40 protein-coding genes (1 of these 40 running past the window's edge) are annotated in these 57,671 nt (G+C 71.9%); 21 read left to right on the top strand and 19 right to left on the bottom strand.

The window, feature by feature from the left end:
• Window positions 1-568: the 3' portion of a TetR/AcrR family transcriptional regulator gene (locus E0504_RS17405; protein WP_112106688.1), read on the top strand. 80 nt of this gene lie to the left of the window's left edge; 568 of the gene's 648 nt are visible here — the last part of the coding sequence; the start codon falls outside the window, past its left edge; it ends in the stop codon at window positions 566-568.
• A 57-nt stretch (window positions 569-625) separates the two neighbouring features.
• Here E0504_RS17405 and E0504_RS17400 read toward each other — a convergent pair whose 3' ends face one another.
• The 4 genes from E0504_RS17400 to E0504_RS17385 form a co-directional block, all read right to left on the bottom strand.
• Window positions 626-2,194 (bottom strand): polyamine aminopropyltransferase, encoded by a 1,569-nt coding sequence (locus E0504_RS17400; protein WP_131625111.1) that lies wholly within the window; start codon window positions 2,192-2,194, stop codon window positions 626-628.
• A gap of 28 nt (window positions 2,195-2,222) precedes the next feature.
• Window positions 2,223-2,666: a DUF350 domain-containing protein gene (locus E0504_RS17395; protein WP_112106690.1), complete on the bottom strand. Its 444-nt coding sequence runs from the start codon at window positions 2,664-2,666 to the stop codon at window positions 2,223-2,225.
• Window positions 2,667-2,741: 75 nt separating this feature from the next.
• The gene (locus E0504_RS17390; RefSeq protein ID WP_112106691.1) at window positions 2,742-3,206 is read right to left on the bottom strand and encodes a DUF4247 domain-containing protein; all 465 of its coding nucleotides are present in this window, start codon (window positions 3,204-3,206) and stop codon (window positions 2,742-2,744) included.
• Entirely contained in the window at window positions 3,203-3,709 is a 507-nt protein-coding gene (locus tag E0504_RS17385) for a DUF2617 family protein (RefSeq protein WP_112106692.1), read from the bottom strand. Before E0504_RS17385 ends, E0504_RS17390 begins: the two co-directional genes overlap by 4 nt.
• A 351-nt stretch (window positions 3,710-4,060) precedes the next feature.
• Between E0504_RS17385 and E0504_RS17380 the strand changes: the two genes are divergently transcribed.
• The 4 genes from E0504_RS17380 (at window position 4,061) to E0504_RS17365 (ending at window position 9,351) form a co-directional block, all read left to right on the top strand.
• The gene (locus E0504_RS17380) at window positions 4,061-4,666 is read left to right on the top strand and encodes a GNAT family N-acetyltransferase (protein WP_112106693.1); all 606 of its coding nucleotides are present in this window, start codon (window positions 4,061-4,063) and stop codon (window positions 4,664-4,666) included.
• A 247-nt stretch (window positions 4,667-4,913) separates the two neighbouring features.
• Entirely contained in the window at window positions 4,914-6,248 is a 1,335-nt protein-coding gene (locus tag E0504_RS17375) for a cytochrome P450 (protein ID WP_112106694.1), read from the top strand.
• Window positions 6,249-6,262: 14 nt separating this feature from the next.
• Complete coding sequence (locus tag E0504_RS17370) at window positions 6,263-7,795, top strand: serine/threonine-protein kinase (RefSeq protein WP_112106695.1); 1,533 nt, start codon at window positions 6,263-6,265, stop codon at window positions 7,793-7,795.
• Between the two features lie 116 nt (window positions 7,796-7,911).
• On the top strand, window positions 7,912-9,351 hold the full coding sequence (locus E0504_RS17365) for an MFS transporter (RefSeq protein ID WP_131625110.1): 1,440 nt from the start codon (window positions 7,912-7,914) through the stop codon (window positions 9,349-9,351).
• A 97-nt stretch (window positions 9,352-9,448) separates the two neighbouring features.
• Here the strand turns inward: E0504_RS17365 and E0504_RS17360 are convergent, their stop codons facing one another.
• On the bottom strand, window positions 9,449-11,923 hold the full coding sequence (locus E0504_RS17360; RefSeq protein ID WP_243657541.1) for an ATP-binding cassette domain-containing protein: 2,475 nt from the start codon (window positions 11,921-11,923) through the stop codon (window positions 9,449-9,451).
• Between the two features lie 549 nt (window positions 11,924-12,472).
• On the opposite strand from E0504_RS17360, the gene E0504_RS17355 reads away from it, so the two are divergent.
• From E0504_RS17355 to galK, 3 genes are all read left to right on the top strand, one after another.
• Window positions 12,473-13,876, top strand: a complete 1,404-nt coding sequence (locus E0504_RS17355; RefSeq protein WP_112106698.1) for a sensor histidine kinase — start codon at window positions 12,473-12,475, stop codon at window positions 13,874-13,876.
• Window positions 13,873-14,544, top strand: coding sequence for a response regulator transcription factor (locus E0504_RS17350; protein ID WP_131625108.1), 672 nt, complete (start codon window positions 13,873-13,875; stop codon window positions 14,542-14,544). Before E0504_RS17355 ends, E0504_RS17350 begins: the two co-directional genes overlap by 4 nt.
• A gap of 193 nt (window positions 14,545-14,737) precedes the next feature.
• The gene (galK, locus tag E0504_RS17345; RefSeq protein WP_131625107.1) at window positions 14,738-15,991 is read left to right on the top strand and encodes a galactokinase; all 1,254 of its coding nucleotides are present in this window, start codon (window positions 14,738-14,740) and stop codon (window positions 15,989-15,991) included.
• 9 nt (window positions 15,992-16,000) lie between these two features.
• Here the strand turns inward: galK and E0504_RS17340 are convergent, their stop codons facing one another.
• The gene (locus E0504_RS17340; protein ID WP_112106729.1) at window positions 16,001-17,011 is read right to left on the bottom strand and encodes a LacI family DNA-binding transcriptional regulator; all 1,011 of its coding nucleotides are present in this window, start codon (window positions 17,009-17,011) and stop codon (window positions 16,001-16,003) included.
• Between the two features lie 442 nt (window positions 17,012-17,453).
• Between E0504_RS17340 and E0504_RS17335 the strand changes: the two genes are divergently transcribed.
• The 10 genes from E0504_RS17335 (at window position 17,454) to E0504_RS17290 (ending at window position 29,933) form a co-directional block, all read left to right on the top strand.
• Window positions 17,454-18,476: a U32 family peptidase gene (locus E0504_RS17335; protein WP_112106701.1), complete on the top strand. Its 1,023-nt coding sequence runs from the start codon at window positions 17,454-17,456 to the stop codon at window positions 18,474-18,476.
• Complete coding sequence (locus E0504_RS17330; RefSeq protein ID WP_112106702.1) at window positions 18,473-19,636, top strand: mandelate racemase/muconate lactonizing enzyme family protein; 1,164 nt, start codon at window positions 18,473-18,475, stop codon at window positions 19,634-19,636. The genes E0504_RS17335 and E0504_RS17330 overlap by 4 nt, the downstream gene beginning before the upstream one ends.
• Before the next feature lie 2 nt (window positions 19,637-19,638).
• Window positions 19,639-20,682 (top strand): zinc-binding dehydrogenase, encoded by a 1,044-nt coding sequence (locus E0504_RS17325; protein ID WP_112106703.1) that lies wholly within the window; start codon window positions 19,639-19,641, stop codon window positions 20,680-20,682.
• 23 nt (window positions 20,683-20,705) lie between these two features.
• Complete coding sequence (locus E0504_RS17320) at window positions 20,706-22,145, top strand: aldehyde dehydrogenase (NADP(+)) (protein WP_112106730.1); 1,440 nt, start codon at window positions 20,706-20,708, stop codon at window positions 22,143-22,145.
• A 3-nt stretch (window positions 22,146-22,148) separates the two neighbouring features.
• Window positions 22,149-23,042, top strand: coding sequence for an SMP-30/gluconolactonase/LRE family protein (locus E0504_RS17315; RefSeq protein ID WP_131625106.1), 894 nt, complete (start codon window positions 22,149-22,151; stop codon window positions 23,040-23,042).
• Window positions 23,043-23,195: 153 nt separating this feature from the next.
• The gene (locus E0504_RS17310; RefSeq protein WP_235014061.1) at window positions 23,196-23,957 is read left to right on the top strand and encodes a DeoR/GlpR family DNA-binding transcription regulator; all 762 of its coding nucleotides are present in this window, start codon (window positions 23,196-23,198) and stop codon (window positions 23,955-23,957) included.
• A gap of 156 nt (window positions 23,958-24,113) precedes the next feature.
• Window positions 24,114-25,280: an L-rhamnose isomerase gene (gene rhaI / locus E0504_RS17305; RefSeq protein WP_071065090.1), complete on the top strand. Its 1,167-nt coding sequence runs from the start codon at window positions 24,114-24,116 to the stop codon at window positions 25,278-25,280.
• On the top strand, window positions 25,277-27,316 hold the full coding sequence (locus E0504_RS17300; RefSeq protein WP_112106731.1) for a bifunctional aldolase/short-chain dehydrogenase: 2,040 nt from the start codon (window positions 25,277-25,279) through the stop codon (window positions 27,314-27,316). The genes rhaI and E0504_RS17300 overlap by 4 nt, the downstream gene beginning before the upstream one ends.
• A 2-nt stretch (window positions 27,317-27,318) precedes the next feature.
• The gene (locus tag E0504_RS17295; RefSeq protein WP_112106706.1) at window positions 27,319-28,722 is read left to right on the top strand and encodes a rhamnulokinase family protein; all 1,404 of its coding nucleotides are present in this window, start codon (window positions 27,319-27,321) and stop codon (window positions 28,720-28,722) included.
• A complete protein-coding gene (locus tag E0504_RS17290) occupies window positions 28,719-29,933 on the top strand; it encodes an alpha-hydroxy acid oxidase (protein WP_112106707.1) in 1,215 nt (404 codons plus the stop codon). Before E0504_RS17295 ends, E0504_RS17290 begins: the two co-directional genes overlap by 4 nt.
• Before the next feature lie 65 nt (window positions 29,934-29,998).
• Here the strand turns inward: E0504_RS17290 and E0504_RS17285 are convergent, their stop codons facing one another.
• The 4 genes from E0504_RS17285 to xylA all read right to left on the bottom strand — a co-directional run bounded on the left by E0504_RS17285 (window position 29,999) and on the right by xylA (window position 36,067).
• On the bottom strand, window positions 29,999-31,762 hold the full coding sequence (locus tag E0504_RS17285; protein ID WP_131625105.1) for an ABC transporter ATP-binding protein: 1,764 nt from the start codon (window positions 31,760-31,762) through the stop codon (window positions 29,999-30,001).
• A gap of 21 nt (window positions 31,763-31,783) precedes the next feature.
• Entirely contained in the window at window positions 31,784-33,025 is a 1,242-nt protein-coding gene (locus E0504_RS17280; protein ID WP_112106709.1) for a phytanoyl-CoA dioxygenase family protein, read from the bottom strand.
• A 310-nt stretch (window positions 33,026-33,335) separates the two neighbouring features.
• Window positions 33,336-34,841 carry a xylulokinase gene (locus E0504_RS17275; RefSeq protein ID WP_112106710.1) on the bottom strand — a complete coding sequence of 502 codons (1,506 nt, stop codon included), beginning with the start codon at window positions 34,839-34,841 and terminating at the stop codon, window positions 33,336-33,338.
• 14 nt (window positions 34,842-34,855) lie between these two features.
• The gene (gene xylA / locus E0504_RS17270; RefSeq protein ID WP_112106711.1) at window positions 34,856-36,067 is read right to left on the bottom strand and encodes a xylose isomerase; all 1,212 of its coding nucleotides are present in this window, start codon (window positions 36,065-36,067) and stop codon (window positions 34,856-34,858) included.
• Between the two features lie 83 nt (window positions 36,068-36,150).
• On the opposite strand from xylA, the gene E0504_RS17265 reads away from it, so the two are divergent.
• Complete coding sequence (locus E0504_RS17265; RefSeq protein WP_112106712.1) at window positions 36,151-37,413, top strand: ROK family protein; 1,263 nt, start codon at window positions 36,151-36,153, stop codon at window positions 37,411-37,413.
• 322 nt (window positions 37,414-37,735) lie between these two features.
• Window positions 37,736-39,004, top strand: coding sequence for an aromatic ring-hydroxylating dioxygenase subunit alpha (locus E0504_RS17260; protein WP_112106713.1), 1,269 nt, complete (start codon window positions 37,736-37,738; stop codon window positions 39,002-39,004).
• Between the two features lie 12 nt (window positions 39,005-39,016).
• Here the strand turns inward: E0504_RS17260 and E0504_RS17255 are convergent, their stop codons facing one another.
• From E0504_RS17255 to E0504_RS17215, 9 genes are all read right to left on the bottom strand, one after another.
• The gene (locus tag E0504_RS17255) at window positions 39,017-40,234 is read right to left on the bottom strand and encodes an ABC transporter substrate-binding protein (protein ID WP_131625104.1); all 1,218 of its coding nucleotides are present in this window, start codon (window positions 40,232-40,234) and stop codon (window positions 39,017-39,019) included.
• Window positions 40,235-40,354: 120 nt separating this feature from the next.
• Window positions 40,355-42,730, bottom strand: coding sequence for a glycoside hydrolase family 3 N-terminal domain-containing protein (locus E0504_RS17250; protein ID WP_131625103.1), 2,376 nt, complete (start codon window positions 42,728-42,730; stop codon window positions 40,355-40,357).
• Entirely contained in the window at window positions 42,727-43,785 is a 1,059-nt protein-coding gene (locus E0504_RS17245; RefSeq protein ID WP_112106716.1) for a Gfo/Idh/MocA family protein, read from the bottom strand. Before E0504_RS17245 ends, E0504_RS17250 begins: the two co-directional genes overlap by 4 nt.
• Before the next feature lie 14 nt (window positions 43,786-43,799).
• Complete coding sequence (locus tag E0504_RS17240; protein WP_112106717.1) at window positions 43,800-44,822, bottom strand: glycoside hydrolase family 1 protein; 1,023 nt, start codon at window positions 44,820-44,822, stop codon at window positions 43,800-43,802.
• A 49-nt stretch (window positions 44,823-44,871) separates the two neighbouring features.
• Window positions 44,872-46,179: an ABC transporter substrate-binding protein gene (locus E0504_RS17235; RefSeq protein ID WP_131625102.1), complete on the bottom strand. Its 1,308-nt coding sequence runs from the start codon at window positions 46,177-46,179 to the stop codon at window positions 44,872-44,874.
• A gap of 64 nt (window positions 46,180-46,243) precedes the next feature.
• Entirely contained in the window at window positions 46,244-49,114 is a 2,871-nt protein-coding gene (locus E0504_RS17230) for an ATP-binding cassette domain-containing protein (protein WP_131625101.1), read from the bottom strand.
• 6 nt (window positions 49,115-49,120) lie between these two features.
• Window positions 49,121-51,355 carry an ATP-binding protein gene (locus tag E0504_RS17225; RefSeq protein WP_112106720.1) on the bottom strand — a complete coding sequence of 745 codons (2,235 nt, stop codon included), beginning with the start codon at window positions 51,353-51,355 and terminating at the stop codon, window positions 49,121-49,123.
• A gap of 153 nt (window positions 51,356-51,508) precedes the next feature.
• Window positions 51,509-53,944 (bottom strand): glycoside hydrolase family 3 N-terminal domain-containing protein, encoded by a 2,436-nt coding sequence (locus E0504_RS17220; RefSeq protein ID WP_131625100.1) that lies wholly within the window; start codon window positions 53,942-53,944, stop codon window positions 51,509-51,511.
• Between the two features lie 45 nt (window positions 53,945-53,989).
• The gene (locus E0504_RS17215; RefSeq protein ID WP_131625099.1) at window positions 53,990-56,467 is read right to left on the bottom strand and encodes a glycoside hydrolase family 2 TIM barrel-domain containing protein; all 2,478 of its coding nucleotides are present in this window, start codon (window positions 56,465-56,467) and stop codon (window positions 53,990-53,992) included.
• 185 nt (window positions 56,468-56,652) lie between these two features.
• Here E0504_RS17215 and E0504_RS17210 point away from each other — a divergent pair, with 185 nt between their 5' ends.
• Window positions 56,653-57,654, top strand: coding sequence for a LacI family DNA-binding transcriptional regulator (locus E0504_RS17210; RefSeq protein WP_200835308.1), 1,002 nt, complete (start codon window positions 56,653-56,655; stop codon window positions 57,652-57,654).
• The last annotated feature ends 17 nt before the right edge of the window (window positions 57,655-57,671 follow it).

Here is a 57,671-nt window from a genome sequence, read left to right as displayed (position 1 = left end):
CCTCGACACCGCGCTCGACCTGTTCCTGGAGCGAGGCTTCGAGCTGGCGACGATCGAGATGATCGCCGCCCGGGTCAACATGACCAAGCGCACGGTCTACGCCCGCTACCCCGACAAGGCCGCGCTGTTCCGCGCGGCGGTCCAGCGCGCCATCGAGCGCCAGATCGTGCCCCAGGCCGTGCTCGAGGGCCTGGACAACGGCGACCTGGCCGAAACGCTCGAGGGGATCGCCCGACTACGGATCACTCAGGTGGCGACACCCAACGGCCTGCGCCTGCAGCGGATCATCAACACCGAGAGCTACCGCTTCCCCGAGATCTTCACCATCAGCTTCGAGCAGAGCGGCAGGCCGGTGATCGAGTTCGTCGCCGGCGTGCTCGAGCGTGCGGTCGCCGACGGCACGATCGCGCCCACCAATCCCAGACTCGCCGCATCCGTCTTCATGAGCATGCTGGTCAGCGGTCCGGTGAGGACGATCGTGAGTGGCCACATGCCGACACAGAACGAACTGGACGAGAGGATCCAGTTCTCCGTTCGCCTGCTGCTCGACGGCCTCCGGCCACGCTGAGGACGACGAGGCGGTGGAGGTCTTCCATGACTCCACCGCCTTCTCCGGGGTGAAGTCCTAACGCTGGTAGCCGGTCCGCAGGTCGTCGACGATCCGTGGGCGGTCGAGCGTGGAGGGCTCGAGGGTGCGCGGAGGCCGGTCCGGCGGGAAGACCCCGGCGGCGGTGAGCACGGCCTGGTCGAGAAACCGGGCCGGGGTGGCCCGCTCGGAAAGCACGAGCGGCGCAGGTGTCCCCCCGGTGGTTGCCAGCACGAAGCCCCAGTCCCCGAAGCTCGGGACGTCGACGTGGTACGGCGTGGTGGCCAGGCCCGCGGCCCTGACCGTGCTCACCGTGCGCCAGTAGGCACTCGGTGTCGCGTACGGGCTGCCGGCCTGCACGGTGAGCAGGCCTCCGGGCGCGAGGACCGCCCGCACCAGGCCGTAGAACTCCTGCGAGTAGAGCCGGCCGAGCGCGGGTGTGTCCGGATCGGGCATGTCCACGACGACGGCGTCGAACGGCTCCGGCGGTGGGTCGCGCAGCCAGCGGAAGGCGTCGGCCACCACCACACGCACCCGCGGGTCGTTGAGCGCGGCACGGTTGAGTCGGGCGAAGGTCGTCCGGGCGAGTTCGATCATCCGCGGGTCCAGCTCCACCTGCACCACCTGCCGGACCGTGGGGTGGCGCAGCAGCTCGCGCGCGGCCAACCCGTCGCCGCCGCCGAGGACCAGGACACGGGCGGGATCACGGGCGAGTGCGGGGGCGACGAGCGCCTCGGTGTACCGGTGTTCGTCGGCGCTGGAGAACTGCAGGTCGCCGTCCAGGTAGAGGCGCAGGTCGCCGCCTCGGCGGGTCACGACGATCTCCTGGTACGCGGACCGGGTGGCGACCACGATCGGGTCCGCGTACAGCCGCTGGCGGGCGTCGGTCTCGATGTCACGTGCGCGGAGCAGCAGCGTGCCGAGCAGGGTGGCGGCGGCCAGGAGCGCGCCGAGCGCGGTGACGAGGGCACGTCTGGTCAGCCACCGCCGCAGCAGCAACGTGGCGACCACGGTCGCGGCTGTCAGGTTGACCAGCCCCGTCAGCGCGGCTCCGCGGATCATGCCGGCCGTGGGGAGCAGGACGAACGGCCAGACCAGCCCGCCGACGAGGGCGCCGGCGTAGTCGGCTGCGTTGAGGTCGGCGAGCAGCCGGCCGCTGGCCCGGGCGTCCACGTCGGTCCGGCCGGTCTGCAGGAGCGTGACAAGCAGCGGCAGCTCGGCGCCTACCAGCGTGCCGAGCAGCGCGGTGCCGAGGACGAGCACCGGTCCGCTCGTCGCGTAGAAGCTGAAGGTGACGTAGAGAGTGACGGCGCTGAGCCCGCCGAGGATTCCGAGCAGGGTCTCGACGGCGACGAAGGCGGCGGCCGCGTGCCCGAGGAAGGGCTTGACCAGCAGCGCCCCGGCGCCGAGGGCGGCGACGAATCCGGCGACGATCAGTGAGGTCTGGGTGATGCCGCCGCCGGCGAGGCTGGTCGACAGGGTGAGCAGGACCAGCTCGTACACCAGGCCGCAGGCGGCGCAGACCGCGACCGCGGCGAGCAGGAGCGGGCGGGTACGGGCGGGCAGCGGGCTGTCCGCCGATGTGGCCCTGGGGGTGTCCGTCGCCACGGCTGATGGCGTCAGGAAGCTGATGGCGTCAGGACAGCGCGGCCGCGTTGACCGCGCCGATCGCGAGCAGGCTGGTGGCGACCGCCCACGCCGCCGGGCTGAGTGTCGGCTCGTCGACGATCGCGCGCAGGTGCCCGGGCACGACGGCGTCGAGCACGCGGAGCGCGAGCGCCTGCAGCGCGACCCCGACGAGGCCGTAGACCGCCGAGTCGACAAGGCCCTGAGCCAGCGAGTCCGAGCTGGTCAGGACGGCCGTGACGACGATGACCGTCAGCGACAGGTGGTTGCCCGCGAGCAGGACGGCGGCGTTCGGCCGGCGGTCGACGTAGACCTGCCGGCGCAGGTTGCCGGGCGTGAGCAGGTCGAGGACCAGAAAACCCAGCGCGAGGACACCGACGCCGACCAGGAAGTAGAGCAGGGTGGCGGCGATGCCCTCGCCGAGGTCGCCGGCGTCCAGGCTGCCGAAGGTCACGAGGCTCTCCCGGTGGTGTGCGGGGGGACGGGGGGACGGTGCTGCGTGGCCGGGCCCCGGCGGCCCCGGCCCGGATCACTTCCCATCGCCGGGACCACCGTCCTTCCCGGCCGGCGAGCCGGGGGTGAACCCGCTGCCGAGGCGCGCGTACTGGCCATGGCTGAACCCGTCGTCGAGATCCTCTACCCGCACAGTGCTGCCGGCCCCGGCGGCCGCCGCGCTGACGATCACGATGTCGTCCGCGAAGCGGAGGTACTGGCTGCCTCCGTCGCTGGCCCGGGCGGCCGGCGCGACCCCGCCGGCGATGGCCGCGGCGGTCCGGTCGACCGGCTCGGTCGACAGGTAGCTCTCGGTGTCGCCCCGGGTGTCGGTGTGACGGTAGCTGTCGGCGAGCCAGCCCCGGACGTTGCTGTCGCCACCGCAGGCGGGTAGCACCGCGACGGCGAGGGCGAGCGGGACAGCCAACGCGACGCGGGCGCTGCGGGCAACGCGGGCGCTGCGGGCAACGCGGGCGACGCGGGCGACGTGGGCGGTGGTCATCGCGGCTCCCAGCGGCTGTGGGTGGTCACGATCTCGTGCGTGCGGGAGCCCGGGTAGAGGTGCCAGGTGTGCCACTGCCAGCCGCGCGGCATCGGCGCGCCGGTCAGGGCGGTCACCGCCCGCTCGTCGCCGGGGAAGGCGGCGCACAACCAGTCGGATCTCCCGGCCGCCCGGGTCCGCAGACTCGCCGCGAGCGCGTCGAGTTCGCGGCGATCGACGGTGCGCACCTGCGCCCTCAGGGTGTAGCCGTCCTGCTCCGCCCGCGACGGCAGCGGGCAGCCACCGGCCGCGACGGCGTCACAGGAGACCTCCTCGGTCAGTCGACGTGTGCCCGAGGAGGCGCTCACCGCGTGCGAGGCGCCCAGGACGGCCAGGGTCAGCATGCCGTGCGGCGCGTGCAGGTCGACGCTGGCCAGCGACGCGGGGCTCGGCGCGCCGAGCAGCAGGCCGAGGGAGGCGGCGCGGACGTCGCGGGGCACGACCGCCAGCTCGAGGGCGGTCATCGGACCGGGACCGCGCCGCGGCGGACCGGCACACAGGGGACCTCGGGCACCTGGGTCCTCTCCGGCGGGGAATGCTCGGCGAGAACATACCGGACTTATTGCTGCGACGGAACTTGTGCGTGTCCGCGTCGACCTACGGCGGTGACCCCAGCGGAGGCTCGAACGGGTGCGGTGTCCGGAGTCCTCGACGCGCGCGAAAGCAGCGCCGTTGAATTCCGGCGGCGAGGAGACGGGATTCGTCCTCGGAGACGACGCGACCCTGGATGACCCGACGCGGGCGCCATGCCGCACCAGGTCCGGCCGGTTCGCCGGATTCCCGTCCGATGGTCTGGGCTGGCAGACTTGCCGGTGATGGATCGTGGGGGCAGCGAGTTCGGTGGCGCGCGGGTGCGGCGGATCGGGCTCGGTGACGCCGAGGTTCTGCGGGCGGTGCGGCTGGCGGCCCTGGCCGACGCGCCGGGGGCGTTCTGGCGTACCTATGCCGACGAAGCGACCCGGCCGGGAGCGGACTGGGTGGAGCGAGCCCGGGTGGGCGCGTCCGGAGACGCGGACGTGACGTTCCTGGCCGAGCGGGATGGCGCGGTGGTCGGTTCGGTGTCGGCGCACACCCCGTCGGCGGCGCGGGACCTGCGGGAGCTGGCGGCGATGTGGGTGGCGCCGGTGGCCCGAGGCTCGGGCACGGCGGACGCTTTGTTGCTGGCGGTGCTGGACTGGGCCCGGGCGGCTGGCGCGGCCGGGGCCCGGCTGTGGGTGGTGCCGTCGAACGGGCCGGCCCGGCGGGTGTATGAGCGGCACGGGTTCGTGGTGGTCGGTGACCTGGAGCCGGTTACGGATGATCCGTCGGTGAAGGTGTACGTGCCGATGGTGCTGACGTTGGACGCGGCTGCCGCCGCGGATGCGGGTTACCGGGCGCGCGCCGCCTCGCCCTGGTCGGCGCCGACATCGGGTGAGGACTGAGCGGGTGGCGGGAAAGTCCATGCCGGACAAGGGCGTCGAAGGCGAGCGGGGACGTCGTCTACTCCGGCTGTAGTACGGCGGACAGCGTGTACCGCGCCATACGTAGCCGGTATTGCCTGCGGGGGGAGGACGACGGGCAGGGCTTGTTCGGACACGCTTGTGCGGGGAAGTCAGATCTGCGGGCACGGTCGTCCACCAGACAGAACGACCACCGGCTCCGGCTCGTATGAAGGGATCTGTAGAGACTGTGCGCGAATTCGAGGCGATGGACTTCTTCCGCGACGAGACCCTCGTCGCGGACCCGTACCCTTACCTCGACGCCCTGCGGCGGAAATGCCCCGTACAACGGGAACGCCACCACGACGTGGTGATGGTGACCGGCTACGAGGAGGCGGTGGAGGTCTTCCACGACTCCGAGGCGTTCTCGTCCTGCATCTCGGTGACGGGTCCGTTCCCCGGCTTCCCGGTCCCGCTCGACGGTGACGACGTCTCCGCGCTGATCGAGCGGCATCGCCATGAGCTGCCGATGAACGACCAGCTCCCGACGATGGACCCGCCCACCCACACCGATCATCGCGCGCTGCTGATGCGGCTGATCACCCCTAAGCGCCTCAAGGAGAACGAGGCGCTGATGTGGGACCTTGCCGACCGCATGCTCGACCCGTTCCTCACTCCTGGTGAGGGAGAGTTCATCAGCGGATTCGCCGGACCGTTCACACTGCTCGTCATCGCGGACCTTCTGGGCGTCCCCGAGGAGGACCAGGACGAGTTTCTCGACAAACTGCAGCGCCAGCCGGCACAGACCGGCGGCGTCGGCGGCACCGGAGCGGAGACCCTGGCCCACAGTCCGCTGGAGTTTCTCCACGGGAAGTTCACCGGCTACATCGAGGACCGTCGCCGCAGCCCCCGCGCCGACGTGCTGACCGGTCTGGCCGGCGCGACGTTCCCGGACGGATCGACACCCGAGGCCATCGACGTGGTGCGGGTGGCCGCGAACCTCTTCTCCGCCGGTCAGGAAACCACGGTGCGCCTGCTCGGTTCGGCGTTGAAGATCCTGGCTGAGCGGCCCGACCTCCAGCGGCGGCTTCGTGCCGAGCGGGAGCGCATCCCGGCCTTCATCGAGGAGACCCTGCGCTGGGAGAGCCCGGTCAAGGGCGACTTCCGGCTCTCCCGGGTGCCGGTCACGGTGGGTGGGGTGCAGTTGCCCGCCGGCACCACGGTGATGGTGGTCAACGGGGCGGCCAACCGCGACCCACGCCGCTTCGAGAACCCGGAGACGTTCGACGTCGCCCGTTCCAACGCCCGCCAGCATCTGGCTTTCGGGCGTGGGATCCACAGCTGCCCCGGCGCGCCGTTGGCACGGGCCGAGGCACGGGCGAGTCTTGAACGGCTGTTGGACCGCACCACCGACATCCGCGTCAACGAGCGGGTGCACGGCCCGGCCGGCAACCGCCGCTACGAGTACATGCCCACCTTCATCCTGCGTGGGCTGACCGCCCTGCACCTGGAGTTCGACCTCGCGCCGGCACCGCCACGTGACTGCCCGCCCGCCGGCTCACCTGTCGGATGGATCAAGGGCTGACGCTGCCTTCTGGCATGGTGCCGTACCCGGAGGGGCGCACGGTTCCCGCGGCCGAGACGTTCGTCCCCGGTGAGCCCCTGTTGTCGCACGAGCCGACCGCCATCGGCCCGTACGTCCTGTTGAGCCGGCTGGGCGTGGGTGGGATGGGCGCCGTCTACTACGCGCGCGACCAGCGGGGGCGGCCGGTCGCGGTCAAGGTGATCAGGCCGGATCGGGCCAGGGACCAGGAGTTCCGCCGCCGTTTCCGTCGGGAGGTCGAGGCGGCTCGCAGCGTCGCCTCGTTCTGCACCGCCGAGGTTCTCGACGCCGACCCGGACGCGTTCGCGCCGTACCTGGTGACGGAGTACATCGACGGCCTCCGGCTGGATCAGGCTGTCGCCGAGAGGGGTGCGCTCGACTCGTCCACCCTTACCGGGCTGGCGGTCGGGGTCGCGACGGCGTTGACCGCGATCCACCACGCCGGGCTTGTGCATCGGGATCTCAAGCCCGGCAACGTGATCCTGTCGCTGTCCGGTCCACGGGTCATCGACTTCGGTATCGCCCTGGCCCTGGACAGCACCGGCGGTAGGCCGACCGACTGGGGGTTCGGCTCGGCCGGGTGGATGGCACCCGAACAGATCAACGGCCAGCCGATCAGTGCGGCGGCTGACGTGTTCGCCTGGGGTGTCCTCGTCGCGTACGCGGGTACCGGACGGCATCCCTTCGGGGACGGCCACGATGTCGGTCTCGCCCACCGGATCACCACGGCCGAACCGGACCTGACCGGCCTTCCTCCGCAGGTGGAGGATCTCGTCCGCGATGCTCTGGGGAAAGAGCCGGCCAGCCGGCCTGATGCCCGGGGCCTGCTGCTGCGCCTGGTCGAGCGCCGGCCGGGGGAGCGGTCCGCCGATCCGGCTGTCCGACTGCTCGGGCTCACCGCGGAGCTCGCGCACTCCCCGGACGGGTCCGCACCTGCGCGGCGGCTGCGCTGGAGCCGTGGCCGCGCTCTGCTGACCGCCGGCCTGACGCTGGTACTGGCGGGTCTCACCGTGATCGGGTTGGCGGCGGCGAACCGTGATGACGGGACGTCGGCGCGACCGGCCGCGCCCACGGCCGGGCCGGGGGCATCCACGGCCAGGTCCGTGGAATCCCCGTCCGCGCCGGTCTCCGGCCCCAGTACCCCACCGAGTCCCGGCGGCTTCCGGGACGGGCCGCTGCTGTTCGCCGTGGACGGTGTCGAATGCGGGGTCGAGCAGCTCGGCCTCGGGTTCCTGGCCCGCCATCCGGACGGTCAGTTCTGCCTGGTCACCATGACGGTTCGTAACACCGGTGCATCCTCGGGCGCACTGGAGAACGCCTACCAGTACGCGTACGACAGCACCGGCGCCCGGCGCACCGCCGACTACCTGTCGCGTCTCTACCTGCCCGGCGAGACGATCTGGAATCCCGCCGGGCCGGGTGCCTCCATCCACGGCACGCTGGTTTTCGATATCCCGCGGGGCGCCGCGCTGCGGCGGCTGGAGCTCCATGACAGCCCGACCGGCAGCGGCGTTCTCATTCCGTTGTAGCCGGAACTCGCGCCCGTCCCGAACAGCACTTCTGTCGTCTTTTTTGATGTTGTGCGGCGCTGTCGACGTGCCCCGTGTAACCGGGGTTCGGCCATTCCAAAGGACAGGAGCCGTTCATGACAGTAACCGCGGTGCCGTCCCAGACGGAACCAGGACGGTCCAGATTCACCGCGCGGAATGCGCTGATCCTGATGGTGCTGATGTGGGCCGCACAGCTTCTGGGGCTGGTCGGCCTGCTTTCCGGCAATGTTCAGGCGGAGATCGCCGTACACTTTCACACCGCCAGGATCTCGTGGTTCACGCTGATCACGGGCCTGGTCGGCACCTTCGCCACGCCCTTCGCGATCAAGGCCGCGGCGATGTACGGCAAGAAGCGGGTCATGGTGGTCATCACCGTCCTCGGGCTGGTGGGAGACCTGATCGCCGCCCTTGCGACGAACTACTCCATGCTGCTGATCGGACGCGGCATCGCCGGGTGCTATGGCCCGATCGGGGCACTGGCCTACTCGATGGTCCGTGACGTCCTCCCGCGCCGGCTCATCGGTCCCGCCAGCGGCCTGCTGGGCGGCGGCGTCGGGCTGGTCGCGCTGGGGGGCCCGTTCCTGTCCGCGTGGCTCGTGGACGGTTCCGGCTTCCGTGGCGCGCTGTGGTTCATGGCCGCGGCCAGCGCGCTCAGCCTCGTGGCGCTCGTGGTCCTCGTACCCGAGAGTCCCGTGCGCGAGGAACGCACCCGCATCGACTGGCTGGGCGGGCTCCTGCTCGGCGGTGGCCTGACCGCGGTCGTCTACGGGATCGGTGAAGGCGCCGACTGGGGCTGGACCAGTGCTCGCACTCTTCTCTTCATCGGAGGCGGTCTGGCCGCCGTGGTGGGCTTCGTCTTCACCGAAAGCCGGGTCCCGCACCCGATGATCCCACTGCCCCTGCTGAGGCGACGGCCGGTCTGGACCATGCTGCTGACGACGTCCCTGGTCGGAGGCGCGGCGTACGCCGTCGGCACGGTGATGTTCCTGCTCGCCCTCATGCCGACCATTCCGGGTGTCTCCGACGGCCTGGGATTCTCCGCAACCAGGAATGCGCTGGTCGGCGCACCCAGCAGCGTACTGATCCTCACGGGTGCGGTCGCGGCCGGAATGCTGGCCCGTAGATTCGATGCCTGGTTCCTCCTGGCCGCCGGCGGCCTACTCGTCGCCGGTGGATATGGACTGATCTCCGTGTACCACCACACTGTGCCGCAGCTGATGCTCCTCGGTGCCGTGACCGCGGTGGGCATGGGCCTCGTGGTGGCCACAATTCCCATCCTGGTCATCCAGGCGGTGCACCCGGCCGAACAGGCACTGGCCAACGGTGCCCAGTCAATGGCGCAGGGGGCCACCCAGACCGTCCTCGGCCAGCTGGCGTTCATCATCCTCGCCCGGGACAGCCAGGTCGTCCACGGAATCCGGTTCTACCGGGACGCCGGGTACTCCAACGGTCTTCTGTTCACCGCCGGTGTCGCCGCGACCGGGACAGCACTGGCCCTGATACTGCCGAAACGCCATGCGGCCCGGGAGCTCTGAAGGTCTGAGGGCCTGGGGGACGACTGCTCCGACCGCGGGGTGACACGAGACCGGTCGGCGTCGGGCCCTGGCCGGCACTGCGGGCCGGCGGTGACTGCTACCGGCCCGCAGTGCCGCGGACTGGAGGATCCGGGCGCGGCTCCACAGGAACCGATCTGGAGACGGCGGACACCGGACGTGTGGTCGGACGGGACATCCTGGGGTCGAGGCGACGCAGCAGGACCGACGTCAGCGCGAGCGCCGCGCCGGCAAGTCCGACGCCCAGCACGATGTCGAGCAGCCAGGCATCCGCGCTGTGTTCCCAGAGGCTGTCCGCGGGGTCGGTGCGCAGCACCTCGTTGCCGAGCTTGGAGACCTCGTTGAGGTCGTCGGTGGAGGCCAGCGCCGCGAAGCCCCACCGGGCGGGGGCGATCCAGGCGACCTGCTCCATCACCAGACGGCCGGACAGCGACACCAGGCCGCCGGAGAGCACGAGCTGGGCCATGGTGACCAGAACCAGGATGGGCATGATCTTGTCGACGTTGTCGGCGAGAGTCGAGACCAACAGACCGATCATCATGGATGCCAGCGCCGCGACGATGACGGCGACGAGGCACTCGATCAGTGGTGAGCCCAGCAGGGACGCATCGGGCGGCGTGCGGCCGGCGAGACCGATCAGGGTGAAGATCGCACACTGGAGGGTCGTGATACCGGTGAGGAAGATGATCTTCGAGCCGAGATAGGCCGTCCGGGACAGGCCGATCGTTCGTTCCCGCCGGTAGATGTCGCGTTCCTTGACGATCTCGCGGACCGAGTTCGCCATGCCCATGAAACAAGCGCACAGGACCAGGACGACGAGCACCTTCATCGCGTCCGGATTAGGCGCGTCCGGCAGTGATTTCAGTCCGTCCGGAGCTGGGATCACCCGGGGGATGATGCCCAGCAGAAACGGGAACGCGATAATCATCCTCAGATAGGAAGGATCGGCGAGCACCACTCGCAGATATCGCCGGGTGAGCGTGACGAGCTGCGCGACTACTGGTTGCTGGCGGACGCCGGGGAGTTCGGCCGGAGCCTTGCGCGCGACCGGCGCCACGACCGCGGAGGGCACGAAGTACTCCGAGGCACGGAACCGGGCCGCCATCTCCGCACCCGGCGTGTTCTCCAGCTCCCGGAACACCGCCGCGAACTCGCGGAAGTCCTCCTTGCCGAAGAAGCGCAGCGCCCCGTCCGACGGGCCGAAATAGGCCACGTGCCCACCCGGGGCGAGCACCAGGATGTAGTCGCACAGGTCCAGGAAGAGCACACTGTGCGTGACGACGATGACCGTGCGGCCGCTCTCGTCCGCCGAGCCCGGACCGCCGCCGTGGGCGAGCCCTTTCAGGGTCTCCATCACGGACTGGTCGTTCGCCGGGTCCAGCCCCGACGTCGGCTCGTCCAGGAACAGCAGCGACGGCCGGGTGAGCAGCTCGAGGGCCACCGACGTCCGCTTCTTCTGCCCACCGGAGAGCCGGCTCACCGGCGTGCCGGCGTGCGCGGTCAGACCGAGCTCGCCGATGACCTCCTGGACGCGGGCGCGCCGTTCCCGCGCCGTGGTGTCCGCGGGGAACCGCAGCTCGGCGCCGTACTCGAGCGCCTCACGCACGGTGAGCTGGGCGTGCAGCGGATCGGCCTGCGGGACGTACCCGATGCGCCGGCGCAGCTCGTCGTACTCGGCGTAGAGATCCAGCCCGTTGTACAGGACGGAGCCGGTGTCGGCGGGGCGGAAGCCGGTCAGCGCGTTGAGCAGGGTCGACTTGCCCGCCCCGCTGGGACCGACCACTCCGAGCAGCGACCGGCCGGGCAGCCGGAAGGTCAGGTCGTGCATCAGCTGCTTGGCCCCGGCCCACACGGACAGATCCTGTGCCTCGAGCGCCACATCGCCGGAGTCGACGTACTCGACGAGGGCGTCGTCCTCGAGCTGGTAGAGATGGTGCCCGATCGCGATGACATCGCGCTGCCCGACCGGAGCGCGCTCGACCCGCTGGCCGTTGACGAACGTCCCGTTGGCCGAACCGAGATCGATGACCTCCACCGCGTCGGCGTCGACCAGCAGCTCGGCGTGACGGCGTGAGGCGAGCAGATCGGCGACGGAGATGTCGTTGTCGTAGGAGCGGCCCAGGCGCAGCGTCCCGAGACGCAGCGGGTGCCGTCGGCGGCAGGCATGTGCCACGGCGCCGGCCGCCGGCCGGGTCGCCGTCGCGCCGGGAACCGCCTCGCTCGGCCGCGGAGGCTCGACCTGCCGCGGAGGCTCGACCTGCCATGGAGAAAGGACCACCTCCGGACCGTCTACGGCACCGAGCCTGAGCCGCACCTCATCCAGACGCAGGGTGGTGCCTCTGATCCGGCGCCCGTCCTGCCACAGACCGTTCGCGCTGATGTCCCGCACGTGCCAGCCGTCAGCGACCGGTTCGAGCACGAGGTGGTGCCGGGAGACCCTCCCGTCGCCGACCACGATGTCGGCGCCGCGCGCCCGGCCGACCAGGTACGACGCGTTGCCTGCCAGCGTGGTCCGGCCCGCCGGGCTGACCACGCTCAGCGTGCTCAGGTCCACTGGCGGACCGGACGGAGGAGCGCGTCGCCGCGCTGGACGTTGATCGTCCACTGGATGTTTCCGGTTTGCGTGGTCACCGTGGAAGGTCCCCGGCATCGCACCGCCTTGTGAGAGCTGACCGCCCGGCTGTTGTCACTCAGACCTCCGGTCCTGGGCTGAACCTGGGATTCGGACCACTGTGCACCGTCGGTCAGGTCTTTCCATCGGCCAGGGGAAGTCATTTCTGACTACCGCGCCGGTAGTAGCCAGCTGCTTTACCGGTCCGCCGAAGGCCGAGGACTGTCACGTAAGTGCCCGTCCGATCAACAACTCCCTGTTCACCGCATCGGCGATCGCCACTCCGCAGGAGCGGCGAAAGTACTCACCTCCCGATCTGGCGGACGTTCCCCGGCGCGTTGTCCGGTCGGAATCGACACGCCGTGTCGCCGATCCGGTGGCGGATGCCGTCCGCGACCGATCGGCGTCGCCTCGTCTACTACGGACGCAGTAGACGAGGAACTACCATCGCCGCAGGTCGACAATCGGCATCCGCTGGGTACCGTGGTTGCGGTGGCACCAAAGATCGCGCAGTTCTGGAATGTGTGCCGGCGTACGGCTCGGCGGTACCCCTGGCTGGCCGACGGCCTGCTCGCTGTCGTGGTTCTGGCCCTGGGTCTGTGGCTGGCCGCGCAGAGCGCTCCCAGCCACCTCAGGCCGACCGGGCCCAGTCTGGTCATGAGCATGATCGGCTGTGCCGCCCTGGTGGTGCGCCGATCATGGCCGGGTGCGGTCCTCGGTGTCGTCCTCGGTTGCACCGTGCTCGTGTTCATCCTCAACCTGACGCCCGACGACAGCCCGCCGCTCACCTTCGCCGCCGGGGTCGCCCTGTACAGCCTGGCGGTCTACCGGTCCCGCGAGGCAGCATGGATCTCGGCTCTCGCCTCGATGATCGTTCTGATTCCGCCGGCGCTGCTGCAGAAGCAGGAGGTTGTGGCTGTGGTCCTGGGTCTGTCCACCTGGGTTGTCTCCGCGACCGCCACCGGGGACGCGGTCCGCAGCCGGCGTGCCTACATCGCCGCGGTCGAGGACCGGGCCCGGCGGGCGGAGCAGAGCCGTGAGGAGGAGGCCCGGCGGCAGGTCGCCGAGGAACGGTTACGCATCGCCCGGGAGCTGCATGACGTGGTCGCCCACCACATCACTCTCGTCAAGGTGCAGGCGGCCGTCGCCTCCCACATGCTCTACGAGCAGCCGGCCGGCGCCGACGAGGCGCTCGGCCACATCCGCCGCGCCAGCGCCACCGTCCTGGACGAGCTGAAACTGTTGGTCTACGCGCTGCGGGACACCTCCGAGCCGGTGTCGACCCAGCCGCCCGCGGGCCTGTCCCAACTCCCCACGCTGCTGTCCGGTTTCACGGCAGGCGGGATGTCCGTCGCACTCGACGTGACCGGGCAGTCCCGCGAGCTGCCGGCGCTCACCGACCTGGCCGCCTACCGGATCGTGCAGGAGTCACTGACGAACGCTCACAAGCACTCCCGGGGCGCCCGGACCTCGGTCGCGGTCGGCTACGGTTCCGGCGAGTTGCGCCTTCGTATCCACAACACCGCGGGCATGTCTCTTCCCGCATCCGGCGGTACCGGCCAGCCGCCCGGCACCGGTCCTGGCCGCAGGTTCCCCGGCACCGGCCCCACCCGGAAACAGCCCGCCACCGGCCCTACGCGGGACCCGGCGGCGCAGCGCGGCCGCGGCGGGCACGGCCTGCTCGGCATGCGCGAGCGGGCCGCCGCGGTCGGCGGCCACATGCAGGCCGGTTCCGACGGCGAGGGTGGCTTCGTGGTCACCGCGACGCTACCGGTCCCGGAGGCGCCGCCACCGGCCCCGGCCGCCTCCACATTCAATGGCAGACGGGGGAGTGCCACGCTGCAGACGGCTACCGCCACCCCCCGCACCGCACTTGTGAAGGTGACACCCCAGTGATCCGTGTCCTGTTGGCCGACGACCAGGCGCTCATCCGCGCCGGTTTCCGCGTCCTCGTCGAGGCCGCCGCCGACATCACCGTGGTCGCCGAAGCTGCCGACGGCGCCGAGGCGGTGCGGCTGGCGCGGGAGACCCGTCCCGACGTCATCCTGATGGACATCAGAATGCCAGGCGTCGATGGTCTGTCCGCCACCCGTGAACTGACCGGCGACCCGACGCTCAACGAGGTGAAGGTGCTCGTCCTGACCACCTTCGAGCTCGACGAGCACGTCTTCGAGGCGCTGCGGGTCGGGGCCAGCGGCTTTCTCGGCAAAGGGGTGGAACCCGACGAGCTGGTCGCCGCGATCCGGGTCGTCGCCCGCGGCGACGCGCTCCTGTCCCCGCAGGCGACCCGTCACCTCATCGAGCAGTACCTGCGGCAGCCGGCCACACCGGCACCCGCGGTCGCCGCGGGGCTGGATCTGCTCACCAAGCGGGAGAACGAGATCGTCAGGCTCATCGCCCACGGGCTGACGAACGACGAGATCGCCGAACAGCTTTACCTGTCGCCGCTGACCGTCAAGACGCACGCGAACCGCGCGATGACCAAGGTAGCGGCCCGCGACCGCGCCCAGCTCGTCGTGATCGCCTACCAGACCGGGCTCGCCGAGGCCCCCAGCAGGAATTGACCCGGGCCGGTTCGGGGCCGGTGAGCTCGGGTGGCCGGGTGGCCGTCTGTTCCCGTGAACGGATGGCGGGCATCCTTGACCATCGGAACGTTAGCGCTAACATTCGACCTCGATGAGTGGAACAGCCCGGGGGAGTGGCGTCCCGTCCACTCCACACCGCCGTTTCGATCCGCTGCGGGGGCGGTGGGTTCTGGTGTCGGCTGGTCGGGACCGGCGGCCGTGGTCGGGTGAGAGCCAGGCGGGCGCCCCGGGCGCGGCGGAGCGGGCCGTCGCGGCCTTCGTCCGGTGCCACGGTGCCCGGCCGGCCTACCTGGTCCGCTCGCCTGGCCGGGTGAATCTGATCGGCGAGCACACCGACTACAACGGCGGGCTCTGCCTGCCGGTGGCGATCGACCTCGAGCTGTGCCTCGCGTTCTCCCCGTCCCCGCGCGCGACTTCGGGCCACGGGTCTGTCGAGGTGCTTTCCGAGCATCGCGCGGCACCGGCCCGGATCGGCCTGCCGCCTCCTCCGCCACCTGAGCCCGGGTCGCCCGGCCGGGCCGGTGCCGCGCAGTCCGGATGGGCCGGGTACGTCGAGGGCGTCGTCGTGATGGCGGCGTCGGTCGCCGGAGCCGCCGCGTCGCGAGGCTGGTACGGGACGCTGGCCAGCGACCTGCCGCTCGGCGCCGGGCTGTCGTCGTCGGCCGCGTTGGAGCTTGCCGTGGCACGGGCCTGCGCGGTGGTGTGGGACACCGGCTGGGATCCGATCGGGGCGGCCCGGCTCGCCCAGCGGGCCGAGAACGGCTGGGTGGGCGCCGCCACCGGTCTGCTCGACCAGATCGCCTGCGCCGCGGCGACGGCCGGCCACGCTCTGGAGATCGACTTTCGTGATCTGACGGTGACCGCGGTCGCCGTCCCGGATTCGGTCGTCGTCGCGGTCGTGGACACCGGCACCCGCCGGGAGCTGGTCACCAGCGCCTACGCCCAGCGCCGGGCCGAATGTGAGCGGGCGGCGGCCGGGCTGGGCGTCGCGAGCCTGCGCGACCTCGGCGACCGGTTGCCCGCCGACGCGGCCCGCCGGCTCGACCCGGTGGCGTTGCGCCGGGCGCGTCACATCGTCACCGAGAACACGCGGGTACGGGAGCTCGCCGACGCGCTGCGCCGCGCGGACCTGCCACGGGCCGGCGCCGTGCTCCTCGACGGCCACCGGTCGATCCGGGACGACTTCGAGGTGAGCGGTCCCGAGCTGGACGCCGCGGTCGAGGTCTGCCGGAACGCCCCCGGCTGCCACGGCGCGCGGATGACCGGCGGCGGTTTCGCCGGCTGCGTCATCGCCCTGGTCGACGCGGACTCGGTGGCAGGCTTCGCCCGAGCGGTGGTCGGTCCCTACCGCCGGAGGACCGGGAGGGATGCCGTGATCCACCTGTGTGTGCCGGTCGGCGGCACCTCGCTGGTGGACCCGCGCTGACTGCGAACGTCAGGGTGGCGGTGCCGTGCTGCGGCGCAGGACCAGCTCCGGCGGGATGACGACGTGAGCCCGGCCGGTCGCGCCGGTCTCGACCTGTTCCAGGAGCGAGCGCAGGCTCTGACGGCCGACCTCGGTGAAGTCCTGCCGGAGCGTGGTCAGCGGCGGTGAGAAGTACGCGGCTTCGGGGATGTCGTCGAATCCGACGACGCTGACGTCCTCGGGTACCCGGCGGCCGCCTTCGCGCAGGGCGCGCAGGACGCCGAGGGCCATCTGGTCGTTGGCGACGAAGACGGCGGTCAGGTCGGGTTCGCGGGCGAGCTGGCGGCCGGCGGCGAAGCCGGCGCGGGCGGTCCAGTCACCGGCCAGCGGCGGGTGGACGGCCGCGCCGGCCGCCTCGAGCGCGGCGCGCCAGCCGGCGATCCGTCCGGCGCCCTCGTACCAGTCGGACGGTCCGGCCACATGCCGGACGGTCGGGTGGCCGGCGGCGAGCAGGTGCTCGGTGGCGGTCCGGGCGCCGTGCTCCTGGTCCACCGAGACGGTGGCGATGTTTCCGTCGGGGCGCCCTTCGACGGCGACGAGCGGCAGGCGGGTCGCGACCGCGCTCAGCGCGTCGGTCGCGTCGAGAAGCGGCGCGATCGCCACGACCCCGTCGATGCCACCGGCGAGCAGACGCCCGAGGGCCTGCCGGACCGCGCCCGGATCGAGGGAGTGCAGGCTGACCACCGTGACCTGGTAGTCGGCCGCCCGCGCCGCCTGTTCGACGGCGTACAGCGTGGACGTCGGCCCGTAGAGCGTGCCGGTCAGGGCCAGGACACCGAGGGTTCGGGAGCGGCCGGTGGCGAGCGCCCGGGCGGCCGGGTTCGGCCGGTAGCCGAGCTCGCGCAGGCCGGCCAGGACCCGCTCCCGGGTCCGTGGCCGGACACCCGGGTGGTTGTTGACGACGCGGGACACGGTCTGGTGGGAGACGCCGACGAGGCGGGCCACGTCGGTCAGGGCCGGCGGCCGACCGGACGCGGGCATCGTGCTCCCCACCTCGCCCACCTCGCCCGGCCCGGCCAGCTCGCCCTGTCCGCCCTGCTCGCCCTGTCCGCCTGGCTCGGACGCGCCGGGGACCACCTGCGGCGCTGGCTCGCCGCCCCGGTCCGCTCCGTCCAATTCGGTCCACCTTCGTCGCTCTTGACGTGCCGCTCTTCGTATCGCGTCACCGGGCGGATGGCGTTCTCGTCGGCCGCGCCGCGACCGGTCCGCCCGTTCCGTTATAGCCGGCCTGCACCTGCTGGCCGTTGGGCGCCGGGCTGGACGCGTCGCGCCGCCGGGCTTGACCGACGAAATGTTAGCGCTAACATTTGTCCTCGCGGCCGTTGTCACGCACGGACGGCCGCGCGCCGGCACCGGATCACCTCCGCCCCGCCGGCCACCCTGGCCATGCATCAGAAGCCATGAACAGGAACGGGAGGCGCGGGTGCGACAGACGCGTGATTTCCTCCGCTCGCTCGGGCTGCCGGGCGCCGATCCCTCCGACCTGCCGTCCAGCGGGAAGCGGTTCCCGGACGGCGCCCAGTACCGGGTGGAGATCCCGAGTGTGGAAGGGCCGGAGGCGCTGGCGGCGGTGCTTGCCGAGGCGGACCGCCGGGGCGTCCCGGTCCACCGGGTCTCGCAGGGCAGCGGCGGGCTGCTGCTGACCGCCGGGGAGCTGGCGGCGATGGCGGCCGCCGGGGCGGCGGCGGACGTCGAGGTCAGTCTGTTCGCCCGGCCGCTGGCCGGATGGGACACCGGGGCCGCCGCCCTGGCCCCCGGCGGTGCCGGCCTGGCCGCGCAGGCGCGGGGGACCGAACAGCTCGTGCACGTGCTGGAGGACATCCGCCGGGCCACCGAGGCCGGGATCCGCAGCGTCCTGGTCACCGACGTCGGGGTGCTGTCGGTCGCGGGCCGGATGCGGACGGCCGGTGAGCTGCCACCGGAGCTGATCTTCAAGGTGAGCGTGCAGATGGGCTGTGCCAACCCCGCGTCGATCCGCCTGGTCGAGCAGCTCGGCGCCGACACCTACAACGTGCCGACCGACCTGTCGCTGGCCCAGCTCGCGGCGGTCCGGGCGGCCGTGGACATCCCCATCGACCTCTACGTCGAGGCGCCCGACGACCTCGGTGGCTTCGTGCGCCACTTCGAGATCGCCGAGATCGTCCGGGTCGCCGCGCCGGTCTACCTGAAGTTCGGGCTGCGCAACGCGCCGAACATCTATCCCAGCGGCACCCACCTGACCGCCACCGCCGTGGCCCTCGGGCGGGAACGGGTCCGGCGGGCCGAGATCGGCCTGGAGCTGCTGCGCCGCTACTACCCGGACGCCGTCGGGTCAGGACGGCGTCCGGCCGGGCTGGCCGTCCCGGCGCCACCCGGCGACGCACCGGCCTCGCCGGCCCCACCGGCGACTCCGCCGCCGACTCCGCCGGTCGCCGCTGTCGAGGGAGCACCGGGGGCACTGTCATGAAGATCGCCGACGTGCGGACGCACGTGTACGGGACCCCATGGCGGGATCTGACCTACGTCCAGGTCTTCACGGACGACGGCCTGGTCGGCGTGGGGGAGACCCGGATGCTCGGCCACACCCAGGCGCTGCTGGGCTACCTGGCCGAGGCGACCCGCAACCATGTGCTCGGCTCCGATCCGTTCGACATCGAGTCGCTGGTGGACCGGATGAAGCGCGGCGACTACGGGCGCGCCGGCGAGATCGTCATGTCCGGTATCGCCTGCGTCGAGATGGCCTGCTGGGACATCGTGGGCAAGGCGCTGGGGCAGCCGGTGTGGCGGCTGCTGGGCGGCAGGGTCCGCGACAGGATCAAGGCGTACGCGAACGGCTGGTACACCGTGGAGCGCACCCCCGAGGAGTTCCACGTGGCGGCGCGGGCGGTGGTGGCCCGGGGCTACCGGGCGCTCAAGCTCGACCCGTTCGGCGCCGGCCGGTGGGAGCTGGACCGGGCCGAACGCCGCCACTCGATCTCCCTGGTCGAGGCGGTGCGCGACGCGGTCGGGCCGGACGTGGAGATCCTCGTGGAGATGCACGGGCGGTTCGCACCGCACGAGGCCATCCGGATCGCCGCCTCGCTGGCCGAGTTCGAGCCGGGCTGGGTGGAGGAACCGGTACCACCGGAGAACCTGCGGGCGCTGGCCAAGGCCGCCGCCGGGATCGACGCCCCGGTGGCGACCGGGGAGCGCATCCACGACCGCACCGAGTTCCGGGAGCTGTTCGACCTCGGCGCGGCCGACATCATCCAGCCCGACATCGGCCATCTCGGCGGCATCAGCGAGACCCGCAAGCTCGCCGCGACCGCGGAGACCCACTTCACGCTGGTCGCCCCGCACAACGTCGGCGGCGCGGTTCTCACCGCCGCCAACCTGCACCTGGCCGCCTGCACCCCCAACTTCATGATCCAGGAACACTTCAACGACTTCGCCGACGAGGAGGTCAAGCTCGCGGCCCCGGGCCTGCCGCCGGTCGTCGACGGCTACTTCGCCCTGCCGACCGCACCCGGGCTCGGCGTCGAGCTGGACGTCGACGTCGTGGCCGCCCACCCGTCCCGCGGCGCCCACTTCGACCTCTACGCCGACGGCTGGGAGCTGCGCGGCTCCCGCCCGCCCGGCCGCGGCTGACCGTGACCGGTCGCGCGGTGTGGATCGACGCGCCGGGACAGCTGGAGATCCGCCCGGCCGAACCGGTCGCTCCCGGGCCGGGTGAGGTGCTGGTCCGGGTGGCCCGGGCGGGTATCTGCGGTTCCGACCGCGAGGTGCTGCGCGGCACCCGGCCCGCCGGATTCGTGCGGTACCCGGTCGTCCCGGGGCACGAGTGGTCCGGGACGGTGGCCGCGGTCGGCCCGGCGGGGGACGCGGGCCTCGTGGGCCGGCCGGTGGTGGCCGAGGGCTTCCGCTCCTGCCGGGTCTGCCCCGCCTGCCGGCGCGGCGACACCAACCTGTGCACCGCCCCCTACGAGGAGACCGGCTTCACCTGCCCCGGCGCGTGGTCCGACCACCTGGTCGTACCGAGCCATCTCCTGCACGTCCTGCCGCCCGGCGCCGACCTGCGCGCGGCCGCCGGCCTGGAACCGGCAGCCTGCGCGGCGGCCATGTGCCTGCGCGCCGGTGCCGTTCCCGGCGAGCGGGTCGCCGTGGTCGGCGCGGGCACGCTCGGCCTGCTGGCCACACAGCTGCTGGCGGCAGGCGGCCCGGCCGAGTTGGTCGCCGTGGATCCCCGCCCGGGCCGCGCCGAGCTCGCCGCCCGGTGCGGCGCCGCGACGCTGCTGACGCCGGACGAGGCGGCCGGCGGCCGGTGGTCACGTCGGTTCGACGTGGTCGTCGAGGCCGCCGGCGCGCCCGGCAGCGCGGCGCTGGCCTGCGGGCTCGCCCGCCGTGGCGGGCGGGTGGTGCTCGCCGGTCTCGCCGCGGACGGCGACCACCCGCTGCGCGCCCTCGACCTCGTGCTTCCCCAGCTCACCGTGCACACCGTGTTCGGGGCGCCGTCGCGGGCCTGGACCCACGCGGTACGCGCGTTCGCCGCCGGCCAGCTCGACCCGGCGGCGCTGGTCACGCACGAGCTGCCCCTCGACGACGTCGGCGAGGCGTTCCGGCTCCTCGACGACGCCGCCGGCACCGCCGTGAAGATCCTGCTGCATCCCACGTCCCGCAGCGGCACCGCCTCGTGACACCCCGCCTCGTCAACGGAAGGATGGCCGTGCACACCGTCACGACCGACACCGAAGCGCTGCTCGCCGCCGCGGCGGCGGCCCGGCCGTTCGGCGCGCTCGCGCCGGCCGCGCGTGCGTCGATGCTGCGCGCGGTGGCCGACGCCCTGGACGCCGCGGCCGAGACCCTGGTCCCGGTCGCGATGCGCGAGACACGGCTGCCCGAACCGCGCCTGCGCGGCGAGCTGGTCCGCACAACGTTCCAGCTCCGCCTGTTCGCCGGGCTCCTCGACGACGGCCGGTACCTCGAGGCGACGATCGACCCGCCCGACCCGGCCTGGCCCACCGGGCCGCGTCCCGACCTGCGCCGGATGCTGATCCCGGTCGGGCCGGTGCTCGTCTTCGCCGCCTCGAACTTTCCCTTCGCGTTCAGCGTCGCCGGTGGGGACACCGCCGCCGCGCTCGCCGCGGGCTGTCCGGTGCTGCTCAAGGCCCACCCCGGCCATCCGGAGCTGTCCCGTCTCACCGCCGCCGTCGTCACGGCCGCGCTGGCCGCCGCCGGTGCGCCCGCGGGGACGCTGGCCCTGATCGAAGGTGACGAGCCGGCACGGGCCGCCCTCGTCGACCCGCGCGTGCGGGCCGGTGCCTTCACCGGCTCGGAGCACGCCGGCCGGCTCCTTTTCAACCTCGCAGCCGCCCGCGACGAGCCGATCCCGTTCTACGCCGAGATGGGCAGCGTCAACCCGGTCTTCGTGACCGAGGCCGCCGCCGCCCGGCGCGGGCCGGAGATCTGGGCCGGCTACGTCGAGTCCTACACGCTGGGCACCGGCCAGTTCTGCACCAAGCCCGGCCTCCTGTTCGCCCCGGCCGGATCAGCCGAGGCGGACCTCGTCCGGCTGGTGTCCGCGCGCCCGGCCACCCCGCTGCTGGGGGAGCGGATCGCGGCCGGCTACCGGGACACCCTCGGCGGGCTCACGGGCCATCCCGCGGTTCGGGTGCTGGCCGCCGGCGCCGGGACGACGACCGGCGTGACGCCGACTCTGCTGGCCACCGGTGTCGCCGACTGGCTGCGTGACCCGGGCACGCTGGCGGTCGAGTGCTTCGGCCCGACGTCGCTGCTCGTCGCCTACGACGATCCGGCCGACCTGCTCGCGGTGGCCCGCGCCCTAGGCGGGCAGCTCACCGCCACCGTGCACGGCGAGGACACCGACGGCGTCCTCGCCGCGGACCTGCTCGCCGAGCTGCGGGAACGGGCCGGGCGGGTGCTGTGGAACGGATGGCCGACCGGCGTGTCGGTCAGCCCGGCCATGACCCACGGCGGCCCGTACCCGGCGACGACGTCCCTGCACACCTCGGTCGGGACGACGTCGATCTCCCGGTTCCTGCGGCCCGTCACGTACCAGTCGCTGCCCGAGCGCCTGCTGCCCGAGCCCCTGCGTGACGACAATCCCTGGGGGATCCCCCAGAACCGGCACGGCGGCTGACCGGTGGCCACCGACCGCCCCGAGCAGATCACCGACCCGGTGGCCTTCCACGGCGAGGGCCCGGTCTGGAGCCCCGACTGGGGCGGCCTGCGCTGCGTCGACCTGCTGGCCGGTGACGTCCTCGCCGTCGACACCACGAGCGGCGCCGTCCGCCGCGACCATGTCGGCGCCGTGGCCGCGGCGCTGCGACCACGAGCCGCGGGTGGGACGGTGCTCGCACTGGAACGCGGCTTCGCGCTCATCGGCCCCGCCGGCCCCGAAGACTTCTCCGGCCTCACCGGCGGAGTCCGCCGGTACCTCGGGGACCTGTGGGACGCCGACGCCGGGGTCCGGATGAACGACGGCGGCTGTGACCCGGACGGCCGTTTCTACTGTGGATCCATGGCCTACGCCGAGACGGCCGGCGCGGGCTCGCTCTACCGGCTCGCACCCGACGGCACCGTCAGCGTCGTGCTGACCGGCGTCACCGTCTCCAACGGGCTGGCCTGGAGCCCCGACGGCGCGCGGGCCTACTACGTGGACTCCGCGACATCACGGGTGGACGTCTTCGACTACGACTCGGAACGGGGGCTCCGCGACCGGTGGACGCTGGTCACCGTCCCCGAGGAGGCGGGTGCGCCTGACGGGCTCACCGTCGACGCCGACGGCTACCTGTGGGTGGCGCTGTGGGGCGGCGGCGCGGTCCACCGCTACTCACCCACCGGCCGGCTCGACGGGATCGTCCCGCTGCCCGTGCCCCGGGTGACGGCGTGCACCTTCGGCGGCGACCGCCTCGACACGCTCTACATCACCACCTCCCAGGTCGGCACCGATCTCACCCGGTATCCGGCGGCGGGTGCTGTGTTCGCCCTCGCCCCGGGAGTTCGCGGCCAGCCGGTGCAACCGTTCACGGGCTAGATCCGCGTGACTCGCTTCCGTTCTGGTGTCCCGCGGAACACTCGATCAGGGCACGGCACATCGCAGCTGATCAATCTCCGTGCAACGGGCTGTTAGTCTGACGTTGCTTCGCACACCGTTCTCACACGTAACGCCGCGCCCGGCGAGGTGCCTGTGTCACTGCCCCAGCGGAACGTTCCCGGCGAGGACCGCCTGACCTGGCTGAGTGACCAGCTCAGGGATCAGGGAGCGGTCACCATCACCGCGGCGGCGGCGGCGCTCAACGTCAGCGAGATGACGATCCGGCGGGACCTGTTCCAGCTGGAGGAACGCGGGGTGGCCCGCCGGGTGCGCGGCGGGGCGCGCTCCGTCGGCCCGCGCAGCTTCGCCCAGCGCCGGGACCGGATGGCGGCGGCGAAGTCGCGCATCGCGGCGAAGCTCGCCGAGCTCGTCCCGGACGGGGGCGCGGTCGCGTTCGACGCGTCCTCGACGGTCATGCGGCTCGCCGGCGCTCTGACCAGCGCGGACGATCTGCTCGTCGTCACGAACGGGCCCGACACGTTCGGCGTGCTGCGGGACAGGCCGGGTATCTCGGTGCTGCTGACCGGCGGACGGCTCGATCCGCGGACCGGCAGCCTGGTCGGCCCGCTGGCGAGCCGGGCGGCGGCGGACATCACCGTGCGGCGGCTGTTCGCCTCGGCGGCGGCCCTCGACGAGCGGGCGGGCCCGCTGGAGGAGACCCCGGAGGAGGCCGACGTCAAGCGCGCGCTGGCCGCGGGTGCCGAGCAGATCGTCCTGGCCGTCGACTCCTCGAAGCTCGGCACGCGGGCCGTCGCGCGCTGGCTCGACTGGGACCGCGTCGACTGGCTGGTGACCGAACTCGACCCGCAGGACGACCGGCTGGCGCCCTACCGACGGGTGACGCGGGTCCGGTGACGCGGCTCCGGTGACGCCACCGCGCCTGCCGTTGTGTCCCTGAGTGCCTTCCCGTCTCGATCCTCGCTTCACGATTGCCGGCCGTGCGAGATTGTGTGACAATTTACAAGATCTCACAGTGGTCGGAAGTGCTGGCGACCGGAAGGGCTGGCGATGATGCGGGCATTCAGCCAGGCGACAGAGGATCTTGCTCGGCAGGAGATCGAGCTGCCCTCGTGGGCGTTCGGGAACTCCGGGACCAGGTTCAAGGTGTTCCCGCAGCGCGGGATCCCGCGTGATCCGTTCGAGAAGGTCACCGACGCCGCACAGGTGCACCGGCTGACCGGGCTCGCGCCGTCGGTCGCGTTGCACATCCCCTGGGACCTCGTCGACGACTTCGGCAAGCTGGGCGAACACGCGCGGGACAACGGCGTCCGGCTCGGCACGATCAACACGAACACGTTCCAGGACGACGACTACATGCTCGGCAGCCTCTGCCACGTCGACGAGCGCGTCCGGGCGAAGGCGATCCGGCACGCCCTCGACTGCGTCGACATCATGGACGCCACGGGCAGCCGCGACCTGAAGATCTGGCTGCCCGACGGGCTGAACTACCCCGGCCAGGCCGACCTGCGCGACCGGCAGGATCGGCTCGCCGACGCGCTGGGCCAGATCTACGCCCGGCTGGCGGGGCACCAGCGGCTCGTGCTCGAGTACAAGCTGTTCGAGCCGGCCTTCTACGCGACCGACGTCCCCGACTGGGGCACCGCCTACGTCCACTGCCTCGCGCTCGGCGAGCGCGCCGTGGTGTGCCTGGACACCGGCCACCACGCCCCGAACACCAACATCGAGTTCATCGTGATGCAGCTGCTCCGGCTGGGGCGGCTGGGGGCGTTCGACTTCAACTCCCGCTTCTACGCCGACGACGACCTGATCGTCGGTGCCGCCGACCCCTTCCAGCTGTTCCGGATCATGACCGAGGTCGTCCGGGGCGGTGGCTACGACGAGGGCAGCGAGGTGACCTTCATGCTCGACCAGTGCCACAACATCGAGGCGAAGATCCCGGGCCAGATCCGGTCCGTGCTCAACGTGCAGGAGATGACGGCCCGCGCGCTGCTCGTCGACCGGGCCGCGCTCGCCGAGGCGGAGCGCGCCGGGGACGTGCTGGCCGCGAACGCCGTCCTCATGGACGCCTTCTACACCGACGTGCGCGCCGACCTCGCCGCCTGGCGTGAGTCGCGCGGGCTGCCCGCCGACCCCACAGCGGCCTTCCGGGCCAGCGGTTACGCCGAGCGCGTCGCGGCCGAGCGGGTCGGTGGCACCCAGGCCGGGTGGGGCGCGTGAGCGGGAACCGGACCGTCGCCGAGCTTCTCGCCCGGTCGAACCGGCTCGGTGCCGACCCGCGCAACACCAACTACGCGGGCGGGAACACCTCCGCCAAGGGCGTCGAGATCGATCCGGTCACGGGCCGCGACGTCGAGCTGCTGTGGGTCAAGGGGTCGGGTGGCGACCTCGGCACGCTGACCGAGCCCGGTCTCGCCGTGCTCCGGCTGGACCGGCTGCGCGCGCTGGTGGACGTCTACCCGGGCGAGGACCGCGAGGACGAGATGGTCGCCGCCTTCGACTTCTGCCTGCACGGCCGGGGCGGTGCCGCGCCTTCGATCGACACCGCCATGCACGGTCTCGTCGAGGCGCCGCACGTCGACCACCTGCACCCGGACAGCGGCATCGCCCTCGCGACCGCCGCCGACGGCGAACGGCTCACGAAGGACGTCTTCGGCACGAAGGTCGTGTGGGTGCCGTGGCGGCGGCCGGGCTTCCAGCTCGGCCTCGACATCGCGGCCGTGCGGCGGGACAACCCCGGCGCCGTCGGCTGCATCCTCGGCGGGCACGGCATCACCGCGTGGGGCGACACCAGCGAGGAGTCCGAGCGCAACTCCACCTGGATCATCGAGCGGGCGCGACTCCACATCGAACGGCACGGACGGCCGCGGCCCTTCGGTGCCGAGGTCGACGGCCGGCGCGCGCTGCCGGCCGCGCAACGGCGCGCCAGGGCGGCCGCGCTCGCGCCCCACCTGCGCGCGGTCGCGTCCCGCGACCACCGCATGGTCGGCCACTTCACCGACAGCGACGTCGTCCTGGAGTTCCTGGCGAGTGAGAAGCTGTTCGCGCTGGCCCGGCTCGGGACGTCCTGCCCCGATCACTTCCTGCGCACGAAGGTCCGCCCGCTGGTGCTCGATCTGCCGGCCTCGGCCTCACCCGAGGAGTGCGTCCAGCGGCTCGCGGAGCTGCACGAGGCCTACCGCGACGACTACCGCGCGTACTACGAGCGGCACGCGACCGTCGACTCGCCGCCGATGCGCGGCGCCGACCCGGCGATCATCCTCGTGCCGGGCGTGGGCATGTTCTCCTACGGCAGGGACAAGCAGACGGCGCGGGTCGCTGGCGAGTTCTGCGTCAACGCGATCAACGTGATGCGCGGCGCCGAGGCGGTCTCGTCCTACGCGCCGATCCCGGAGAGCGAGAAGTTCCGGATCGAGTACTGGGCGCTGGAGGAGGCGAAGCTGCGCCGCCTGCCCCAGCCGAAGCGGCACGCGGGCCGGGTCGCGCTGGTCACCGGCGCGGCCAGCGGCATCGGCCGGGCCACCGCGGCGCGGCTCGCCGCCGACGGCGCCTGCGTGGTCGTCGCCGACCTCGATCCGGACAGGGCCGTGTCGGCGGCAGTCGATCTCGGCGGCGCCGACGTCGCGGTCGGCGTAGGTGCCGACGTGACGAAGGCGGACGAGGTCGAGGCCGCCGTCGCGGCGACGCTTCTCGCCTTCGGCGGGATCGACCTGGTCGTCAACAACGCGGGCCTGTCCATCTCGAAGCCGCTGCTCGAGACCACCGAACGGGACTGGGACCTGCAGCACGACGTCATGGCGAAGGGGAGCTTCCTCGTCGCGCGGGCCGCGACGCGAGCCATGATCGCGCAACGGCTCGGCGGCGACATCGTCTACATCGTGTCCAAGAACGCGCTGTTCGCCGGGCCGAACAACGTCGCCTACGGCGCCGCGAAGGCCGACCAGGCGCACCAGGTCAGGCTGCTGGCCGCCGAGCTCGGCGGCCACGGGATCCGGGTCAACGGCGTCAACCCGGACGGCGTCGTGCGCGGCAGCGGCATCTTCGCCGGCGGCTGGGGAGCCCAGCGCGCGGCGGTCTACGGCATTCCCGAGGAGGAGCTCGGCGCCTTCTACGCCCGGCGGACCCTGCTCGGCCGGGAGGTACTGCCCGAGCACGTGGCCAACGCGGTCGCGGCCGTGTGCTCGGGCGAGCTCAGCCACACGACCGGCCTGCTCGTCCCCGTCGACGCCGGCGTCGCGGCCGCCTTCCTGCGCTGACGATGGCCGCCCGGGTTTTCGCCGCCGTCGACATCGGGGCGTCCGGCGGCCGGGTGATGGCCGGGCTGGTCGAGGGTGGCTCGGTGTCCCTGCGGCCGGTCCACCGGTTCGCCAACCCGCTCGTCGAGGCCGCGGGATCGCTGCGCTGGGACCTCGACCACCTGCACCGCGAGATGCTCCGCGGGCTGCGCCGGCTGGCCCGGGCCTGCCCCGAGCTGGAGTCGATCGGCATCGATACCTGGGCGGTCGACTTCGGGCTGCTCGACGCCGCCGGTGAGCTGCTCGCGCCCCCCGTCGCCTACCGTGACGGCGGCGCGGCGCAGGTCGTCGACGACGTGCACGCCACGGTGCCACCCGAGGAGCTGTTCGCCGTCAACGGGCTGCAGTTCCTGCCGTTCACCACGCTGTACCAACTCGCCGCGCAGCGGCGCGGTCCTCTGTGGGACCGGGCCGCGCACGTCGTCCTGGTGCCCGACCTGCTGGCCTACCGGCTGACTGGGCGGCTGCGCACCGAGCTCACGAACGCCTCGACGACCGGCCTGCTCGACGTCCGGACGTGCCAGTGGTCCGAGGAGCTGCTGCGGCGGCTCGACATCCCGCGCCGGCTCCTGCCGGACCTCGAGGAGCCCGGTACCGTCCGCGGCGTCACGCACGCACTCGGCCCGCCGGTCCCGGTGACGACGGTGGGCTCGCACGACACCGCCTCCGCCGTCGTCGGGGTCCCGGCGACGACCGACAGCTTCGGCTACGTCTCGTGCGGAACCTGGTCGCTGGTGGGCCTGGAGCTGCCGGCGCCGGTGCTCACCCCGGACGCCCGCGCGGCGAACTTCACCAACGAGATCGGCGTCGACGGCCGGGTACGGTTCCTGCGCAACGTCGGCGGGCTGTGGCTGCTCCAGGAATGCCTGCGGGAGTGGAACAACCCCGACCTCGAGGATCTCCTCGCCGCCGCCGCGGAGCTGCCATCCGGCGGCCCGGTGATCGACGTCGACGACCCCGCGCTCATCGCGCCGGGAAACATGCCGGCCCGGATCGCGGCGGCCGCGCGCGACGGCGACGGCCGGGTGCGCCGGACGCCGGTGCCGCGGACGCCGGCCGCGCTCGCGCGCTGCGTCGTCGACTCCCTCGCCCTCGCCTACGCGCGCACCCTGCGGCGGGCCGCGGACCTGACCGGGCGACAGGTCGAGGTCATCCATCTCGTCGGTGGCGGCTCCCGCGGCGAGTTACTGTGCCGACTCACCGCGGACGCGGCGGGGGTGCCGGTCGTCGCCGGGCCGGTCGAGGCGACCGCGCTCGGCAACGTCCTCGTCCAGGCTCGGGCCCACGGCGCCGCGCCGGCCACCCTGGAAGACCTGCGCGAGCAGCTCGCGCGCGCATCGACCCTCCGGAGGTACGAGCCGTCATGAGGCCCCTGGCGACACTGCGTTCCGTCATGCGGTTCGGCCCCGTCGAGACCAACCGGACCGAGCGGCGGCTGGCCCGGGCGGCCTCGGTGCACGACCTGCGGCGGATGGCACGGCGACGGCTGCCCGGCGGAGTCTTCGACTACATCGACGGTGCCGCGGAGGACGAACGCACCCTCGCCGCGAACGAGCGGGCCTACGCCGCTGTGACCTTCCGCCCGCGGGTGCTGCGTGGCCTGCCCGAGGTCTCGATCGGCACGGAGATCCTCGGCGCGCCGGCGGCGTACCCGCTCGTGCTCGCGCCCACGGGCTTCACCCGCATCGCCGATCCGCGGGGGGAGCTGGCGGTGGCCCGCGCCGCCGCCCGCGCCGGACTTCCCTACACGCTGTCCACCCTGAGCACGCGTTCGATCGAGGAGGTCCGCGCGGTCAGCGACGGGCGGCTGTGGTTCCAGGTCTACGCCTGGCGCGACCGCGGCCTGGTCAAGGAGATGATCGAGCGCGCCGCCGCGGCCCGGTACGAGGCGATCGTGCTCACCGTCGACACCGCCGTCTTCGGCCGCCGCGAGCGCGACGTCCGCAGGGGCTTCTCCCTGCCGCCCACCATCGGTCCGGGCACGATCCTCGACGGCCTGCTGCATCCCGGCTGGACCTGGCAGTTCGTCCGCAGCGAACCGATCCGGTTCAGCAACGTCGCGGGCCGAGACGTGGGTGACGGGGCGTCACCGGTGACGCTGTCCGACTACATCAACACCCAGTTCGACCCCGGCCTCTCCTGGGCGGACCTGACCTGGCTGCGCTCGGTCTGGGACGGCCGCATCGTCGTCAAGGGCATCCAGACGGTCGCGGACGCGAAGCTCGCGGCCGAGGCGGGCGTCGACGCGATCGTGCTGTCGAACCACGGCGGCCGGCAGCTGGACGGGGCACCGGCCACGCTGCCGCTCGTCGCCCCGGCCGCCGACGCGGTCGGCGGCCGCAGCGAGATCATCTGCGACGGCGGGGTCCGGCGCGGCAGCGACATCGTCAAGGCGGTCGCGGCCGGCGCGACAGCGGCCATGGCCGGCCGTGCCTACCTCTACGCGCTCGGCGCCGGCGGGGAGCGGGGGATCGACCGGCTGCTCGCCTGGTTCGCCGCCGACGTCCACCGCACCTTGGCCCTCCTGGGCGCGGCCAGTATCGCGGACCTGGACCAAGGCCACATCGACGTTCCCTGACGCGGTCTCCGGTCTCCGGACCAGATAGGCATCGCGACGGACCGGCTGTCAGCGGATCCTCCTACTCAGGCCACCGACTGTTCGTGGCAGTACAAGCGGTAGGTCGTCGAGGACTGGAGCAGCGAGGCGTGTGTGCCGGCGTCGGCGACCCGGCCGCGTTCCATCACGACGATCTGGTCGCAGTGGCGGACGGTGGCGATCCGGTGGGCGATGATCAGTGACGTCCGCCCGGACAGCAGCCGGTCCAGGGCGTCGAGCACGGCGCGTTCGCTGCCGGCGTCGAGCGCGCTGGTCGCCTCGTCGAGCACGACGATGGGGGGGTCCTTCAGCATCACCCGGGCGATGGCGAGACGTTGGCGCTGCCCGCCGGAGAGCATGACGCCGCGCTCGCCGAGCTCCGTGTGGATGCCGTTCTCCCAGGTGCGCACGAACTCCCAGGCGTTGGCCGCCTCGAGCGCCGCCTCGATGTCCTGGTCGGTGGCGGTCGGCTGGGCGAGTCGCAGGTTGCGCGCCAGCGAGCCGCTGATCAGCACCGACTCCTGGAAGACCACACCCACCGCGGCACGCACCGAGGCCTGGGTGACCTCGCGGAGGTCCTGGCCGTCGATGGCCACGCGGCCCTCGGCGGGGTCGAACAGCCGGAGCAGCAGCTGGGCGACCGTGGACTTGCCGGCGCCGGACGAGCCGATGAGCGCGACGCTGCGCCCCGGGGCGATCGTCAGGTCGAACCCGTCGAGGACCAGGTGCGACTGCCGTCCGGGGTAGGCGAACGAGACCCGCTCGAAGGTGATGCCGCCCCGGGCGACGGCCAGCGCCGGGGCCCGAGGGAGATCGCTGACCGCGGGTCGCTCCTCGAACAGCTTCGCGGCCCGCTCGCCGGCGGCCAGGCCAGCCAGCACCTCGGGGAGGCTGGTCATGACGACGGTCAACGAGCTCGACCCGCGCAGCCAGAAGCCCCAGACGGCGACGACGTCGCCGAGGGAGAGCGTCCCCGACGCGGCCCGCCACGCGCCGACGAACAGGAGCAGGAACGGCGCGACGAACGAGAGGTGGAAGCCGAGCGGGTCGGCGTAGCGGTGCTGTAGCCGCGCCAGGGCCTCGGACCCGGCCCGCACCCGGTCGGTACCGCCCCGCACCTGGCGCAGGGCGTCGTCCTCCGCGTTGAACGCCTTGAGGAGCGTGTTCACGCCGAGCATCTCCGCGAGCGTCCCGGAGGTGCGGCCGAGCTCGTCGCGGATGTCGCGGCTGTGGCGGCGGAGCCGCGGGAGCACCAGCAGCGTCCACCCGACGGCCACCGCGAGCAGGCCGAGCGCCAGCAGGGTCATCCAGGCGTCGACCCAGGCGATGAGGCCCACCGAGATGACCAGGACTGCCAGCGCCCACCACACCGTGAGGCCCTGCCAGACCGTCACTTCGAGGCGCTCGATGTCCTGGTTGATCGCGGCGGCGACGTCGCCGACCCGCGAACGGTGGAAGAAGTCCATCGACAGCCGCTGGACGTGCTCGTACAGGGCCCGCCGCAGGTTGTTCGCCCATCGCGTCGCACCACGCCTGCACCAGGTGTGGGCGAAGTAGGCCGCCACGAGGAAGGTCGCGGAGACGACGACCGCGGCAGTCGCGGGTCCCTGCCAGCCGTCGTGAAGGAACCGTCGCGGGTCCTGCTGGATGCGGTCGAGCACGACCCGGAACACCGCGGGCGTGAGACTCTGCGCGACCGCGTCGACGAGGATGAGCGCGTAGCCGCCGACGAGCAGCCGCCCGCCGTCGCCGGCGTGACTGAACAACGTGCGCAGGGCGTGCGCTCTCCTCCCCGGAGACTTACGCGTCATGAGGACGCCCGTTGCCCACCATCACGTTCGGGTCGCCTCGTCGAGGAGGATCTGGGAGATCCGCTCGCGCAGCGCCGCCAGGGCGTGGCCGCCGCTGTTGCTGTTGTTCTCGCCGTTGGCGTCGTCCGCGCGCGGAGCGAGGGAGAACCCGGTGTAGAGGACGCGCCGTTCCTCGACGAGGGGCGGAGTCGACTCGTGGAGGGTGCAGGTCAGGTGCACCGTGATGTCGCCCGGCTCGGTCGGCACGGCGACGACGGGCAGGTACGGTCGCGATTTGGCGATTTCCACCGGCATCAGAACACGGTGGGACCCGGCGATGACGCGGAGCTGGCCGTTGGTCTCGCCGCTGCCGGTGACCGCGATCCCGACGACCATGTTCGAGCAGTTGTAGGCGTGGCGGCCGAAGTGGCAGTCGCGGTGAAAGCTCACGTCCGACGCGCCGACCGTGACACCGATCGGCTTGATGAGCGCTTCCAGGCCGCGACCGTCCACCGGACGCCGTTCGAGCAGGTCGCCGCCGGCCAGAACACCGCGTAAATGCTCCCAGCGTTCGCCCCGCAGGATCGCCGAGGTCGCGGGGGAGTGAGCGATGAACTCCTGGAGCCGCACACAGCGGCGGCTGCCGTCCTCCAGGGTCGCCCACCAGGAACGACCGTCACCCTCACGGTAGTGGGGGAGCGCCCGGTCGATGTCGGAGGAGACCTCGGTCATGTCCGCCGGGTCCAGCCAGCCGCGCAGGTGAAGGTAACCGGCCTCGCGCAGGAAATGCGCGACGTCCGCCGGATCGTCGGCCGGGGTGAAGACGCGCCCGAGGTCGATCGGGGTCCCGTGACGATCGACGAACTCGATCGTGTCGTCCACGACCGGCCAGCCCTCCAGCAGCGTCAGCCAGAGCGAGTCCCACGCGGAGACGTCCGCCTCGGACCCGTCGCGGTAGCGCAGCTCGCGCGCGATCAGCATCGCGTTGAACGATCGCTGGTTCTGCGCCCAGTCGGAGAACTCTGCCTCGCTGAGCGTCACGACAAGCGCGCCCTCGACGGTGCCGCGGGAGGCGGTCAGGGTCGTGCCGTCGCTCGAGAACGACCAGGAGGACGCGCCGATCTCGATGGAGAGTGGTGGTGCCTGTAAAAAGGCGATCCCCCGCGCGACGAGAGGGCCATGGCGCGAGACGAGTCCCGGGAATTCCCGCGCGAGAAAATCCTCGATGTCGACGTGGCGCAGGTCGGCATCGCGACGTGTACGGCGATCCAGGGCGATGGGCATGACGATTCTCCCGTCGGAGTGTGCCGCCGGCGAGCATCTTGCTGATCTTCTGTGTTCGGGTCGATTCGTGCCGCGGAAAAGCCGGGACACGCCGAAGATGCTCGAGACTCAACGTCGTCAGGAAACGGCCGGCGGCAACTCGGAATCCGCGTCCACCACTGATCGGCGCGGCTCGGTGACACGGCTCGACAATCGGCATGTCTGCGGGACTGAACCCTGGCCTGTGCACCCACCGCGGAACGTGTAGGAGCCTAATGCAGAGTTACTAGTGCGCGCAAGTGGCGAGCCGGACGTCGGCAACCCACGTCGGCTAGCCGCGCCGGCTCTCGACCGTGGCGGCGACGGTCGCCGCCACCTCCCGGTACCGGTCGAGGACGGAGGGGAGCGGCTCGGCCGTGCGGGTGACGGCGTCGGGGCGGTGCCAGGACGGCGGTGCGGCGCCGCCCGAGCGGGCCAGGACCGTCGCGGCCTGCCGGGCGGCACCGTCGGCGACGTACTCGCCGGGCGCGGGCACGGCGACGGGCACCCCGAGGATCGCGGGCGCGATCTCCTGGACGGCGCGTGACCGGGCGCCGCCGCCGACAAGGAACACCCGGTCGATGCGTACACCCTGGTCGCGCAGGGCGTCGAGGCAGCCCGCCATGAGGCAGAGCACGCCCTCCACGGCGGCGCGGGCGAGGTTGGCCGGGGTCATCGACGCCGGCGTGAGGCCGTGCAGGGAGCCGGTGGCGGTGGGCAGGTTCGGGGTGCGCTCGCCCTCGAGGTAGGGCACGAGCACCAGGCCCGCGGCTCCCGGCGGAACGCTCAGGGCGAGCCGGCTGAGCTCGTCGTGGCCGACGCCGAGCAGGGTTCCCGTCGCGTCGAGGACGCGGCTGGCATTGAGGGTGCAGGCGAGCGGCAGGTGGTGACCGGTCGCGTCGGCGAAGCCGGCCACCGCGCCGGTGGCGTCCCGGGTGGCGGCGGTGGCGACCGCGGCGACGACGCCGGAGGTTCCCAGAGACATCAGAGCCTCGCCCGGCCGCAGGTCCAACCCGAGCGCCGCCCCGGCGTTGTCGCCGCATCCCGGCCCCAGCAGCAGGTGGCCCCAGCCGGCGGAGGTGTCGCCCCGTCCCGCGATCTCCTCGGGACCGGCGACGGTCGGGAGCACGATCCGTTCGACGTCGCCGGGCGTGCGGCGCAGCGCCAGGGCCAGCAGGTCTCGCCGGTAGGCACCGCTGACGGCGTCGAAGTAGCCGGTGCCGGAGGCGTCGGAGCGGTCGGTCCGCAGGGTGTCCAACGACTGGGCGCCGGAGAGGCGCCAGGTCAGCCAGTCGTGGGGCAGCGCGACCGCGGCGATCCGGGCCGCGGCGTCGGGCTCGTGGTCGGCGAGCCAGCGCAGCTTGGTGACGGTGAACGAGGCGACCGGGACCAGGCCGACCGCGGCTGCCCACCGCTCGGCTCCCCGCCCGCCGCCGTGCTCAGCACCCAGCTTGGCTCCCTGCACGGCCTCGCCGTCGCCGAGCTCGGCGACGAGGTCGTCCGCCGCCTGGGCGGACCGGGTGTCGTTCCACAGCAGCGCGGGCCGGATGACCCGCCCGTCGCGGTCGAGCGCGATCATCCCGTGCTGCTGGGCGGCGACCGAGACGGCTTCGACGTCGCCGAGGCCGCCGGCCTGTTCGACCGCGGTGAGCAGGGCCGTCCACCAGTGTTCGGGGTCGATCTCCGTCCCGGGGGGATGGGGCGCGGTTCCCTGGCGGACGAGAGCGCCGGAGTCGGCGTCCCGGATGACCACCTTGCACGACTGGGTGGACGAGTCGATCCCCGCGACGAGCGCCATGACGGCGGGCCGGCTCAGCCGGCCGAACGGGCGGCTGCCGCGCCCGGGGCGGGCGAGCCGACGAGGTGCTCGATCGCCAGTTGCTGGAGCCGCACGAAACCGAAGTCCCGCTCGGCCGCCTTGGCCGGGTCGAAGCCGTCGTCCGAGGCGAGGAGGTCGGCCGCGGTCTCGCCGGGGGCGAGGGTGGGCTCGGCCAGCTCGAACACCCCGGCGTAGGCCATCGCCTCCTGGACGACGGGGTCGGCGCGGAATGCCGCCGCCTTCTCGGCGAGCAGCAGGTAGGTCGACATGCACGCCCGCGCCGACTCCCAGACCCCGGCCATGCCCTCCGTCCGCGACGGCTTGTAGTCGAAGTGGCGGGGACCGGTGTACCGGGGGCCGTCCGGGTAGCCCGGGAAGCCGTTCTCGAGCAGGTCGACGGTGAAGAACGCCGAGACGAGATCGCCGTGCCCGAAGACCAGGTCCTGGTCGTACTTCAGGCCCCGCTGCCCGTTGAGGTCGATGTGGAAGAGCTTCCCGCTCCACAGCGCCTGGCCGAGCGCGTGGGTGTAGTTGAGGTTGGCCATCTGCTCGTGCCCGGTCTCCGGGTTGAGTCCGACGAGGTCGCCGTGCTCCAGCTCGGCGATCAGCGCCAGCGCGTGCCCGACGGTGGGCAGGAAGATGTCGCCGCGTGGCTCGTTCGGCTTGGGTTCGAGCGCGATTCGCAGGTCGTAGCCCTGGCTTTTGATGTAGCCGGCGACGGTGTCCAGGCCCTCCCGGTAGCGCTCCAGCGCGGCGAAGACGTCCTTCGACCCGTCGTACTCGCTGCCCTCCCGGCCGCCCCACATGACGAACGTGGTCGCGCCGAGCTGGGCCGCGAGGTCGACCGCGCGCAGCACCTTGCGCAGGCCGAACCGGCGCACGCCGCGGTCGTTCGAGGTCAGGCCGCCGTCCTTGAAGACGGGATGGGTGAAGGTGTTCGTGGTCACCATCTCGATGACCAGGCCGGAGGCGTCCGTGGCCTCCTTCAGCCGGCGGGACGCCCGCGCGTCGTCGTCGGCGTCGAAGGGGAAGAGGTCGTTGTCGTGCAGGGTGATGCCCCAGGCACCGATCTCGGCCAGCCGGTCGGCGTACTCCCACGGGTCGAGGGCCGTCCGGGTCGGCAGGCCGAAGGGGTCGGTGCCAGTCCAGCCGACGGTCCACAGGCCGAAGGAGAACTTGTCCTCGGGGGTGGGCTGTCGTGGCATGACTGCTCCGATCCGTGCTGCTCCGAAACCGCATCTTTAGTATTTTGATAAAACATAATCCTGGGTAGCGGTAGCGTCAACGGGTGCCCCTGGAACTGTCCGGACCTCGACCGACAAACGGCGCCCGGCAGGCAACCCTGCGTGAGAGCAACCTCGCCCTGGTAGCCCGCACCGTCGCCGCCGCGGCGCCGGCGTACCTTTCGCGGGCGGACGTCGCCGGGGCGACCTCGATGACCCGGGCCACCGCGTCCCGCCTCGTCGACGAGCTCGTCGCCGGCGGTGTCGTGGACGAGCTGGGCCCGGACGAGCTGGACCGGCCCGCGCCCCGTCGCGGCCGGCCAGGGACGCCGCTGGCCCCGGGCTCGCGGATCGCGGCGCTGGGGCTTCAGATCGACGCCGGATTCCTGGCGGCCAGGGTGATCAACCTGCGCGGCCAGGTCCTCGCCGAGTGGGTCGCGAGTGGAGATCTCGTCGCGAGCCCGCCGGAGGTGGTGCTGCGTCGCCTCGACGCCGCGAGCGGCGACGTCCTGTCCCGGCTGCCCGCCGGATCCCGCCTCGTCGGAGCCCGGCTCGCCCTGCCCGGCATCGTCGCCGTGGGGGAGGGGCGGCTGCTGCGGGCACCGACCCTCGGCTGGTCGGACCTGCGACCGGTCGACGTGCTGGGCGCCGGAACGCTCGCCGAGCTGCCGTTGACGATCGGAAACGAGGCCGACCTGGCCGCGTGGGCGGTCGCCGAGAGCGCGCCGGGCCGCGCGGGCCCACTGCCGGACTTCGTCTACCTCTCGGGCGGGATCGGCATCGGCGGCGCCGTGGTCCGGGACGGTGCGGTCATCACCGGCCGCCACGGCTGGGCGGGTGAGGTCGGGCATGTGTGCGTCGACCCCAACGGCCCGAGCTGCCCGTGCGGGTCGACCGGCTGCCTGGAGCGCTATGCCGGACGGCACACGCTGCTCGCCGCCGCCGGACTGGCCGACACCGTGTCGCCCGAGCTGCTGCGCGAGCGGGTGGCGGCCGGCGATCAGCAGGCGTGCCAGGCCGTGGCCGTGGCCGCGTGGGCCCTCGGGATCGCGCTGGCCAGCGTCATCAACATGTTCGACGTTCCCACCGTCGTTCTCGGGGGCTACCTCGGTCAGATCGCCGGCCTGCTGCGCGCGGACCTCGACCCGGCCATGCGGGCCCGCGTGCTGTCGGCCCGCTGGGCCGCGCCGGCGATCGTCGCGGCCGAGCCCGGCGCCGCCCCCGGTGCCACCGGCGCGGCCTTCGCCGAGCTGGCGGCGGTGATCGCCGACCCGGCGCGTTGGACCGTCCGGCCGGCGGCCCGGGACATGGAACTGCGTAGCGGCTGAGGAGCGGCGCGGGGACGGCCGTCCCCGCGGGTCCCGGTAGGGAGAGACCGGCCGGAGCCGACGGGCGATGAGATCAGCCGGCGCGCCCAGAAACCAGACAGATCCGTTCGGTTACTGGCGGGTGCCCGCGCCGCCGCGCGGACGACCGAGCAGACAACTGCCGGTAAGCAGCCGGACCGTTCACTCTGGTGATGGCCCTCGCCTGGGCGGACTGGAGGCCACCGGCCAGAGGCGTCCCTGCCGGCGGTTGACCGAAACCATACGGCATCGTAGCGTTCTGCCTCGTCGTCCCATGTCGGCGCGGTACCTTGGAGGCACTCTGATGGCGCACTTCACCAAGCCCGTCGAAGGCAGCTGGACAGAGCACTTCCCCGACCTCGGAACCGATTTCGTCTCGTTCGAGGACTCGATCTCACCGGAGCACTACGAGCTGGAACGCAGGGCGATCTTCGAGCGGAGCTGGCTCAGCGTCGGCCGCGTGGAGCAGGTCCCGAAGCGGGGGAGCTACTTCACCAGGGAGATCCACGCCGCCCGAGCCTCGATCATCGTCGTCCGCGACAACGAGGACCAGATCCGCGCCTTCCACAACGTCTGCCGTCACCGCGGCAACAAGCTGGTGTGGAACGACTTCCCGCACGAGGAGGTCGAGGGCACCGCGCGCCAGTTCCAGTGCAAGTACCACGCCTGGCGCTACGGGCTCGACGGCGCGTGCACCTTCGTCCAGCAGGAGACGGAGTTCTTCGACCTCGACAAGTCGAAGCTCGGTCTCGCGGCGGTGCGCTGCGAGGTCTGGGAGGGCTTCGTCTTCGTCAACCTCGACAACGAGGACACCACCCCGGTGCGCGAGTACCTCGGGCGGTTCGCGAAGGGCATGGAGGGTTACCCGTTCGACCAGATGACCGAGGTCTACCGGTACCGGGCGCACGTCAAGAGCAACTGGAAGCTCTACATCGACGCGTTCGCGGAGTTCTACCACGCGCCCGTCCTGCACGCGAAGCAGTACGTCGGCGACGAGTCCCGCAAGCTCATCGGCTACGGCTACGAGGGGCTGCACTACGACCTCGACGGCCGGCACTCGATGCAGTCCGCGTGGGGCGGCATGTCACCGCCCAAGGACCTCTCCATGGTGAAGCCGATCGAACAGGTTCTGCGCAGCGGGAACTTCGGGCCGTGGGACCGTCCCGACATCACGGGGCTCGACCCGCTGCCCGAGGGCGTCAACCCGTCGGGCCACCGGGCGTGGGGCAACGACTCGTACGTGTTCTTCCCGAACTTCATGATCCTGATCTGGGCGCCGGGCTGGTATCTCACCTACCACTACTGGCCGACCGCGTACAACCAGCACATCTTCGAGGGAACGCTGTACTTCGTCCCGCCGAAGAACGCGGCGGAGCGCCTGCGGCACGAACTGGCCGCGGTCACCTTCAAGGAGTTCGCGCTGCAGGACTGCAACACCCTCGAGGCGACGCAGACCATGCTCGAGTCCCGCGCGGTCCGGAATTTCCCCCTTAACGACCAGGAGATTCTCATCCGTCATCTCCACAAGTCCGCGAACGACGTCGTCGCCGCCTACCAGGCCGCGGCGAAGTGACCCCGGGCCGGGTCAGCCGTTGGAGCCCTCGGCGCAGAGCTCTTCCTGGATGACGTCGAACGTGGTGCCCGAAGGGCCGACCTGGACGAAGGCATGGCAGGCGATCGGCTTGCCGGCGTTGTCGCGCAGGTCGACGGGTGCGACGAGGCCCCCGGCGTCGTAGTCGGGGACGGCGCGCAGCGCCTTGATGAACCCCGCACGGGTGGGGCAGGGGCCAGCCAGGTCGAGTCCGCGCAGGAACATGTCGGCCGAGATGTAGGTGAACATCGCGAACTGCTGTTCCGGGTTCACGGTCTCCGGCGCGTAGCGGGTCATCGCGGCGCGGTAGCGCTCGATCGCGGGCCCGCCGGCTTCGAAGGGGCGGAAGAACACCGGGAGCGAGACGCCGGCGAGGGCCGGGCCGGAGGTGGCCAGCAGGCTACGGTCGTAGCCGGAGAGCGCGACGCTGACAGCGAGGTGCAGGCCGTTCCTGCGCGTCGCCTGGACGACGTCGGCGAAGTCGTTCGCCGCGGTGATGCCGAGCAGGCTGTCGGCACCGGACTCGGCGATCTGGCGGGCTGTCCGGTCGGGGTTGTCGATGGTGGCGGAGTAGGGAAGCACCGCGACGACGGTGAGCCCCAGGGCCTGCAGGTGCTGTGAGTAGGTGGCCACGATGTCGGAGCTGAAGGCCGACTGCCCCGAGGTCACCAGGGCGACCTTCCTGCCGCCACCGGCCTGGATGTACCGGCCGATGATCTCGGGTGAGGCCGAGTACATGTAGGAGAACATGTTCGCGTGCCCGGCCCAGGCCGGTTCGGCGGCGAGCCCGGTGACCGGCACCCCCTGGCCTGTCAGGTAGTCCAGCGAGTCGCCGGTGACGGCGCTGCTCATCACCAGGCCGAAGACGGAGTCGGTGCGGATCAGGCCCTCGGTGACCTTCGCGTTGACCGGGCCCGAGCTCTCGTCGTCGCGCCACTGGTAGACGATCCGGCGGCCGTGAACGCCGCCCTCGGCGTTGGCCAGGCTGATTCTCGCGTCGAAACCGGCGCGGGCGGAGGAGAAGGCACTGCCGGCCCCTCCGGAGTCGGAGTACACGAACCCGAGCGTGATCCGGTCGGGTGTCACCCCGGGGGAGCCGCAGGCCGCGGCCGCGTCGGGCCGGGTTCCCGGCGCGGAACAGGCGGTGACGGCGAGGAGGATCGCGGCCGCCGCCGCTGCCACGGACGATCTGGCCAAGGTGCGTGAACGCATGCGGGTTTCCTTCAGCGGTACTTGGTGAGGACGACGGAGATCCCGGGTGGTCGCCAGGCCAGGGCGACGCCGGCCTTTCCTCCGCGGTCGGGATACGGGAAGGGGATCCGGCGTGCGCCGTCAGGCGCGGCGGGCGGACAGCGGTACGGTCCGCGAGCAGTGGATGTCGTCACTGCTGAGCGCGGCCAGCACGGTGACGTCGCCGGGCTCGAGGCCGCGGGTGCCGTCGGCCATCGTGTAGAACAGCCGCTCGACCGGGGCTTCGAGGAGAACGCGCCGCGTCTCTCCCGCGGCCAGGGCCAGGCGGGTGAAACCGAGGAGCTGGCGGACGGGGCGGACGACAGTCGCGGCTTCGTCCCGTGCGTAGAGCTGTACGACGGTCTCGCCGTCGACGGCGCTGGTGTTCGACACGACGAGCCGCGCCCGCAGCAGTCCGTCGATCTCCTCGACCGCCGGTTCGGCTGACTCGTCGAGGGCGATGTCGAAGGAGCTGTAGGAAAGGCCGTGCCCGAAGGCGTAGAGCGGGGCGTCGTCGTCGAGGTCGTTGTAGCCGTGCCGGGTGCCGGTGGGATGGTCGTAGCCGCTGCCGAAGTGGTGCCCGTGGTAGGTCGGGATCTGGCCCAGATGCCGGGGGAAGGCGCTCGGGAGCTTTCCGCTCGGGTTGATCGCACCGAACACGGCCCCTGCGATCGCCGGGCCGGCTTCTTCGCCGAGCAGTGGTGCGAGAAGGACTGCGCGCGAGGCCCGAGCCACGCTGCCGAGGAGGAGGGGACGTCCGGAGACCACCACGGTCACCAGGGGCCTGCCGGTCGCGGCGAGCAGGGCGACGAGCTTGTCCTGCTCGCCGGGCAGGCCGGGGGACGCGGTGGACTGGCCCTCCCCGGCGGTGTTGTTCCCGACCCATCCGGTCCGCTCGCCGACGACGGCGATGACGACGTCGGCGACCGCCGCGGCCACCGCCGCCTGGTCCAGTGCATGCTCAGGGTCGGCCTCGAACCGGCCGAGCGGAACGAACTCGACGGTCGGGTCGAAGCCCCGCAGCGCGTCGAGCACGGTGGGCGCCTCGGGGTGGATCCGCCGGGCCTCCGCCTCGAACCTCTCGTCGAACCCCGGCATCCGCGGCTGGAAGATGTCGGTGAACACGAAGGTGGCCGGATCGACGCCGGGCACCTGCCCCGTCATCACCGCCGTCATTCCCAGCGGCATCTCGGCGTTGGAGACGGAGGTGTAGGCGCCGAAATGGATGCGCAGCTCGTCGGCGGCCGGGCCCACGACGACGATGCGCCCACCCCGAGGTGCCAGGGGCAGGGTGCCGTCGTTGGCGAGCAGGACCAGGCCACGGGCGGCGATGGCGCGGCGCACCTCGGCCGCCTCGGCCCGGTCCGGGGGCGCCGCGGCGGACGCGGCGCGTGGCGCCGCCATCCCCGGGATGAGTCCGACGCGGGCCTTGACGGTGAGGACCCGGGTGACCGCCGTGTCGAGGACGTGTTCGTCGAGACGGCCACCGGTGACCTCGTCGGCCAGGTGGGAGAAGTTCACGTCGCCGGGGAGCTCGGCGTCCAGGCCGGCGCTGATCGCCTGGACGGCGGCCTGCCCTTCCGAGGACGCGGTGTGGTAGATCGTCCGCAGCATGTCCACGGCGCTGTAGTCGCTGACCACGATGCCGTCGAAGCCGAGCTGGCCGCGGAGCAGGTCGGTGAGCAGCCAGCGGTCAGCGGCGCAGGGCACGCCGTCGAGCTCGTTGTAGGAGTTCATGACGGCGACCAGGCCGGCCTCGGTGATGGCGCGGCGGAACAGCTCGGCGTACTCGTCGATCAGGGCGCGGCGTCCCAGCTGGGTGACCGCCTGGTTGAGGCCGCCCTCGGAGGCGCCGTACCCGGCGAAGTGCTTTCCCGTCGCGAGCAGGCCGGAGTCGCCCTCGGGGCCCTGGACACCCCGGACGAAGGCGACCGAGAACTGGGCGGCGAGCTCGGGGTCCTCACCGTACGTCTCGTGCACGCGGCCCCAGCGGGGATCCCGCGCGAGGTCCATGACCGGGGAGAAGGCGAGGTGGATGCCGGTCTCCCGCATGTGGGCGGCGCTCACGGCCGCCGCGCGGGTCACCAGCGCCGGGTCCCAGGTCGCCGCCTGCGCCCAGGCGGTCGGGAACTGCGAGCCCGAGACATGCAGGAAGCCGTTGACGGCCTCGTTGTGCGCGAGGGCCCCGATGCCGAAGGGGGCGACCGCACGCACCGCCGACTGGATCCGGTCGAGCGCGGACCGCAGGCTCGCCGCGTCGTGGCCGAGGAACCAGGACAGGGACAGGTGACCGGCCCCGTGCGGGCGCAGTGACGGCACCCGGCTGACGTCGATGTCCGGACTGGCCGGGCGCGGCCCCTCGCCACGGACGATGAGATCGGTTACCGCGAACCCCGTCAGCTGGGCGATCTTCTGGTCCAGCGTCAGCCGGGACACCAGGTCCGGGACCTTGCCGGGGCTCAGCGTGCTGCGGGTCACCTCGGGGTTCCTTCTTCGCTGGTCGGGTAGCGCAGGCCGATCTGGGCCCGGGCGGCGTCGAGGGTGCGCATGACCGACACGGATTCCGCGAGCGGCATGAGGTCGCTTTCCAGCTGCCCGGCGCGCAGCCGGTCGTGGATGTGACGGGCCTGGTGGTGCAGGCCGCCTCCGGCCCTGTCGCCGGGGCCCGGGCCGCCGGGGCCGGTTCCGGTAAGGGCGGCGGGGTCGAGGGCGGCGGGCAGGCTCAGGTGCTCGGTGCCGAACGGGCCGCGCAGGACCAGTTCGTCCGGGCAGTGCATCATCGCGGGCAGCTCGATGCTGCCCGTGGTGCCGGTGATACGGCCGGTACAGGCGAGGCCTGCCCGCAGGGATGCCTTGGCGAGGGCCACCGCGCCCGTGTCGTAGCCCGTCATGACGGCGGTGTGCTCGTCGACGCCGGTCTCGCCGAGCTGGGCGAACGCGGCGACCCGGTCCGGTTCGCCGAGCAGCATGCTGGCCAGCGACAGGGGGTAGACGCCCAGGTCGAGCAGGGCGCCGCCGCCCTGGGCCGGATCGAACAGCCGGTGCGACGGATCCATCGGGAGCCGGAAGCCGAAGTCACCGTCGACGGCGAGGACGGTGCCGATCGCGCCGTCGGCGACCAGCTCCCGGATCCGGACGTAGGCGGGCAGGAAGCGGCTCCACATCGCCTCCATCAGGAACTGCCCGCGCGCGCGGGCAGTGGCCACCATGTCGGCGGCCTGGTCCGCGTCGAGGGCGAACGGCTTCTCGCACAGCACACCCCGCCCGGCGTTCAGGAACAGCAGCGTGTGGCGGTGGTGGTGGGAGTGCGGGGAGGCCACGTAGACGACGTCGACGCCGTCGTCGGCGGCAAGCTCCTCGTACGATCCGTAGCTGCGCCGGCGTGGCACGCCGAACTTCTCGCCGAACTCGTCGGCGGTCCGCTGGTGCCGCGAGCCGACGGCGACCAGCTCGGCGTCGGGCAGGCGGCTGAGCGCCTGCGCGAACCCGTTCGCGATGGAGCCGGTGCCCGCGATCGCCCAGCGCAACGACATGAGACGTCCTCGATTCAGGTGAGTCCGCCGGCGCGGGCGACCTTGCCGAGCCAGCGGGCGGAGGGTTTGACGGTGCGGGTGAAGGTGGTGCGGTCGACGGCGATGAGCCCGAAGGTCATCTGGTAGCCGGACGTCCACTCGAAGTTGTCGAGCAGGGACCAGTGCAGGTACCCGCGGACGTCGACGCCGTCGGCGATGGCGCCGGCGAGTCCCTCGAGCGCGGCGGTGGTGTAGGCGATCCGGGCGTCGTCGTCGTCGGTGGCCATGCCGTTCTCGGTGACCAGCACCGGCACGCCGGCGTGCTCGGCGGCGAGGCGGACGGTGTGGCCCAGGGCCTGGGGGTAGATCTCCCAGCCGGTCTGCGTGGTGATGGCCTCCACGGCCTTGCGGTGCGCGTTCGCCATCACCTCGACGCTGGGGGCGGCCCACGCCGCGCCCGACAGTGCCTCGCCTGACCGCGCCTCGCCGGGATCCTGGCCCTCGTTGCCGGTCGACAGGCCGAGGGTCTCGTCGCGGGACGCGGCCGGGATGACACCGAGATGCACCATCAGGGAGATGACGTTCGGCTCGTTGAACGTGCACACCCAGGGCACCAGGTCACCAATGTGCTCGGTCACCCGGCCCGCGTACCGGGCGAACCGGTCCGCCGCCGCCGGATTGCTCCACCCTCCCGCGTCGGCGAACCACCGCGGTGTCGAGAAGTGGCTGTAGGTCACGACCGGGGTGACTCCGTGCTCGAGGCACGTGCCGACCATCCGGCGGTAGTGGTCGAGAGCGGCCCGGGAGAAATAGCCCTCCTCCGGCTCGATTCTCGCCCACTCGACCCCGAACCGGTAGGCGTTCAGGCCGAGACCGGCCAGGGTCGCGATGTCCTCCGGGTACCGGTGGTAGTGGTCGCAGGCGTCGCCTGACGGCTCGGCGAACGTCGAGTTCTTCGCCCATTCGCTGCGCCACATGCCGGAGTTGACGTTGCCGCCCTCCACCTGGTGCGCCGCGGTCGAAGCACCCCAGAGGAAGTCCTCGGGGAATGTGCTCATGATCGTTGGATCTCCTGAGCCGGATGCTTTCGTGGGACGGGGACGGCTGTCAGCCGGCGGCGGGGAAGAAGTTCTTCCGCGCGGGGTCGAACGTGTAGAGACGGGGCGGGATCGCGCCGTGCGGGGTCTCGCGGCTGTAAGTGGCCTTGTCCCGGTAGCTGGGGACCTGGAAGGAACCGAGCGAGAAGGCGGCCTGCTGGAACGACTGGTAGGTGAGGTCCTCACCGGCCTTCTCGGTGATCGCCTGGAACAGGGCCAGGTAACGGCAGGCGACGCCCTCGGACGTTCCGGGTCCGGGCTCACCTGAGGGCACGGTCGCCGGGTCGACCAGCTTGCCGGTGAGCGCCGGCATCGCGGCCTCGATGGTGGCGACGCACGCGGCGTTGGCCGGCTCGGAGTAGTCGTTGACCAGCCCGAGGGCCGCGGCACCGGTCACGACGGCCGGGTCGTGGTCGCCCGGGCTCAACAGGTAGGCCTGGGCCTGACTGGTACTGGCGAACAGCAGCCTGGGGCGGTAGTCGGTCTTCCCGAGCTCGGCGGGGAACTGGGTCTGGGAGCCGCCGACCAGGAGCACGGTGTCGACCCCCGCGGCCCGGAACTTCTGGATGAAGACGCCGAACTGCTGGGAGACCGCGGCCGCGTCACTGATGTCGGCGTCGAGGATGCCGGTCTCGGTCACCGGGACCTGGAGACGCCGCAGGGCCGGCAGGACGACCTTGTCCACCGAGGCCTGGTCGTCCCGGTAGGCGACGACCGCGACCTTCTTGCCCGCCAGGGCGTTGTCGGCGGTGAACAGCTCGATGCCGTCGGCCAGCTCGTCCCCGCCGCGCAGGTCGGAGACCCACGGAGCCTGCGCCTTGGCGTAGCGCTCCGCGGTGAGGTCACCGCCGACGAGCGCCGTCTTGTGGGTCTGGACATAGCACAGCGCGTCCTCGGCGTTGAGGCTTCCGAGCACGGCGAAGACCTTCTCGTCCTGGGTCAGCTTGACGCAGGTCTCCTGGGCGCCGGCGGGGGAGATGACGTCGACCGCGCCGTACACCGGGATGATCTTCCTGCCCTGGATGCCGCCCGCGGCATTGACCTTGTCTACCAGGGCTTGGAAGGTGGCCTGGTAGTCGCCGTGGTCGATGTCGACGTACTGCTTGACGACCTCGAGGTCGGGGTAGACGAAGCCGATCTTGATGCTGTCGGCCGTGACACCCGGCGAGATCGCCGGCGCCGGCGGGGCCGGGAACGCGTTCGAGGTGGGGCTGCTGGCCGGGGGGTCGTCCGACTCGACACTGCAACCGGCTAAGACGAGTGCGGCTCCCGCGGCGATCAGCATGAGCGGACGGCGCCAGCGGTGGTGCGAGGTCATGTCAGAGGTGCTCCGCATTTCTGGAGGTATGGGTACGGGAGATGCCGCCGGTGGATCGGCGGAGTTACGAGGGCACGACCGCGTCGGTCGGCGTGTGGTGGTCCTCGGGGTCCGGTGCCGCCGGGGCTTTTCCACTGCGTTCGATGGCGCGTTCGTCGGTGCCGAGATAGCTGGCGATGACCCTGGGGTCGTTGCGGACGGCGTCCGGTGCTCCGCTGGCGATGATCTGGCCGGTTTCGAGGCAGTAGACGCGGTTGCTGATGCTCATGATCAGTGGCATGTCGTGTTCGATGACGAGCATGGCGGCGCCGAGCTCGCGGCGGATCTCCTGGATGAGCGGGCCGAACGCCTCGGTTTCGCGTTGGGCGACGCCGGCGGTGGGTTCGTCGAGGCACAGGACCTGGGCGTCGAGGGCCAGCAGGCCGGCGAGCTCGACGATGCGGCGCGTGCCGGTGGACAGGTCGGCGATGAAGGCGTCGGCGTAGCGGCCGAGGCCGAGGAAGCCGATGAGGTCGTCGGCGGCAGAGCGTTTCGCGCGTTCGGCGCGGAAGGTGTGCGGGAGGTGCAGGGCGGTGGAGAGCAGCCCGGTGCGGCCGCGGGCCTCCAGCGCGATCTGGACCGTCTCGCGGACGGTGAGCTCGGGGAACAGCGCGGCGGCCTGGAAGGTGCGGCCGACACCGCCGCGGGCCCGGGCCGCCGGGCTGGCGGTGGAGACGTTCTGGCCGAGCAGGGTGACGGTGCCGGCGGCGGGGACGAAACCGCCGATGGCGTTCATGAGGGTCGACTTGCCGGCGCCGTTGGTGCCGATGAGCCCGACGATCTCGCCGGGCAGGACGGTGAGGGAGACGCCGTCGACGGCGGCCCGGCCCCCGAAGCGCACCCGGATGTCGCTGGTCTCGAGGACGGGGGTGTTCTCCGGGAGTGGCTGGCGGGTGGTGCGGGTGAGAGCCGGGGGCACGGTCGAGACGCTCTTCACCGGTGGGGTGGTGCCGAGCCTGCCGTCCGCCCAGGCGAGGAGGGCGTCGCGGGCGCTGTAGCCGATCTGGACCAGGCCGCCGGGGAAGTAGAGCAGCAGGACCAGCAGGCCCAGGCTGGACGTCAGCAGCGGGACGATGTCGTTGTCGGGGAAGAAGGACGGCAGGCCGATGACCCACAGCGAGCCGAGCAGCGGGCCGGTGACCGAGCCGAGACCGCCGATCACCACGATGGAGACCAGGAGCAGCGAGTCGGGGCTGAGGAAGTACCTGTCGGCGTAGGGGACGTTCTGGACGGCGCCGGCGAGCAGGCTGCCGCCGAGCCCGGCGATCCCGCCGGCGAGCGCGAACGCGCGCAGTTTCACCCGGGTGGGGGCGACGGTGTACGCGGCCGCGGTGGCGGGGTTGTCGCGGACGCCGATGGTGGTCCGCCCGATCCCGGACCTGCGCAGCCGGGCCACCACGAGCAGGACCAGGACCAGGACGATCAGGACGAGGTAGTAGTAGGCCCGTTGGGTGGTGACGTCGATCCCGAAGACGGTGCTTCGCGGGAACGAGGCGGTGTTGCCGCCCTCGTCGTGGAACACGTCGCGGCGGTAGAGGTACTGCTCGGCCGCGATCCCGAACGCGAAGGTGCTGACGGCCAGGAGCAGTCCGCGCACCCGCAGCGCGCCCGCTCCGACCACGGCGGCCAGAGCCGCGGTGAACACCGTGGCGATGGCGACGGCCGCCGGGAAGGGCAGGGCGTTCAGCTCCACGACGGAGCCGCCGACCTGCAGGCGCAGACCGCGGTTGAGCGCGGCGGCGAGCAGCGCGCCCAGCCCCGCGAAGGCCATCTGGCCGAGGGAGAGCTGCCCGGCCCAGCCGGTCAGGATCGTGATCGAGGCGGCGCAGATCGCGTAGCCGAGGATCACGGTGTAGAGCAGGTGCCGGGAGGGCTGGGCGACGAGCAGGGGCAGGACGACGGCGACCAGGCCGAGCAGGACCAGCGGGGCGCGTTCGAGCTGGCGGACCCACCAGAGCCCGCGTAGCCGGTCGGGCACGGGCTTGATCTTCGGGGCGAAGGAGAACGACGACGACTCGGTGTCACGGCCGCGGCTGACGAAGAACACCGCAGCCAGCACCACGACGAAGATCGTCATATCGGTGAGGCCGGGCTGGTCGAGCCAGTTGAACTGGATGAACGACTGGGCCAGGCCCAGGGCGATCCCGGCGAGCAGGGCGACGCGGAACGACGTCATCCGGGCGATCACCGCGGCGGCCAGGGCCCGGAGCAGGGTGGTGGGGCCGAGGGTGGTGATCTGGGTCAGGGACTGGTTCTGCGCGGAGACCAGGATCAGGCACAGCGTCCCGATCAGCCCCGCCACCGCCCAGACCGCCGTCGACACGGTCTTGGGGCTGATGCCCTGCAGGCGGGCGAGCTCGGGGTTGTCCGCGGCGGCCTTGACCGTCCGGCCGAGCACGGTCCGGCCGAGGAACAGGCTGAGCCCGAGCGCGACGAGGGGCACCGTGACCAGGACGCTGAGCTGTGCCCCGCTGATCGTGAGGTCACTGACCGGCGACCAGCTCCCCGACCAGGGCACCGGGTAGGACTCGCGCGGGTAGTCGTCGAGGTCGGGCAGCGAGGTGACGACGGTCAGCGCGAGCTGGGCGACGCCGATGGTCGCGACCAGCAGGATCACCCGTGGCGCGGCGAACAGCCGGCGGATCACCGTGAGGTCGACCAGGGCGCCGAACAGCACACCTACGAGCAGCGCGATGGCCAGCGAGATCCAGTACGGCACGTTGTAACGCACCGTGAGCAGCGCGAAGAGGGCCGAGCCGACCAGGCCCATGTTCGCCACCGCGAAGTTGATGACGCGGGTGGAGCGGTGGACCAGGACGATGCCGACCGCGAGCAGGCCGATGACCAGCCCGGTGACCGCGCCGTCGAAGAGCAGTTGGGTGGTGGGCAGTTCCATGGCGGGTCAGCCGCCTTCCCGGCCGAGGAACACCGCGCGGGCGAGATCGTCGCGTTCGGCGAGTTCGCGGGCCGGGCCGGTGAAACGGACCTGGCCCTTCTCCAGGAACACGGCCCGGTCGGCGATGGCGAGGGCGATGTTCAGCGACTGTTCGACGACGATGATCGTCAGGCCGTCCTGTTTGAGGCGTTCGAGGATCGCCAGCAGGTCCTGCACCACCACCGGGGCCAGCCCGAGGGAGAGCTCGTCGATGAGGAGGACCTCGGGGTCGTGCAGCAGCACCATCGCCAGCGCCAGCATCTGCTGCTGCCCACCCGACAGCGACCCCGCCCGCTGGCCCTGCCGGCTCTCGAGGTCGGGGAACAGGCCGAGCACGTAGGCGAAACGCCGCTCCCGGCCGGCGGCGTCGCGGCGCATCCGGAACGCGGCCATCTCCAGGTTCTCGCGCACCGTCATCCCGGGGAAGACGCCCTTGCCGCCGGGCAGCAGGTGCACCCCGTACTTCCCGCGCTGTTCCGGCGAGACGTAGGTGATGGTCCGCCCGCCGAGGCGGACCACCCCGCGCGACGGGGTTCCCAGGCCGCAGATGACTTTCAGAATGGTGGACTTGCCCGCGCCGTTGGTGCCCAGCAGCGCCAGGGTCTCGCCCTTCTTCACGTCGAAGGCGACGTCGAACAGGACCTGCACCGGCCCGTAGGAGAAGTCGATGTTGTTGACCTGCAGTGCCGGGACGTCGTCCGGGTTCTCGCGCTGCCGGTCGCGTTCGGCGAGCTCCTCGCGCAGGTCCGCCACCACCAGCGAAAGGTCGTTCTTCACGAACGACGCGCTGCGGATCATCATGAGGCCGCCGACCGCGGTGGCGGGGATGCCGATCACCAGCACGGCGACCCGTGGGTCGTAGGCGTTGCTGATCAGCCCGGAGAGGATGGCGCCGCCGGTCGCGCCGATGAAGAACATGTAGACCGCCGCCAGCGCCAGGCCCAGCCCGCGCAGCCGGTACGGCGTGACCGACTGCATCACCGGGCCCACCATCGAGAACGCGACCGAGGAGAACACCGCGCCCGGGATGCTGGCCAGCATGAAACCGACCCAGTTCGGCATGAACCACTGGACCGGCAGCAGCACCGCACCCGGCAGAATGCACAGCCCCAGCAGAGCCACGGCCCGGGCCGGATCCCGGTGGTAGAGCCGGTCGTACCGCGGCCCGACGATCGGCAGGGCGACGAGCAGAGCGGCGCCGCCGAGTGAACCCATCAGGCCCCGCTGGAACGTCGACATCCCGTAGTGGTCCTCGGCCCACAGGTTCGCCAGCACGCTCGTGGTGAACAGGCTGAAACCCAGCGCGGAGAACGCGACGATCGCGGTCTTGACGGTCCGGATGCGCAGCAGCCGGGCGAACGCCGCCTCCACCGAGATCGGCATCGGCTCGGCGTCCTCGACCACCTCGCCCAGCACCGATTTCATCTCGTGCTGGCCGCGCGGCGGTTCCGGCAGGCGGAAGGCGAAGACCGCCACCGCCAGGGCCGGCAGGCCGAGGATGAGGAACGGCCAACGCCAGCCGTCAGCCCCGCCCGCCAGCGTGGCGATGCCCGCGACCACCAGGGGACTGAGCGCGCCCGCGGTACGCGCCGCACCGAAGTTCGCCGCGGAGATCCGTCCCCGGACCCCGATCGGATAGGTGTCGGCGAGCAACGATCCGTGTACCGAGTTGTTGCTCGACTTCGCCACCCCGACGCCGAACCGGGCCAGGAAGAACAGGAACGCGTTCGCCGCCAGTCCGCTCGCCAGCACCATCACCGAGAACACGACACCCGCCCAGCCGATGACCCGGGAGCGCCGGCATTTGTCCGCCAGCCAGCCCATCGGCAGCGCACCGAGCACGAGGAACGCCCCGGCGGCCGCGGAGATGAACACGATCGCGCCGTCGCTCAACCCGAACGCGTCCCGGATGTCCGGCGCCAGCGTCGTCAGCGCCGCCGACTCCAGCTCGTCCAGCGCCGACAGCGTCATCAACGTCAGGAACGTCACCGAACCACCGGCGGTCAGCCCCTGCCGCAACGACAGCCGCTCACCGCCCACACCCGGCAGCAGCTCGTCCGCGAACAACACCTCACGCTGTGAATCAGCCTGCTGCGCCCGCCGTTGCGCCTCCGCCTCGATCAGCCCAGCCGCCAGCCCTGCCGCGACCCCCGCCGACGTCGCTTCTGGTGCCGCCGTCACCGGATCGGTGGGCGTGCTCACGACAAACGCCGGTCAGTTAACTGTGCACAGGTAATGCAGGTGAGCATGGAGATCTCCGTAAGAATCCGCTGACCTCGGTCAGCGACTGGCACCCGGCGAGAACCCGGCCCGGAAAGGCGGCGGTCGGGTTTCCTGATAGGTGCGGCCGGTGGTTCAAGGGCGTGTGTCGCTGACGGTGACGTCCGAGAGGAAGGAACGGCGGCCGTCCAGCTCGGCGACTTTTCCGACGACGTCGAAGCTGCCGCGCAGGTGGATGTCGTCGGAGGAGCTGCCCGCGAGAATCTGGACGGGGCCGGGTTCGAGAACGAATCCGCCGTCGAGGGCGACGTAGCCGAGCTGGCTCATGGGCACGGTGAACGCCACGGTCGCCGCCGCGCCGGCGTCCAGGCTGATCCGGGTGAAGCCGACGAGCTCCCGGGCCGGTCGGGTGACCCCGGTGGCCTGGTCGGAGAAGTAGAGCTGCACGATCTCGTCGCCGGCCCTCGTGCCGGTGTTGCGGACGGTCAGCCGAACGGTGACCGCGCCCTCGCTGTCGACCTCGGGCGAGCTGACCGCGAGGTCGGTGTAGTCGAAGGTCGTGTAGCTCAGCCCGTGGCCGAACGGGAACAGCGGGCCGGACGGCAGGTCGAGATAGCCCAGGTGCATGTCCTGGTCGGTGCGCCGGTAGCCGGTGCCGGTGGGCTGGCCGGAGTAGACGGGCACCTGCCCGGAGTGCCGCGGGATGGAGATCGGGAGCTTGCCGGCCGGGTTGACGTCGCCGAAGAGCACGTCGGCCATGGCGGTGGCGGCGTGCTGGCCGCCGTAGTAGCCGTAGAGCAGCGCCGGGAGCAGGCCGACGATCGGGGTCAGGGCCATCGGCCGGCCGGTGTACACGATCCCCACGCAGGGGGTTCCGGTGCCGGCGACGGCCTGGACGAGCGCGACCTGGTTCGCGGGGAGGTCGATGTTGGCGGTGTCGCAGCCCTCGCCCTCGGTGATCCGGGGGGTGAACCAGCCGGCCCGCCCGCCGAGGGCGAGGATCACCACGTCGGCGTCCGCGGCGGCGGCGACCGCGGCCGGGATGTCGGCCGGTTCCTCGTCGAGGACCCCGCAGCCGGCGGCCACGGTCACCTGCGCGCCGGGGACGGCCCGGCGGACGGCGTCGGCGAGGGACAGCGCGCCGTAGGCGTCGCGGATGTAGTCGTCGATCGGCGTCCCGATAGGGCCGGAAAGCTCCTGGCGCATGAGCGCGGTCGCCTCGGGGGGGATGTCGCCGGCGATGTTCTCGGTGCCGGGTATGTGGGCCCGCTCGCCGGTGAACCGGGCCCGGAGCATCTCGAGCGCGGCGGGGTAGGTGTAGGGCGGGAACGCGAAGGAGATCCCGTCGGCGTGCGGGCCGACGACCGCGATCCGGCGCAGGTCCCGGGACAGCGGCAGGGTGCCGTCGTTCGCCAGCAGGGTCACCGACTGCTGGGCGAGCCGGTACGAGAGGTCGACACCCTGGCGGGCGACCTCGTTGACGACGACGGGGTCCTCGTCGGCGTAGGGCCGGTCGAACAGGCCGAGTGCGAACTTGTCCCGCAGGACCCGCCACACGGCCTGATCCAGCTGCTCGACGGGAACCGTGCCGGCGTGGACCGCCCGCGCGAGTGTGGGGCCGTAGCCGTCGGGGACGGGAAGCTCGACGTCGAGCCCGGCGGCGAGGGCGAGCCGGCCGGCCTCCTCGGCGTCACGCGCGACACCGAGCCGCTTGTACAGGTGGCGGATGGTCTCGTAGTCGGAGACGACGGTGCCGGCGAACCCGAGGCGGTCCCGCAGCAGGCCGGTGAGGATCTCGCGGTTGGCACCGACCGGGACGCCGTCGACGGTGCTGTAGGAGTTCATGACCGCCGCGAGGCCGGCCAGCCTGATGGCGGCCTCGAACGGGCGGGCGTACACCTCGTACAGCTCCCGGGCCCCGATGGCGGTGCGGGCCATGTTCTGCCCGGCCTCGGTGAGGGCGTAGCCGAGGAAGTGCTTGCCGGTCGCGATCACACCCTCGCGCGGGTCGTCGCCCTGGATGCCGCGGACGAACGCGACGCTCATCGCGGACACCAGGTACGGGTCCTCGCCGTAGGTCTCGTGCACCCGGCCCCAGCGGGCGTCCCGGGCGACATCCATCACCGGGGACAGGACCAGCGGGTGACCGATGGCCCGTGCCTGCCGGCGCAGGACGTCCGCCATCTCCGCCACCCCGGCGGGGTTCCAGGTGGCGGCGAGCCCGATCGCGGTCGGGAACGTGGTCAGCCCGGGGGAGACCACACCGTTGAGCGCCTCCACGTGGAAGAGGGCGGGAATGCCCAGGCGGGTCCGGGTGACGAGGAAACGCTGGATCTCGTTGACAGCCTTCGCCAGGTTCGCGGGCGTGCGGTGGCTGAGCATCCCGAGCGGCGCGATGTGGCCGATCCCGGTGCCCAGAAGACGCTCGGCCTGCGCCTGGACCAGGCCGTCCACGCCGAGAAGCCCGATCGGCATCAGCCCGGTGACCTGCTGCGCCTTCTCCTCCACCGTCATGGTCCGCAGAAGCGCGTCCGCCCGGGCCTCAGGCGTCAGTGGGGCGTCGTACGTCATCGTCGATTCCTTACTGATGTGATCAGCACTGATGCGATCAGCGGGTCATGCGCCGGAGGGGCCCGAGGGTTCGGCTTCGATGCGCACGGTGGACGGCTCGCAGCCCTCCGTCGTGGCGGTGACGGTGATCGAGCCGGGTGCCGTCGGGCGGATGACGGCGAGCGCCCGGCCGTCGAAGGTCGTGCGGACCGTGTCGAAGAAGTTCTCGGTCGGCCTGGGGTCCGCGCTGCCGAAGCCCTGGAGCACGGCGGGTCCCGTCACCTCGACGGCCACCCTGCGGTCGGCGGTGTTGTAGAGGTTGCCGGCCCCGTCGACGAGCGTGAGGGCGACGTGGGCGAGGTCGGTGTCGTCGGCGGTGATGCGGGTGCGGTCGGCCGCCGCCTCGAGGCGGACCTCGCCCGTCGCGGACCGCAGCGAGGTGCGGCCGGTCTCGACGCCGCCGGTGTAGGCGACGGCCACGATCTCGCCGGGCTCGTAGACGGTCTCGAACTCCGCCCTGAACCGGTTCTTCTCACCCGCCGGGGCCGTGCCGACCCGCCTGCCGTTGATCAGGAGCTCGATCTCGTCCGCCGCGGAGTACACCTCGAGCCGCACCGGCCTGTCCTCGTGGCCGTTCCAGCTCCAGCTGGAGACCGAGTCGCTCCACGACCACCACATCGCGACCCTGACCGCCCGCCCGAAGCGGTCGGGGCGGTGGACGGCGATGTAGGGCTCGCCGCGCAGGCCGAACACGATCTCGCGGTAGTAGGAGGCGGGACGGCGGTGGCCGGTGATGTCGATGTCACCGCACCACGCCGTCAGCCACGGGTAGCCGCCCTGGTGGTTCAGCGCGGAATTCGTGGTCTCGCTGTCGCCCTCGTACTCGATCCGGCCGGTCCCCGGCTCGCCGAGGTAGTCCCAGCCGGTCCAGGTGAAGTCACCGATGACGTGGCTGTGGTCCTGGACGAGCCGCCAGTTCGTGTCGATGTCGGCGGGGTAGGTCTCGGTTCCGACGATCACCCGGTTGGGGAACTGCGCCCCGTCCTGCCCGTACCGTGATTCCAGGTAGTTGTAGCCGGCGACATCGAGGCAGGCCATCGACTCGGCGGTCTTCGAACCGACGACCTCGGAGCTCATGAGGATCGGCATGAACTCACGGAACCGCGCCATGAAGCCGTTGACGTCGAGGCTCTCGCTGTCCTTCTTCCGGGATTCGCCGGCGAAGGAGGCGAGCAGGTCGGGGCCGCCGGCGAGGAGTCCGTTGACGCCGTTCGTGACGAACCTGGTGCTGTCGATCGAGCGGATCGTCTCGGCGAGCCGGCGGCTGATCGCCGCGCCGGCGGCGGTGCCCGTCTCGGGGATCTCGTTCCCGATCGAGTAGAGGATGACGCTGGGATGGTTGAAGTCCTTGTCGACCATCGCCCGCACGTCGGACTCCCACCAGGTGGCGAAGTCGAGGGCGTAGTCCTGGCTCACCTTCGAGCGGGTCCACGCGTCGAACAGCTCGTCGATCACGAGAACGCCGAGCTGGTCGCAGGCGTCGAGCAGCGCCTTGCTCATCGGGTTGTGGGAGCTGCGGATGGCGTTGAAGCCGGCCTGCTTGAGGATCTCGACCCGGCGCTGTTCGGCGCGGTCGATGGTCGCGGCGCCGATCACCCCGTTGTCGTGGTGGATGCAGGCGCCGCGCAGGTTCACCGTCTCGCCGTTGATGCGCAGGCCCCGCAGCGGATCAACGGCGAGCGTACGGATGCCGAAGCGCGTGGTCTCCTGGTCCAGGAGCTCGCCGTCCGCCATGACGCTGGTCCGGCAGAGGTAGAGGTAGGGCCGGTCCACCCCCCACAGTTCCGGTCGTGGCACGGGCAGCCGCTGGCGCAGGGTGAGTGTGTCGCCGATGAACGTGGTGACCGGAGCGGTGTCCCCGGCGACGACCGTGCCGTCGGCGTCCACGATCTCGGTGAGCACCTCGAGGGCCCGGGTGACCGGGGATTCGTTCTGTATCTCGGTCGCCACCGCGACCACCGCGAGGTCGTCGTCCACGGCCGGAGTCGTGATCCTCACCCCGTCCAGTGCGAGGTGCACCAGATCGCCGACGATCAGTTTCGTGTTGCGGTAGACCCCGCCACCCGAGTACCAGCGGGTGTCGTTGCCGCTGTGCGCCTCCACGACGATCTCGTTGTCGCTGCCGTACTTCAGCAGGTGATCGGTGCGGACGTAGAAGTTGGAGTAGCCGTAGGCGCACTGCGCCGCGAAATCACCGTTGATGAAGACCCGGGCATTTCGGTAAACACCCTCGAACTCGAGGGTGACCCGTCGGTTCCGGTACTCCTCCGGCACGAAGAACGTCTTTCTGTACTGGTATGCCCCGCTCGGGTAGTAGCCGCGCTGACCCGCCTCGGTGTCGGCTCCGTCGCGCTCGAGCCCGACCATCGCGTCGTGGGGCAGCCGGACGTCCTGCCAGGGGGCGTCGGCCCGGCCGAGGATCTCCAGGAACGCGTCGGTCTTCCGGCGGAAGGACCAGCCGTCATTGAAGGATGAACGGATCAACCGAGCTCTCCCTGGCAACGCAGTCTTTGTTCGTCGTGGATTCGGGCGGATGGCACCTGCGCGCGAAAGGTGACCCGAGGTCGCGAAGGCGGGTGCCCCAGGCCACTAGCACGTACTAGCGTCGTGGGTAGACAAGCTAACATCGTGCTGTTAGCGCGCGCAAGTGGGCTTGAGTGAGGGGGGCGGTGGCCGTGTCAGAGGCGACGGCGAAGCGAAGGGTCACCGCCACGGATGTTGCCGCGGTCGCAGGGGTTTCGCGGGCGACGGTGGGCTTCGTCCTCAACCGGACCCGGGGGCAGACGATCTCGGAGGGCACCCGGGAGCGGGTGCTCGAAGCGGCACTGCGCCTCGGCTACCGGCCGAACAGCGCCGCCCAGGCCCTCGCCAGCGGCCGCAGCAGGATCGTCCTGTTCGTCCTGCCGGACTGGCCCGTCGAGTACAGCTTCCGGATCTACCTCGACGAGGCGTCCCGCGTCCTGGACGAGGCCGGCTACTCGCTCGTCACCTACACCCGCCGGCCCCACGGCGAGACCCGTCCCCTCTGGGAGCTCCTGACCCCGGACAGTGTCTTCGGGTTCACCTCCTTCAGCCCGGACGAGATCGCCTCGATGCGCGGCTGCGGGATCCGCCGGATCTTCCCGGACCCCGCCCGACAGGAACCCCTCGACCTCTCCCTGGCCGTCAGCGCGGGACCCCGTCTCCAGGTCGAGCACCTGTACGAACACGGCCGCCGCCAGCTCGCCTACGCCGCCTTTGCCGACCCCCTCCCGTCCTCCCTCGTCCAGGCCCGCCACGACGCGGCCCGGGAACGAGCCCACTCCCTCGACCTGCCACCCGTCGACATCAGGTACATCGACTACCGCGACGGATCCGCCGACGACGCGGTCCGTGCCTGGCACGGCGCCGGAGTGACCGGCGTCGTCGCCTTCAACGACGACGTCGCCGCCGCCGTCGTCAGCGCCGCGATCCGCATCGGGATACGGATACCCGACGACCTCGCCGTCATCGGTCACGACGACAGCCCCATAGCGACAATGTTCGTTCCCGCGCTTTCCACTGTCCGGTTCGACACCGCCACCCTCGGCCGCGGGTTCGCCGAATACGCCATCCACCAGACAGAAGGCCGGCCCCTGCCGGACTGGCGGCCCCCGGTGAGCGCCACCCTCATCCGCCGCGAGTCGACCTAGAAGGCTTGGGCGGGCGA

Source organism: Parafrankia sp. BMG5.11 (assembly GCF_004337455.1).
The sequence above is the reverse complement of the archived record's forward strand: the minus strand, read 5'-3'. Positions and strand labels throughout refer to the sequence as shown.

What these genes read in the sequence shown, in the direction of transcription:
- E0504_RS17295 (WP_112106706.1), top strand. Translation starts at nt 27,319, where the DNA reads ATGGCCGCCCGGGTTTTCGCCGCCGTCGACATCGGGGCGTCCGGCGGC.
- E0504_RS17255 (WP_131625104.1), bottom strand. Translation starts at nt 40,234, where the DNA reads ATGCGTTCACGCACCTTGGCCAGATCGTCCGTGGCAGCGGCGGCGGCC.
- E0504_RS17365 (WP_131625110.1), top strand. Translation starts at nt 7,912, where the DNA reads ATGACAGTAACCGCGGTGCCGTCCCAGACGGAACCAGGACGGTCCAGA.
- E0504_RS17290 (WP_112106707.1), top strand. Translation starts at nt 28,719, where the DNA reads ATGAGGCCCCTGGCGACACTGCGTTCCGTCATGCGGTTCGGCCCCGTC.
- E0504_RS17370 (WP_112106695.1), top strand. Translation starts at nt 6,263, where the DNA reads ATGGTGCCGTACCCGGAGGGGCGCACGGTTCCCGCGGCCGAGACGTTC.
- E0504_RS17340 (WP_112106729.1), bottom strand. Translation starts at nt 17,011, where the DNA reads ATGCCCGCGTCCGGTCGGCCGCCGGCCCTGACCGACGTGGCCCGCCTC.
- E0504_RS17380 (WP_112106693.1), top strand. Translation starts at nt 4,061, where the DNA reads ATGGATCGTGGGGGCAGCGAGTTCGGTGGCGCGCGGGTGCGGCGGATC.
- E0504_RS17330 (WP_112106702.1), top strand. Translation starts at nt 18,473, where the DNA reads ATGAAGATCGCCGACGTGCGGACGCACGTGTACGGGACCCCATGGCGG.
- E0504_RS17245 (WP_112106716.1), bottom strand. Translation starts at nt 43,785, where the DNA reads ATGTCGTTGCGCTGGGCGATCGCGGGCACCGGCTCCATCGCGAACGGG.
- E0504_RS17285 (WP_131625105.1), bottom strand. Translation starts at nt 31,762, where the DNA reads ATGACGCGTAAGTCTCCGGGGAGGAGAGCGCACGCCCTGCGCACGTTG.
- E0504_RS17385 (WP_112106692.1), bottom strand. Translation starts at nt 3,709, where the DNA reads ATGACCGCCCTCGAGCTGGCGGTCGTGCCCCGCGACGTCCGCGCCGCC.
- E0504_RS17235 (WP_131625102.1), bottom strand. Translation starts at nt 46,179, where the DNA reads ATGACCTCGCACCACCGCTGGCGCCGTCCGCTCATGCTGATCGCCGCG.
- E0504_RS17240 (WP_112106717.1), bottom strand. Translation starts at nt 44,822, where the DNA reads ATGAGCACATTCCCCGAGGACTTCCTCTGGGGTGCTTCGACCGCGGCG.
- E0504_RS17280 (WP_112106709.1), bottom strand. Translation starts at nt 33,025, where the DNA reads ATGCCCATCGCCCTGGATCGCCGTACACGTCGCGATGCCGACCTGCGC.
- E0504_RS17230 (WP_131625101.1), bottom strand. Translation starts at nt 49,114, where the DNA reads ATGGAACTGCCCACCACCCAACTGCTCTTCGACGGCGCGGTCACCGGG.
- E0504_RS17275 (WP_112106710.1), bottom strand. Translation starts at nt 34,841, where the DNA reads ATGGCGCTCGTCGCGGGGATCGACTCGTCCACCCAGTCGTGCAAGGTG.
- xylA (WP_112106711.1), bottom strand. Translation starts at nt 36,067, where the DNA reads ATGCCACGACAGCCCACCCCCGAGGACAAGTTCTCCTTCGGCCTGTGG.
- E0504_RS17220 (WP_131625100.1), bottom strand. Translation starts at nt 53,944, where the DNA reads ATGACGTACGACGCCCCACTGACGCCTGAGGCCCGGGCGGACGCGCTT.
- E0504_RS17260 (WP_112106713.1), top strand. Translation starts at nt 37,736, where the DNA reads ATGGCGCACTTCACCAAGCCCGTCGAAGGCAGCTGGACAGAGCACTTC.
- E0504_RS17390 (WP_112106691.1), bottom strand. Translation starts at nt 3,206, where the DNA reads ATGACCACCGCCCACGTCGCCCGCGTCGCCCGCGTTGCCCGCAGCGCC.
- rhaI (WP_071065090.1), top strand. Translation starts at nt 24,114, where the DNA reads ATGCGGGCATTCAGCCAGGCGACAGAGGATCTTGCTCGGCAGGAGATC.
- E0504_RS17320 (WP_112106730.1), top strand. Translation starts at nt 20,706, where the DNA reads ATGGCCGTGCACACCGTCACGACCGACACCGAAGCGCTGCTCGCCGCC.